Raw genomic sequence first — 49834 nt, forward strand, 5'->3', positions numbered from 1 at the left:
CGCTCCACGCTTCCTCCCCACGGTCGGTCGCCCTTCCGCAGTTGCGCTTCACTTCGCTCGCTGTGGTCAACTTGCCGCGCGACTTGCACCCGCAAGAGTGCGCCCATGCTGGGCGCACAAAAAAAGGAGCCGCAAAGGCTCCCTTTTTCACGATGCGAGGCGGTGCGCCTCGCGTCGAACTTACGCGTGCTCGCCGAGCACCGACACGATGACGTCGACCAGCACGTCCGTGTGCAGCGCCACTTGAACCGGATGGTCGCCGATCATCTTGATCGGGCCTTGCGGCAGACGCACTTGCGACTTTTCGACTTCGCCGAAGCCTTGACCCTTCAGCGCGGTCGCGATGTCCGCGTTCGTGATCGAGCCGAACAGACGGCCGTCGACGCCAGCCTTCTGCGAAATCTGAACGGTCAGGCCGCTCATCTTTTCGCCTTGTGCTTGCGCAGCCGACAGCTTTTCAGCGGCGACCTTTTCGAGTTCGGCGCGGCGCGTTTCGAATTCAGCGATTGCGTCCTTGGTCGCGCGGCGTGCCTTCTTGCCGGGGATCAGGAAGTTACGTGCGTAGCCGTCCTTGACCTTGACGATATCGCCGAGGTTACCGAGGTTGACGACCTTTTCCAAAAGAATGATTTGCATTTTTGGCTTTCCTTATTGCGTCGTCTGATTAGGCCTTGTGCAGGTCGGTGTACGGCAGCAGCGCGAGGAAACGCGCGCGCTTGATTGCCGTGTCGAGCTGGCGCTGATAGTGCGCCTTCGTGCCAGTCAGACGAGCCGGCGTGATCTTGCCGTTTTCGCCGATGAAGTCCTTCAGCGTTTCCGTGTCCTTGTAGTCGATGTACTCGACACCGGCTGCCGTGAAACGGCAGAACTTCTTGCGCTTGAAGAGCGGGTTTTGTTGCTGACGACGCTTGTCGAATTTCTTACCAGTCGGGCGGGGCATGTTCAGTCCTTTCCAATGTCCTGCAATTCTGTGATGTGAAACACCAGGGTTCGCGCGTTGCGGCTCTTTTTGGCCAGAAAGCCCGTGAAGCGTGTTTCGACGCCCATCGGACAGCTTTCCAGTTTGCCGCTCGCCTCACCGGCCGCTACCGCCTGCAGAGTCAGTTCGATCTTGCGGACGATGCCCGCCTCGACGACTTCCGCCGCGTGTTGCAACGTGCAGCTTGCGATCGGGATGCCGGCGGGCGTGTATCGCACCGGTTCGCGTTCCACGACGCTTGCTGTCAGTTGCAGCCGGTTCACGTGTAAGTGTTCGTTCCCTGATGGCTTGACAGTATTGAACTGTCCTTAAGCCTGCGCTTCGGACGGCTGGCTAGCCGCCTTCTTGGCTTCTTCGCGCTGCACTTCCTTCATCATCGGCGACGGGCCGGTTTCGGCCTTCTTCATCTTGACGATGAGGTGACGCAGAACGGCGTCGTTGAACTTGAACGCGTGTTCGAGTTCTTCGAGCGTAGCCTGGTCGCATTCGATGTTCATGCAGACGTAGTGAGCCTTCGCGAGTTTCTCGATCATGTAGGCCAGTTGGCGACGGCCCCAGTCCTCGATACGGTGGATCTGGCCACCGTGCGACGTGATCGTGCTCTTGTAGCGCTCGATCATCGCGGGCACTTGCTCGCTTTGATCGGGATGCACGATAAAGACGATATCGTAATGACGCATATTTACTCCTTATGGATTAAAGCCACCCGGGCATCGGTCCGGTGCGGCAAGTGAAAAACTTGAAACGAAACTATAGCGCGTTCGGGCCGCACGGGCAAGTTAAATCGTCTGCTTTTCAAGCATTTAGCGCTTGGCGACCGGCTCTTCGTGCACCTCGCCGGGCGGCGCGATCCGGCGGCTCCAATAGCCCTGCTGCGCGTAAATTTCCTTAAGATAATCAATAAAGTAGCGCACGCGCGCCGGCACATAGCGCTGCTGCGGATAGACCGCGAGGATGTAGTAATCGGGCAGTTCGAAGTCGTCGAGGACGGTTTCCAGTTCGCCCGCCTCCAGTTGGCGCTGGATTTCCCACGTCGAACGCCAGCCGAGCCCGAGCCCTTCCGACACCCAGCGATGCAGCAGTTCGCCGTCGTTGCAATCGAGATTGCCGGTGACGCGCACCGTCGTGAGCTTGCCGTTTCGGCGGAAATACCAGCCCCGGTTTTGCCCGCCCTGCAAGTTGAACGCGAGACAGTTGTGATTCGGCAGATCGTCGAGCGTTTTCGGCTTGCCGTGCTTCTTGAAGTACGCAGGCGTGCCGCACACCACGCGCCGGTTGCTCGCCAGCTTTACCGCGACGAAATTCGGATCGACCGCGCCGCCGATACGAATCGACAAATCGTAGCCCTCGCGCACCAGATCGACGACGCGGTCGGTCAGATTGAACGACATCTGCAATTCCGGCTTGTCGCGCACGAACGCGGGCGCGTGCGGCGCGACGTGCATGCGCCCGAACGCGGCCGGCGCCGACACGATCAGATGCCCGCCGACCGCGCGCCGCCCAACCGCCAGTTCGTTTTCCGCCTGATCCCAGTCCGCGAGCAGGTTTTTGCAGCGGTCGAGAAAAGCCGCGCCATCTTCGCTGACGACCAGCCGTCGCGTCGATCGGTACATCAGCTTCACGCCCAGGCGCTTTTCCAGCGCGTCGATCCGTCGTCCGAGGATCACTGGCGATACGCCCTCTTCTAGCGCCGCGGCCGCGAGGCTGCCCGCCTCGGCGACGCGTACGAAGGTTTCTATCTGCTTGAAGCGGTCCATCTGTCGTCTCCAGCTAAGCCGCGTCGCACCGGCATTCGATACTTTTAGTTTGGAAAAAGCGACTCACGGTGATCTTATCAAACCTTTTCCACAGTCCTAAAGTGCACTGGAACCCTGCTTCGATGCTGGAACAGCGTGAAGCGATACAAGCCGTTGCCATGCGCCCACTCGGCGGTGAGTTCCTTCGAAAGATCGTCCTCGGGCTTCAGATTCGGATTGTTGTTGACGATCGACACGCCGTTGATCTGCCCTTGAAACAACTCGCCGACGGTCGGAAAGCGATACGCGCGTCCGATCGATGCACGTAGCGTCAGCTCGTTCGTCACATCGAAGGACAGCGACGCTTTCGGCGACCAGTGGCTCTGACTTGCATCGCCGTATGCGAGCGTCGTCCCGGCAAGCGATCGATTGCCGTCATACGCGTTCCAGTTCTCGTATCGCACGCCGTAGGTGAAGGCCCAGCGCGGCAGAAAACGCCATGCGTCCTGCGCGTAACCAGCTTGCGCGCTGGTGTGCCCGCCGAAGGAATTGGCGAACGACGTGCCCGGACCGTCGCGCCATGCGGCCGTGTTGTACGTGACGCTGTCGAGAAAATAGTTGTCGTAGTGATAGCCGAAGGACAACGCGTGCGCGGCCATGCCCGAACGCGCAACCGGCGTCCACGTCGCGCGCAGATCGAGCGCTTTCCAGCCGGAACCGGAGCCATCGGTCAGCGTGCCGGGACCGTCGCCGGGCACGCCTGAACTGGCGGTGCGCGCAAGACTCTGCGTGATATCGAAATACGACGCGACCGCCTCCGCGTTCCAGCCGGTGTCGTGATGCGTGCGCAGCGAGAGACCATACAGAAAGTTCTCGTTCGATCCCATGCTCGGCGCGAAAGTCGCCGCCGGCAGCACATATTCGTAGCCGCCGATATTCACGCGGCCGCTGTACACCGGATTGCCGTTGGCATCGCGCAGGAAGGTTTGCGTGTCGCTGTTGTACTTCTGATGCCAGTAGCCGAGCGTGAAGCCCGCCTGCAACGAATCGGTGATGTCGTAGGCGAACTTCATCCGCACGTTGTCCTGAAACGTGCGTTCGATGCCTTCGCTCGACGTGCCCAGCACGGCGGTGCGCGCGTTGTTCTGATCGTTGTAGAAATACGCGCCGGTGACGGGTGTGGCGGCGGCGCTCGCGGGCGTCTTCGATTGCGCCAGCGTCGCGAACTGCAGCGGCTGGCCGGTGTTCTCCATATGATCGACGCCGATCAAAAACGAGAATCACCCGATCTTGTCGCCGACCGTCGCCGTGGTGTTGGTGCCGTTGAAATTGCGGTTCACGCCGAACAGATCGAAGTGCTGCGTGAAGGCCTGCACTTTCGCGTCGGCTTCGAACTTGGTAGGCATGCGCGTGGTGATCGACACCGTCGCGCCGATCGAATTGCCCGGATACAGCGCTGAATACGGGCCGTAGATCACGTCGGTGCGTTCGATGTCGTCGGCGAAGATCATCGACCAGCGCGGCGCGTAGGTCCACGTATTGCCGAGGAAATTGCTGAGCAGCAGGCCGTCGGCGTACACGAGGCCGCGGGCCGTCTGCGAATTGCTGGTGCCGCGCACCGCGATGGTCGAGTTGAGATCGCCGATAAAGCGCTTGCGCACCGCCATGTTCGGCGCGTACTTGAGCACGTCTTCGGCGCTCGTCACGTTCCAGTTGTCGAACTGGTCGGCGGTGAAGGTCGAGACGTTGGCAGGCAGATTCGGATCGAGCGACGATGCGCGCGGCGCGGCTTGCGCGCTGACGACGACCGGCGCGAGTGTGGTGTCGGCGTTGGTCGTATCGGTCGATGCGGGCTGTGCGTCGGCGGCGAAGGACCAGGTGACATGCGCCATGAGGGACAGCGGCAGGCAGGCGCGAGCGCGCGCCAGAGCGCGATGGCGCGAACGCCGTCGCGCTCGCGGAAGGAGCGTGGACATCGATGATTTCCTGAAAGAACGGACGAGCGAACGCACGCGCCAACGTCGCTCAGGCGCTCAGGCGCCGGACACGTCGGTCGATGCGATCGGACGAAAAGAAGCTTCAGGAAAGGACGGGAGGCGCGCGCGGAAACGCGGCGTTTAGGACTTCGAAACCGGCGCGCTGACCGCGACGAGGCTCGCGACGCGCGCCACGCGTTCGATGCGCGTGACATCGAGCGCGATCTCCTGCGCGATCGGCAGATTGTGCGCGAGCAGACCGCAATACGAACAGGCGTCGAAGTGATCGCTGGCGTCGTGATGGCCGGCGTGCTCGTCGGCGTTTGCATAGGAGTGTTCGTCGGCCGCTGCCGATGCATCGTGATGCGATGCATGCGAATACGCGCCGTTCGGGGCATCGACCGTGCATAGCGCCGCCTGAAAATCGTTCTGCGCGCGATGCGACGCCAGCGTCTGACTGATAACCGGCGCGACAATGGCCAGCCACATGGCGGCGATGCCGAGCCATGCGACGAAGCAGTTGCGCGCGTTGCGAGTCATGAGACGTATGAGATCTGTCGAGCCGAGGGTCGAACGGAATTGTAGGCAGCAAGTGCGCGCGCCGCAATCTTCCGTCACATATGGCGGACATTGCGCCGCATGTTGGCCGTCTGCCTCACGCCACGGCGACGCGAAACGGTCACGTATTCATGCGATGCATTTTCTCAGACATCGACAGACGAATCAGTTAGAATCTTAGGCTTGGCACAGTGGAAGTGGACCGGTGCCGGACACGGCGAAACCGCCGGGCCAGTTCGAATCGCGAGCAGCGGCGCACGCCGTCGCGAATCGATCGACAACCCGAACGCCGCCGTGCTGCGAGGGTGGCGAAATTGGTAGACGCACCAGGTTTAGGTCCTGACGCCCGCAAGGGTGTAGGGGTTCGAGTCCCCTCCCTCGCACCATCCACCATCCCAACCCCTTTGAGCGCCAAAGGGGTTTTTTATTGGGCGTTCGTGTTTGGGTCAGATCGTGATGTCGTGCAACTCGATGTTGATGACTTCGCCCTTCGCCTGCGAACGTCCCGCGAAATCCACTCCCGTCTGATCCAGCACGCGTTTGATCTCGTGCGGAATCAGTTCACCCGCGCGCGCCGCCGCGATCGGCCGGTCGATATGCGTGAGAAAGCGCCGCACGCCCGACGGCTGCCAGTACACGAACACGTTGAGCGGAAACGACTGCTTCGCGTCCTTCTGACGATGCGCGGTGATGTGCAGTCCCATCGTCGGGGACACGCTCATCTGTCGCGGACAGACGTGGAAATCAAAGCCGAAATCGCTTGCCACGCTCTTCACGACGAACGGCAGACATTTGTCGCCGAACTGCTTGTTTTCATTCTTGCTGAGGGCCATTGGTCGCCTCCGAGTGGTCGGTCGGTGTGAGAGGATCGAAGGTCCTCTTCAGTCGATGCCGGAGTGTTGCGCCTGCCAATTTCGGCGTCGGTGGGTCGCCGCACATCCAGACGCAGCGATCGTGCGGGCGCGCGCGAAGCCGATGCGCCGCGTCCGTCAGACGGATAAAATGACCGGCCGCGCTCGCAAACGCCAGATGAAAACGGCGCGCCCCACTTTCCCCCGACCCACAAGCCCCGTTCGTGAATTTCGACGACTACTGCCAGCAGAAAGCCGCGCCTGAAGGCTCCAGCACGTACTACGCGTTGCATCGCGCGCCCACCGCGCGTCAGCCGTATCTGACCGCGCTGTTCGCGCTCTATCGCGAGCTCGAGGAGACGGTCAAGGAAACCAGCGATCCGACCATCGGCCGCACCAAGCATGCGTGGTGGCAGAACGAACTCGGCCGGCTCGACGGCGGCGAGCCGACGCATCCGGTGACCAAGGCACTGCAGGCGCACGGCGCGCAGACGCTCGACGACGCGCAACGCGCGACGCTTGCGGCGCTCGCGGACGGCTTCGGCATGGATCTGGATCAGGCGCGCTATCTCGACTGGCCGGGTGTGCGGCGGTATCTGGAACGGGTCGGCGGCGCGTTCGCGACGGCTATCGCGCGCGCGACGGCGCGCGATCCGTCGCAGGCGTCGAAATGGGCCGCCCCGCTCGGCGCGGCGCTCTTGCTGGCGGAGCGCGTGCAGGACATTGGCGACGACGCGCGTCACGGCCGCATCTACATTCCGATCGACGAACTGCAGCGCTACAACGTGACGGCGGCGGACATCATCAATCGCAAGTACAGCGATGCATTTACCGAACTGATGCGTTTCCAGACCGATCGTGCCCGCCGCGCGATCGACGACGCGCTCGCCGCCATTCCCGCCGACGAACGCAAGACGCAGCGCGTGTTGCTCACGATCGCCGCGCTGACGAAGGCGCGGCTCGATGAAATCGAACGCGAGGGTTTTCAGGTGCTGCATCAGCGGATTTCGCTGACGCCGATCCGCAAGTTGTGGATTTCGTGGCGCGCGCGTTGAGCGCCGGAATCAGCTACGAAGAATGGGCAAAGGCTCGACATGCGGCGCGCAGGCCGATTCGATCCCGGCGCATGACGCGAGCGCCGTCGCATAAAGTCGGCGGAAATCGATGGCGGCGGGAAGCGCGCCGTCGTCATCCAATGCGTCCAGACGCGGCCATTCGCCATACATTCCACCCAGCACGCTGCCGCCGAGAAGAAAATGCGGCGCGGCCGCGCCATGTTCCGTGCCGCCCGATGCGTTTTCGCGTGCCGATCGTCCGAACTCCGAAACAGTCAAGACAAGCGTTCGATTCCAGTCGCCGGAACGCGTCAACGCGGCGCGCAGCGACGCGAGTCCCGATGCGAGTTGGTTCAGCAGCGCGGCATGCCGGGTCGCCTGATTCGCGTGCGTATCGAAGCCGTGCAGCGTGAGGCGAAACACTTTCGTCGTATCGTCCGCGCGATATTCATCCGCGCGCGATGCCGTGCGCCAGATCTGCTGCGAGCGAAAGTGCGAGCGGTTCGGCATCGCATAACCGACGCCCTGCACGATCGCGAGTTGTCCGGCGCGCCACGCCGGCATCAGTGCGTTCAACGAAGGATGCAGGCCCGTCCGCCGATCGATCGGCAACGCATCGCGCGTCGCGATGGCGAGCGTCGGCCGCAGTTCGCGATAGCGCGGATCGTCGAGCGGAATCACGGTGTTGAGGCCGTCGTTGCCGCCATCGAGTTCGACGACGACGAGCGCGCCGATCTGACGATCGTGCGAGACTAAACGAGACGGCAACGCGCCGAATACAGGCGGACAGCCCGCCCAAACGCCGGCGAGCGACAGAAACGTGCGGCGATCCATCTTTGCGGGCCTTAGCGCTTGTACAGATCGCGCACGGCTTCTTCGATGTGCTGACGCAGCAGCCGACGCTCGTCGGCAGTCATCACGGTATGGCGCGGCGGCCGCGCGGGCGGCGCGAGATCGGTTTGCTGGACGGGTTGCATGGCGGGCTTGGCGTCCTGCTCGGATGCGCCCTTGCCCGAGCGCTGCTGCGCCCGGATGATGCCGCCGTTGAATCGGGAAGTGGAAAACGAGGTGCCGCGGTCGAACGCGGCCGAGGGACGCGCCGCGGACGGCTGCGCGCAGGCATGATGCGTACTCAGCGCGGCATAGAGCGCACTGGCGAGTAAAGTCCTTCTGAGGTTGCGCTCGGGGCGCCCGGGACTGCGCGGCCGTGCTCCCTTCATGTTGTTCCCTTCATTGCTCGACAACCGGACAGCCTCTTTCTTTTAGCGCACGCCCAAAGGCTGGTCATGCCGCACGACGCGCTGGTCTAATGGAGTATCTACCGAATGGCGGGCCAAGGTAAAGGAGTGTACGCACAGAACTATTTGGTCGTGCCACCGTCCCCGTAAATTCTGTAACCAACTGTTACACTCGCTTTTGTTACAAACTCGCCGTCAGACCAACGCGATAAACTTGCCGCCATGGAAACCAAGAACCCTTCTAAAGTACTCGTCGTCGACGACGACCCGCGTCTGCGCGATCTGCTGCGCCGCTATCTCGGCGAGCAAGGCTTCAACGTGTATGTCGCGGAAAACGCTCCGTCGATGAACAAGCTGTGGGTGCGCGAGCGTTTCGATCTGCTCGTGCTAGACCTCATGCTGCCCGGCGAGGACGGCCTGTCGATCTGCCGTCGTCTGCGCGGCAGCAACGACCGCACGCCGATCATCATGCTGACGGCGAAGGGTGAAGACGTGGATCGCATCGTCGGCCTGGAAATGGGCGCCGACGACTATCTGCCGAAGCCGTTCAATCCGCGCGAACTGGTCGCGCGGATTCACGCCGTGCTGCGCCGTCAGACGCCGTCCGAATTGCCGGGCGCGCCGTCCGAAACCACCGAAGTGTTCGAGTTCGGCGAATTCGCGCTGAATCTCGCCACGCGCACGCTCACCAAGAATGGCCAGGAAATTCCGCTGACGACCGGCGAATTTTCGGTGCTCAAGGTATTCGCGCGTCATCCGCGGCAGCCGCTGTCGCGCGAAAAGCTGATGGAACTCGCGCGCGGCCGCGAATACGAAGTGTTCGATCGCAGCCTCGACGTGCAGATTTCCCGCCTGCGCAAGCTCATCGAGCCAGACCCGAGCAGCCCGCGCTTCATCCAGACGGTCTGGGGTCTGGGCTACGTGTTCATCCCCGACGGCGCGGCCTAACCTTCTTCGAAGGCGCTTCTTCATGCTCTGTTCTTCCGAAGCGCCTTCGTTCTGACAAGCAAGTCCGATACGCTTTATCCCCTTCACCGAGCGGAACACGACAGACCCATGCGTATCGACAGGCGCCTGCTGGCGCTTGCCTTCGGCGGCCTGTTCTGGCGAACCTTCGCGCTGATCGCGTTGCTTATCGCGGTCAGCCTCACCGCATGGTTCCAGAGCTTTCGCGTGATCGAGCGAGAACCGCGCGCGCAACGCGTGGCGCTGCAACTCGTCGCCGTGGTCAAGCTCACGCGCACCGCCCTGCTTTATTCCGATCCGGACCTTCGTCGCGCGCTCCTGCAGGATCTGGAGAGCAACGAAGGCGTGCGCGTTTATCCGCGCGAAACCACCGACAAGTACAAGCTCCAGCCTGACGAATCGCTCAACCGGCTGATCGAGCGCGACGTGCGCGGCCGGCTCGGCAACGACACGATCATCGCGCAATCGGTCAACGACATACCGGGCGTGTGGATCAGCTTCAAGATCGACGACGACGATTACTGGGTCGCGCTCGACCGCGATCAGCTCGATACCGTGACAGGGCTGCAATGGGCCGGCTGGGGCGTGTTCGCGCTGGCGCTGTCGCTGTTCGGCGCGGCGTTCATCACGAGTCTCGTCAACAGGCCGTTCGCGCGGCTGTCGCTGGCGGCGCGCAAGCTCGGTTCGGGCCAGTCGCCCGAGCCCTTGCCCGAGCGCGGCATGGGCGTCGCGGCGGAAACCAATCGAAGCTTCAACCAGATGGTGCGCGATCTCGAACAGCTCGAAGCCGATCGCGCGCTGATGCTCGCCGGCATCTCGCACGATCTGCGCACGCCGCTGGCGCGTCTGCGGCTGGAGACGGAAATGAGCCCGTCGGACGAAGCGACCAAACTCGCGATGATCGACGACATCGAGCAGATGGACATGATCATCGGCCGCTTCCTCGACTATGCGCGGCCGATGCAACGCATGCCCGAACCGGTCGATCTGTCGATGATCGCGAGCGAACTTGCCGCGCGCTTCCAGGCCGACGAAGGCGTCGTGATGCGCACCGACCTCGCGCCGGGCGCGGTGATCGAAGGCGATCCGACCGATGCGCGGCGCGTGGTCGGCAATCTGCTGGAAAACGCCCGCAAATACGGCCGCAGCGCGCACGACGACATCGCCCGCATCACGTTGCAAACGCGCGCGTCGCACGGCAAGGTCGAACTCTCGGTGATGGACGAAGGCCGCGGCATCCCCGACGATCAGGTGGCGCTCATTACGCGGCCCTTCTATCGCGTCGATCAGGCGCGCACGCAGGCCAACGGCACGGGCCTCGGCATGGCCATCGTGCAGCGGCTGGTGACGCGTCAGCGCGGCACGCTAAGGCTGCGCAATCGCACGCCACAACCGGGCTTCGAAGTCACCATCGACTTCCCGTCGATGAAAGCCACGCGCGAATAACCCGCTTTTGCTATCGGCGCATTCGGAAAAAGCTATCCGATACAATAGCTAAAAACTATTGTTAAGATTATTTAATAGAGTTAGGATGGGTGGGTAAACGCTCAACCGTGCTGGCACGGAAGTGTCACGCGAGCGTTACGGCGATCCGGTAGTTTTGTTCGAAGTTTGTCCTTTCAACGAACACAGGAGTCACTGTATGAAGACCGTCGGCGATAAAGTCGAAGCATTCACCGTCACTGCTGCAAAACCCGGTTTCAACAACCACGAAGAAAACGGCCAGTCCGCCTTCGAGGACATCACCGAGCAGTCCTTCCCGGGCAAGTGGAAGATCATCTACTTCTATCCGAAGGACTTCACCTTCGTCTGCCCGACGGAAATCGTCGAGTTCGGCAAGCTGGCGAAGGATTTCGAAGACCGCGACGCCGTGCTGCTCGGCGGCAGCGTCGATAACGAATTCGTCAAGCTCGCCTGGCGTCGCGAGCACAAGGACCTGAACAAGCTGAACCACTACTCGTTCGGCGACGTGAAGGGCGAACTGATCGATCAGCTCGGCGTCCGCGACAAGGAAGCGGGCGTGGCGCTGCGCGCGACCTTCATCGTCGATCCGGACAACGTGATTCAGCATGTCTCGGTCAACAACCTGAACGTGGGCCGCAACCCGGAAGAAATCCTTCGTATTCTCGACGGTCTGCAAACGGACGAACTGTGCCCGTGCAACCGCGCGGTCGGCGGCTCGACGCTCTAAGCGCGCGCCCGGCGTTTGCCATCAACCGATGTGACAAAGCCCGCCATCGTGCCGAGTGATGCTCGGCGCAGGCGGGCTTTTCAACGACCTCGAACAGGAGAAACCGCATGGAATTTCTGTCTTCCATCAAGGAACTGGTCCCGGATTACGCGAAAGACATTCGATTGAACGTCGACGGCACGATCGCGCGCTCGTCGCTCGAAGGCAACGATGCGGTCGGCGTCGCGCTGGCGGCGGCCTACGCGGCGAAAGCGACGAAGCTCGTCGAGATCATCCGAAATGCGGGCGTGCTGTCGTCCGAAGAGACCAACGCGGCGCTGACGGCGGCCGCGTTGATGGGCATGAACAACGTCTGGTATCCGTATCTGGAGATGGCCGACAACGCCGATCTCAAGACGCAGCCGGCGGGCTTGCGCATGAACGCCTACGCATCGCATGGCGGCGTGGACAAGCGGCGCTTCGAGATGTACGCGCTGGCGGCATCGATCATCGGCAAGTGCCATTTCTGCGTGAAATCGCACTACGAGAATCTGGTGGCCGAAGGCATGTCGACGACGCAACTGCGCGATGTCGGGCGCGTCGCGGCCGTGATCAACGCCGTGGCGCTGACCGTCGCGGCCGAGGGAAAGTAACCTGTTCCGGGGCGACGGCGCCGCTTCAACTGTCGATAGACGTCCGTCGCAGCAACACCGCCGCCTGCGCCTCGATCCCTTCCTTGCGGCCGAGATAGCCGAGCTTCTCGTTGGTCTTGGCCTTCACATTGACGCGATCGATGCCCAGTTCCAGATCCGCCGCGATATTCGCGCGCATCGCGTCGATATGCGGCGCGAGCTTCGGCGCCTGCGCGATGATCGTGCTGTCGACGTTGGCGATCTCGAAGCCCGCTTCCGACACGCGCCGGAACGCCTCGCGCAGCAGCACGCAACTGTCCGCGCCGGCGAATTCCGTCGCCGTATCGGGAAAATGACGGCCGATATCGCCGAGCGATGCCGCGCCGAACAGCGCGTCGGTGATCGCGTGCAGCAGCACGTCGGCGTCCGAGTGGCCGAGCAGACCGCGTTCGTAGGGAATCGTCACGCCGCCGATGATGAGCGGCCGTCCTTCGACGAGTTGGTGGACGTCGTAGCCCTGTCCGATTCTGAAATCCATCGATCTAACCTTGCTTGTTGAATGAGTCAGGCCTTCGCGGCGGCGAGCATGGCGCTCGCGAGCGCGAAGTCTTCGGGATACGTCACCTTGAAATTGCGCAAGCTGCCCTGCACCAGCTTCGGCGAATGGCCGAGCCATTCGATGGCGCTCGCTTCGTCGGTGAGATCGTGGCCGTCGTGACGCGCACGTTCGATCGCTTCGCGCAGCATGCCGAGGCGGAACATTTGCGGCGTCTGCGCCTGCCACAAGCCGTCGCGCAATTCCGTACGGGCGATGCGCGGTCCGGCGGCGGCTGTGTCCGGCACATCGGGCATGCTCGGTGCGACGCGCTTGAGCGTGTCCGCGACCGGCAGCGCGAGAATGCCGCCGACGGCATCGTCGCGCAATGCCGCGACGAGCTTGCGAATCAGCTCGGGCGAGACGCCGGGGCGCGCCGCGTCGTGGACGAGCACCCAGTCGTCGTCGCGCGCGCCGAAGTTGGCCAGCGCGATCAGCCCGTTGAAGACCGACGCCTGCCGCGATGCCCCGCCGCAGCGCTCCACGGCAAAGCGCAGGCCCGCGAAACGGCGCGCGTCGAAATGATGATCGTCCGGTGCGAGGACGACCAGGGTCTGCGAAAATTCGGAGCACGCGTCGAACGCGGCGAGCGTGTGCCCGAGCATCGGGCGGCCCGCGACCGTCTGGTATTGCTTGGGCATCGGCGCGCCGGAGCGGCTGCCGGTGCCGGCACAGGGAATCAGAGCGAACAGGCGCGGGGTAGTCGTACCGGTAGGCGGAGTCACGGGCGGATCGTAAGGCCAAGTCGGCCGAGTCAAAGTGAAGCCCGGATTTTATAATAGGTCTTTCGCGACCACGTCCGGCGTGCACGGATTCATGCATGCCAAGACGGTTCATTGCACACTTTATGTATTCCAAAGCCGTCAACGCGCAGTCCAGTTCTTCCATCGCGCTCGTCAAGCCCGGTACGCGTTTCGCCTTCGACGGCGCGACCGGCTCGTCCGATGCGCTCGCCATCGCGCGTTATCACGCGGCTCATCGCGAAACCGTGCCGCTGCTGACGGTCGTCTGCGCCAGCGCCGTCGGTGCCCAGCGCCTCGCCGCCGAACTGCCCTATTTCGCGCCGGATGCGCGCGTGCGCCTGCTGCCCGACTGGGAAACGCTGCCCTACGACACATTCTCGCCGCATCAGGATCTGGTCTCCGAGCGGCTGGCGACGCTGCACGATCTCGGCGAAGGCCGCTGCGACATCCTGATCGTGCCGGCGACGACCGCGCTGTATCGCATGCCGCCGGCGTCGTTTCTGGCGGCCTATACGTTTTCCTTCACGCAAGGCGAGCGTCTCGACGAAACGAAGCTGAAGGCGCAGTTGACGCTCGCGGGCTACGAGCATGTGAGTCAGGTCGTGCGTCCGGGCGAATACTGCGTGCGCGGTTCGCTGATCGATCTGTATCCGATGGGTTCGCCGCTGCCGTATCGCCTCGACCTGTTCGACGATCAGGTGGATTCGATCCGCGCCTTCGATCCCGACACGCAACGCAGCCTCTATCCCGTGCGCGACGTGCGGCTGCTGCCGGGCCGCGAATTCCCCTTCGACGAAGCCGCGCGTACCGCGTTTCGCAGCCGCTGGCGCGAAGTGTTCGAAGGCGATCCGAGCCGTTCGCAGATCTATAAGGACATCGGCACCGGCGTGCCGTCGGCCGGTATCGAATACTATCTGCCGCTGTTTTTCGACGATACCGCGACGCTCTTCCACTATCTGCCGGAAGGCTCGCAGCTCGCGTTCATCGGCGATCTCGATGCCGCGATCAAGCGCTTCACGAACGACACCAGGCAGCGCTTCGATTTCCTCTCGCACGATCGCGAACGGCCGTTGCTCGAACCGCGCCGTCTGTTCCTGACCGACGACGACTTCTTCACCTTCGCCAAGTCCTTCGCGCAGCTCAAGTTCCCCGCTTCGCCCGAAGGCGGCTGGGCTGTGCCGCTGCCCGGCCTCGCGATCGATCGTCACGCCGACGAACCGTTGCTCGCGCTGCGTCACTATCTCGATCAGACGGAAAATCGCGTGATGCTGGTGGCGGAATCGGCGGGCCGTCGCGAGACGATCCAGCAACTGCTCGCGGATAACGGCTTGCGCGGCGAATCGCTCGATACGTTCCAGGAATGGCTGACCGCCGACGCCAAGTTCACGCTCGGCATCGCGCCGCTGGCGAACGGCTTCGTGTTGCCGTCGGAAAAGCTCGCGATCATCACCGAGACCGAGCTATACGGTCCGCTCGCGCGCCGTCCGGGACGCCGCCGCCAGGAACAGGCGAGCAATGTCGATTCGATGGTGCGCGATCTCGCCGAGCTCAAGGTCGGCGATCCGGTCGTGCATTCGCAGCACGGCATCGGGCGCTACATGGGTCTGGTGTCGATGGATCTCGGCGAAGGCGAGACGGAGTTTCTGCACCTCGAATATCAGAACGAATCGAAGCTTTATGTGCCGGTCGCGCAGTTGCATGTGATTTCGCGCTACAGCGGCGCCGATCCGGAAAGCGCGCCGCTGCATCAGCTCGGCTCCGGCCAGTGGGAAAAGGCCAAGCGCAAGGCCGCGCAGCAAATTCGCGACACAGCCGCCGAGTTGCTGAACCTGTACGCGCGCCGCGCCTCGCGCGAAGGCTTCGCGTTCAAGCTCGAACCGCGCGATTACACCAAGTTCGCGGAAAGCTTCGGCTTCGAGGAAACGCCCGATCAGGCGGCGGCGATCGCGTCGGTCATCGGCGACATGACGAGCGGCAAGCCGATGGATCGCCTCGTGTGCGGCGACGTCGGTTTCGGCAAGACGGAAGTCGCGTTGCGCGCGGCGTTTATCGCGGTGATGGCGGGCAAACAGGTGGCGATTCTCTCGCCGACGACGCTGCTCGCCGAACAGCATACGCAGACCTTTACCGACCGCTTCGCCGATTGGCCCGTACGAATCGCGGAGCTGTCGCGCTTCAAGAGCACGAAAGAAGTCTCGCAATCGATCCAGCAGATCAACGAAGGCTCGGTCGATATCGTTATCGGCACGCACAAGCTCCTGTCCGGCGATGTGAAGTTCAAGCGCCTCGGGCTCGTGATCATCGACGAGGAACATCGTTTCGGCGTGCGTCAGAAGGAAGGGCTCAAGGCCCTGCGTGCCGAAGTCGACGTGCTCACGCTCACCGCCACGCCGATTCCGCGTACGCTCGGCATGGCGCTCGAAGGCCTGCGCGATTTTTCGATCATCGCGACCGCGCCGCAGAAGCGCCTCGCGATCAAGACCTTCGTGCGACGCGAGGAAGACGGCGTGATCCGCGAAGCGATGCTGCGCGAACTGAAGCGCGGCGGACAAGTGTACTTCCTGCACAACGAAGTCGAGACCATCGAGAATCGTCGCGCGATGCTCGAAGCGCTGGTGCCCGAGGCGCGCATCGCGGTTGCGCACGGACAGATGCACGAACGCGAACTCGAACGCGTGATGCGCGATTTCGTCGGTCAGCGCGCCAACGTGCTGCTGTGCACGACCATCATCGAAACCGGCATCGACGTGCCGAGCGCGAACACGATCATCATGCATCGCGCGGACAAGTTCGGGCTCGCGCAGTTGCATCAGTTGCGCGGGCGTGTCGGGCGTTCGCACCATCAGGCGTATGCGTATTTGCTCGTGCACGATCCGCAATCGCTCACGAAGCAGGCGCAGCGCCGGCTGGAGGCGATTCAGCAGATGGAGGAACTCGGTTCCGGCTTCTATCTCGCGATGCACGACCTCGAAATTCGCGGCACCGGCGAAGTGCTCGGCGACAAGCAATCGGGCGAGATTCACGAGATCGGCTTCCAGCTCTATACCGACATGCTCAACGATGCCGTGTGCGCGCTGAAGGAAAGCCGCGAGCCCGATCTCAATGCCCCGCTCGCCGCGACGACCGAAATCAATCTGCACGCGCCCGCCATTTTGCCCGCCGATTACTGCGCCGACGTGCAGGAGCGTTTGTCGCTGTACAAGCGGCTGGCGAACTGCGAATCGAGCGATGCCATCGACGGCATTCTGGAAGAGCTCGTCGATCGCTTCGGCAAGTTGCCGCCGCAGGCGCATGCGCTGGTCGAAACGCATCGGCTGCGACTGTCCGCGAAGCCGCTCGGCATCATCAAGATCGATGCGGGCGAACAGTCGATTTCGCTGCAATTCGTGCCGAATCCGCCCATCGACGGGATGAAGATCATCGAGATGGTTCAGAAGCACAAGCACATCAAGCTGGCCGGTCAGGACAAGCTGCGTATCGAGTCGCGCAGCCCCGATCTCGCGGTGCGGATTTCGACCGTGAAGGAAACCTTGCGCGCGCTCGGCGGTCCGGTGCGTCAACCTGTGGCGGCAGCGCGTTGAGCTCGAGTTGAGCTATTAAGCAGTTTTTGACTTCTGCGGGCGGGCCGGCGTTTGGGCTATGATCAAAGTCTTCTCGCAGGAGTCAAAACATGCCCCAGATCGCTGATTCGGCGCATCTCGAAGCTTCCCATCCCGCTTCTTCCGCTCAATCTCCGGCTTCGCTGCCGTGGATCGAACGTCTGATTTCCTTCGATACCGTCAGCCGCAATCCCAATCTCGGCCTGATCGAAACCGTGCGCGACGAACTGCGCAAGGCGGGCATCGACGCGACCATCACCAACGATCCGCGCGGCCAGTGGGCCAATCTGTTCGCGACCGTGCCCGCGCACGATGGCGAGACCAACGGCGGCATCGTGCTGTCGGGTCATACGGATGTGGTGCCGGTCGACGGCCAGGACTGGCAAAGCGACCCGTTCAAGCCCGAAGTGCGCGACGGCCTGCTTTACGGACGCGGTTCGTGCGATATGAAAGGCTTTATCGGCGCGGCGCTCAGCCTGCTGCCGAAAATGCAGGCGACCAAGCTCGCCAAGCCGATCCACTTCGCGCTTTCGTATGACGAAGAAGTCGGCTGCGCGGGTGCGCCGCTGATGCTGACCGATCTGCAGAAACGCGGCATCAAGCCGGATGGCTGCATCGTCGGCGAACCGACGTCGATGCGCCCGATCATCGCGCATAAGGGCATCAACACGTATCGCTGCTGCGTGCGCGGTTTCGCCGCGCATTCGTCGCTGACGGTGAAAGGCCTGAACGCGATCGAATACGCCGCGCGGCTGATTTGCCATATCCGCGATATCGCCGACGAATTCCGCGCCAACGGCCCGTTCGACGAACTGTACGACGTGCCCTTCACCACCGCACAGACCAGCACGATCAAAGGCGGCAACGCGATCAACACCGTGCCCGCCGAATGTCAGTTCGAGTTCGAATTCCTCAATCTGCCGACGATGGATCCGGCGCGCATCATCGAGCGCATCGAAAGCTACGCGCGCGAGACGCTGCTGCCGAAGATGCTCAAGGAACACGGCAACGGCGCCATCGAGATTTCGCAGCTTGACTCCGCGCCCGGACTCGACGCAACCGAACAGGCCGCGATCACGCAACTCGTGCGCGCGCTGACGGAGAATCAGGACAAGGGCAAGGTCGCCTACGGCACGGAAGCCGGCCTGTTCGCGAACGCGGGCATTCCGAGCATCGTGTGCGGTCCGGGCAATATCGAGCAGGCGCACAAGGCCAACGAATACGTGTCGCTCGACCAGCTCGTCGCCTGCGAGGCGTTCCTCGGCAAGTTCATCCACAGCATGTCGGTCGACGCACACGCACGCTGATTCATCACGTCGCAGAACGAAGCTCATGTCCACCACCGACCTCACCATCGACGGCACGCCGATCCCCACGCTCGACGATATCGCCGAGCAACACATGGCGCTCACGCCGTGGGTGGCGCGTACGCCGACCTTCGAGAAGCACGATTTTCCGACGCTCGACGGCACGCCCGTCACCTTCAAGTTCGAACTGCTGCAAGTGAGCGGAACCTTCAAGGCGCGCGGCGCGTTCTCGAACATTCTCGCGTTGACGGACAGCGAGCGCGGCGCGGGCGTGACCTGCGTGTCGGGCGGCAATCATGCGGTCGCGGTCGCTTACGCGACGCAGCGGATGGACGTCGGCGCGAAGGTCATCATCGTCAAGACGGCCAGTCCGGCGCGGATCGAACAGTGCCGGCGTTTCGGCGCGGAAGTCGTGCTGACCGACAATCTCGTCGACGCGTTCGATACCGTGCGCCGCGTCGAGGCGGAAGAAGGACGCGTGTTCATCCATCCGTTCAACGGCTATCGCACGGTGCTCGACACGGCGACGCTCGGCTACGAATGGACCTCGCAGGCGCCCGATCTCGATGCGGTGATCGTGCCAATCGGCGGCGGCGGATTGGCTGCCGGTGTTTCGACGGCGATGCGGCTTGCGAATCCGTCGATCCACATCTACGGCGTGGAACCGGCGGGCGCGGCGGCGATGAGCCAGAGCTTCGCGGCGAATCACACGATCAAGCTCGACACGATGCACAGCATCGCCGATTCGCTGATGGCGCCGCATACCGAGCAATACAGCTATGAACTGTGCCGCCGTCATATCGACGAGATCGTTACCGTCTCCGACGACGAGTTGCGCAACGGAATGCGTCTGCTGTTCAGCGAGATGAAGCTGGCGGTGGAACCCGCGTGCGCGGCGGCGACGGCGGCGTTGCTCGGACCATTGCGTGAGCGGTTGCAAGGCAAGCGCGTCGGCGTGTTGTTGTGTGGCACGAATACCGATGCGGCGACGTTCGCGCGGCATCTGGGTTTAGCGCAATAAGCTTCTGTAAAACAAAACCCCACGCTTTTGAAGTCGTGGGGTTTTTCTACTACAGCACTTCGGCGAGCCGTCTTCGCTCGCTACGCTGCATGAAGTAATTCGCCGCAATCACCCCTACCGTCACCAGCGCGATAAACAACGTCGCCAGCGCATTCATCTCCGGATTCAAACCCAGACGCACGCGCGAGAACACGACCAGCGGCAGCGTCGTCGAACCGGGACCGGACAGAAACGCCGACAGCACGAGATCGTCGATCGACAGCGTGAACGACAGCAGCCAGCCCGCGACCAACGCCTGCGAGATCAGCGGCAGCGTGATCGAGAAGAACACGCGCAACGGCGTCGCGCCGAGGTCTAGCGCCGCTTTCTCCAGCGACGGATTCAGCTCCCGCACGCGCGATTCCACGATGATCGCCACATACGAGATACACAGCATCACGTGGCCGATGAAAATCGTGAACATGCCGCGCCCCGCGGGCCAGCCAATCAGCTTCGCCATTTCGACGAACAACAGCAGCAACGAAATGCCCTGAATGACTTCGGGAATCACGAGCGGCGCGTTGATCATTCCCGTATAAAGCGTGAAGCCCCGGAAGCGACCCATGCGCGCGAGCACGAAGCCCGCCCACGTGCCGATGACGACCGACGCGCACGCCGTCAAAAACGCGATGCGCAGCGACAGCCACGCGGCGTTGATGAGTTCGTCGTCGGACCACAACGCGCGATACCACTTCAAGGAGAACGTCGTCCAGACCGTGACGAGATTCGACTCGTTGAACGAATAGACGATCAGACTCAGGATCGGGATATACAGAAACGCGAACCCGATTCCGAGCGCGGTGATTTGCAGCGGACGGCTCGGCTTGATCATCGCTTTTCCTCCAGTTGCTTCGCCTGGAAGTGCTGGAAAAGCGCCATCGGCACGAGCAGCAGCAGGACCATGGCGCAGGTGACGGCGGAGGCCATCGGCCAGTCGGCGTTATCGAAGAACTCGTTCCACATGACGCGGCCGATCATCAGCGTATCCGCGCCGCCGAGCAGTTCGGGAATCACGTACTCGCCCACCGCCGGAATGAACACCAGCAGACAGCCCGCGATAATGCCGTTCTTCGACAGCGGCAGCGTGATCTGCACGAACGCCTTCCACGGCTTCGCGCCGAGATCGTAAGCGGCTTCGAGCAGCGTCAGGTCCATCTTCACGAAATGCGCGTAAAGTGGCATCACGAGGAACGGCAGATACGAATACACCATGCCGATATACACCGCGATATTCGTGTGATACAGCTCAATCGGCGAATGAATCAGCCCGATCGACATCAGGAAATCATTCAGCAGTCCGTTGTTCTTGAGAATGCCGATCCACGCGTACACGCGAATCAGGAACGATGTCCAGAACGGCAGCATCACGGCCATCAACAGCAGATTGCGCGTGGCCGGATTCGAGCGCGCGATGTAATACGCCATCGGATAGCCGATCAAGAGACACAGCAGCGTCGATACCGTCGCGACCAGCAGCGAATTCATGTAGGTCGCGAAGTACAGGCTGTCCTGGAACAGGAACAGGTAGTGCGAGAAATCGAGCGCGATATTCATCACGCCCTCCTTCATCGCCAGCAGTTCCGTGTACGGCGGAATGCCGAGCTGGCTGTCCGCGAAGCTGATCTTCACGACCAGCAGGAATGGCACGAAGAACAGCAGCAAGAGCCACAGATATGGCCCGCCGATGACGAGCGTCCTGCCGCTCAAGCCGAAGCGTTTCAGCAGGTTCGTCATGAGGTCAGCACCACGCCGGCCGATGCGCTCCAGCGCACGTAGACTTCATCGTCGAAAGTGGGCGAATCGATTTCGCCGATGGCGAGGCTCGACAGGTTCGCGACCACGACCTTGCCGCTATCGAGCGTGACGTGATACAGCGTATAGCCGCCCATGTAGGCGATATTGGTGATCTTGCCGCGTCCCCAGTTGTACGCGCCTTCGGGCAGCTTGCGCATCAGCGCGATGCGTTCGGGCCGCACGGAAATGGTCACCGGCATGCCGAGCGGCCCGGTAATGCCGTGGTTCACATACAGACGCACCGGCAAATCCGGCGATTCCACGAAGATATGATCCGGCTCGTCTTCCACGACGCGCCCGTCGAACAGATTCGTCGAGCCGATAAACGACGCCGAGAATCGGCTGTTCGGATACTCGTACACCTGATGCGGCGAACCGAGCTGCACGATCTGCCCTTCGCTCATCACGGCGAGACGATTCGCCATCGTCATCGCTTCTTCCTGATCGTGCGTGACCATGATGCAGGTGACGCCAACCTGATCGAGAATATTGACCAGCTCGATCTGCGTGCGCTGGCGAATCTGCTTGTCGAGCGCGGACATCGGCTCGTCGAGCAGGAGCAGTTTGGGACGCTTGACGAGGCTGCGCGCCAGCGCCACGCGCTGCTGCTGTCCGCCCGACAATTGATGCGGCTTGCGCTTGGCGAACTTTGCCATCTGCACGAGTTCGAGCGCGTTGTTGACGCTGTCCGACAGTTCGCCGCCCTTCACGCCTTCCTGCTTCAATCCGAACGCGACATTCGATTCCACGCTCATATGCGGAAACAGCGCATACGACTGGAACATCATGTTCACGGGCCGGTTGTACGGCGGCAATTGCGCGAGGTCTTCGCCGTCGATCAGGATCTGCCCTTCGGTCACGGATTCGAGCCCGGCCAGCATGCGCAGCAAGGTGGATTTGCCGCAGCCGGAACTGCCGAGCAGCGCGAACAGTTCGCCCTTTTTCACCGACAGATTGACGCCGCGCACGGCCGTCGTTTCGCCGAATTTCTTTACGACATCGACGATCTGCACGAAGTTGTCATCCGGATTCATGCCGGACGGAAAACCGTTCGGCTCCTGCCGGCCGTTGCTGGACGTAGGGGGCGCTGCCTTCGACGCGCTCGACTGCTCACTCATGATTGCCTGTTCGACTCCCGCATTGAATGCCTGTTGATGCATGTGTGACCGGTGAGGTCACGAACAAAGCCCCCGGATGTCCGAGGGCTTGGGTCATTTCGAGGATTATCCGGCTTTTTTCAACTCAGCGGCCGGATTTGAACTCGGTCCACAGCCGCGTCTGAAGACGCTGGATCTCCGGCGGCAGCGGCTTGAGCAGGAACATCGTCTTGATGACGTCCTGCGGCGGATAGACGGCCGGATCGTTCGCGACGTCCTTGTCCACGTACTTGCGCGCTTCAGCGTTGGCGCTAGGGTAGTACACGGCATTGGTGATCGCGGCGTGGACCTGCGGCGTCTCGATGTAGTTGATCCACTGGAGCGCGGCGTCCTTGTTCTTCGCGTCCTTCGGAATGGCCATCACGTCGAACCAGATCGGCGCACCGCCCTTCGGAATGTAGTAGTCGATCTTGTATGGCTTCTTCGCCTCGAGCGCGCGATGCTTGGCGATCACCACATCGCCCGACCAGCCGTACGCGAAGCAGATATCGCCGCCGACCATATCGTTGATATAGCCCGACGAGTTGAACTGGGTGATGTACGGGCGGATCTTCTTGAGCATCGCCAGCGCTTCGCGATAATCGGCCGGATTCGTGCTCATCGGATCCTTGCCGATGTAGTGCAGCGCCGCCGCGAACATCTGATCCGGCGCATCGAGCACGGACACGCCGCAGGCCTTCAGCTTCTTGATGTTCTCCGGCTTGAAGAGAATGTCCCAATTGGCGAGATCGACGTTGTTGCCGAGAATCTTCTTCGCCTTGTCGACGTTGTAGCCGAGACCGGTCGTGCCGTACGCCCAGGGCACGGCGAACTTGTTGTCGGGATCCGCGCCCGCGACGAGCTTCATCAGGTCGGGATCGAGATACTTGAGATTCGGAATCTTCGACTTGTCGAGCGGCGCGAAAATGCCGGCGGCGATCTGCTTGCCCGCGTAATTGCTGGTCGGCACGACGATGTCATAGCCCGAGTTGCCCGTCAGCAGCTTGGCCTGAAGCGTGTCGTCGCTGTCATAGTTGTCGTACTTGACCTTGATTCCGCTCTGCTTTTCGAAATTGGGAATCGTGTCCTTGGCAATGTAGTCTGACCAGTTGTACACGTTGAGCTGCTTGTCCGCCGCCGATGCCGCGAGCGGCGTCAGCATCGCCACGCAAGCCAGCGCGCCGGCGAGCTTGGCCAACTTAGGGGCCAACTTCGCCACGGGGGTTGTCACCTTCTCGTTCATCTCGATTCTCCCTTGTTCCGACTTTTTACGGCGTCGTGCCGCGGAACCGCGCAATCGTACGGTCCGCAACCCCATCAAAAACCCGAAAACTACCATTAAACCGGGGCACGACAAAAAAACAGATGCACCGCCTGTCGCACAAAATGCACATGAGCCGGGCGCGAGCGGGCAAAAGTCTTGTCGCGTGCGGCGGAGCGTGCGGGCGTCCTCGTAAAGAGCGCGCATTTTAGCCCCTAACGCAGCGTGTCGGGACCCAATAAAACCACACTCGTCAAACGGGCACGACATGATGACGGGCCGTTGTAATGTCATTATTCGTGACGGGGGTTTTCTGGTCGTCGAACGGATGTCCGGCTGTGCCCGATAAAGTCCCCACAGCTTACGAATAGCCAGCGGAACGCACGTTGCTAGCCATTTCGTCGTTGCGACGCGCGGTTCTCCGACCTCGCGCCGCATCCACAAACCGGCAACGCGCGCTGACTGTCGCCCATGCTCCGATGGGCTCGCCGCGCCGCTGCATCGCTATTCGAGGCCGTCAGCTTGAACACCAATCCGTCCGCGCTTGCCCAACTTTCCGCCGCGAAGCCCGACGCGTCCGCGCTTGTCGAACGACGCGGCGAGCCGCCGCGCAAACCGCGCGGACGCTGGACATCCTTCGCGGGTGCGGGCGCGCTGGTCGCGGTAGGCTATATGGATCCCGGCAACTGGGCGACGGCGCTCGGCAGCGGTGCGCGCTACGGCTATCAGTTGCTGTCGGTCGTGCTGCTCGCGAGCCTGATGGGGATGCTGCTGCAATGGGTCGCATCGCGCGTCGGCGTGGTCACGGGACGCGATCTCGCGCAACTGTGCCGCGAGCGCTACAGCCGGCGCACGACGCTGCTGCTGTGGATCGCCTGCGAAATCGCGATCATCGCCTGCGACGTGGCCGAAGTGGTCGGCAGCGCCGTCGCCTTGCAGATGCTGTTCGGCCTGTCGCTGACGATGGGCGTGCTCGTATCCGCCGTCGGCACCTTCGCGATGCTCGCGCTGCAAAGCCGCGGCCAGCGGACGCTGCAACGCGCGGTGACGGCGCTGATCCTGTTCGTCGGCATCTGTTTCGTCGTGGAACTGGCGCTGGCGCTTCCGGTGTGGTCGGAGGCCTTCGCGGGTTTCGCGCCGCCGCGCGAGTTGCTGCGCGACGCCGGCATGCTCTGGCTCGCGGCCGGCGTGCTCGGCGCGACCGTCATGCCGCACAACCTCTATCTGCACTCGGCGCTGGTGAAGGACCACGTTCCGACGCGCGACGACGACAGCATCGGCGACGCGCTGCGCGGCGTGAACATCGACACGTTCGCGTCGCTCGGACTGGCGTTTATCCTCAACGTGTCGCTGCTGATCGTCGCGGCGGCCGTGTTCCATGCGGGCGGCTACACGCAGGTCGACGATCTCGCCGACGCGCATCGCCTGATCGCGCCGCTGGTCGGCAGCCATTGGGCCGGCATCGCGTTCGCCGCTGCCTTGCTGGCCTGCGGCCTCAACGCGACCGTGACGGGGACGCTGGCCGGTCAGGCGGTGATGGAAGGCTTCCTGCGTCTTCGGATGGCGCGCTGGACGCGTGCGCTGCTCACGCGCGCGCTTGCGATCGGTCCGGCGTTGGCGGCGGTGGCGAGCTTCGGTCAGCACGGATCCAACGCGCTGCTGGTCGCGACGCAAGTCGTGCTGAGCCTGCAATTGCCGCTCGCGGTGATTCCGCTGGTGCGCTTCGCATCGGATGCGCGGTTGATGGGACGATGGCGCGTCGTCCGCGTGCCGCTCGCGCTCGCGTGGCTCTGCGCGGGCGTGATCGTCGTGCTGAATGGGACGCTGCTGTGGCAGGCCCTCGCGGCGGGTTAATACTTTTTAGGCGGATCGCAAGGTAGCAGGCATCAGGATTGCTACCGGCTTTCGATTGCCCTAATCGATCGATCGTCATGCCCGCCTGTTAGCGCGCGCATCGGCGGCACCAACTCGCATCGCGCGCGGCGACCTCGGAGCGCTCGCGCGTCTGCGGTCGCCGCGTGTCGTTCGGGTGAACCACAGGACGCTAATTACATGGCTCATCGCCTTCGACCGCCCGCTTTCACCGCGCTGCTTTTTACCCTGACCGTCACTTCGAACGCGCATGCCACCGTCGCCGTGCTGCAACTGGCGCGTGAAGCCGCCGCATCGCAGCCGCTGGAACTGACGCTGCTCTACACCGACGACGACAAGAAGCCCTTGAGCATCGACGTGCCGAAGCAGCTTACGGTGAATCTGACCAACGGCGATTTGCCGCCCGCCCCGCTGCAACTGACGCGCGATGCATCGGTGCCCGATCGTCTGCGGCTCGCGCCGGGGCAATATCGGCGCGTGAAGTACTCCGCGCCGTGGCCCGAATCGGCGCGCGGCACGATCAAGATCGACCCGGTCGGATTCGATGCATCGCCGATGCTCGTGCTGCTCAATCGCGGCGAGAATCAGACGCAGGTCGCGGCGGCCGAGCATCGCGAATCGCAGGCGACGACGCCCGCGCAGCTCGCCTCCGCGACGGCCGCCGCCAACACCGCCGCCGTCCCGACGACGACGCAGGACACGATGCTCTCCGGCCGCTTCTCGAGCTTCGAGCCGACCTATTTCGCCGACGGCAAGAACGGCGATCAACTGGCGAAGTTCCAGTTCAGCTTCAAATACCGTCTGCATCTGCCCGACGATCCGCGTTCGAGCGGCTTTCTCGACAACCTGTACTTCGGCTATACGCAGACCGCCATCTGGAATCTTTCGGCCGATTCAGTGCCGTTCCGCGATATCAGCTTCCAGCCGCAACTGTTCTATTACGTCGAGGACACGGGCGTGAAGAGTCCGCTGTTCACGCGCATGGGCGTGGCGGCGGGTATCGGGCACGAATCGAACGGCAAGGGAGGCGACGAATCGCGCGCGATCAATATCGTCTTCGTGCGCCCGACCTGGGAATTCGGCGACCTCAACGACAACCATCTGACGCTGTCGCCGAAGTTCTATTACTACTTGTCGAAGAGCGGGAATCAGGATATCGCCGACTATCGCGGCTACGCCGACTTTCTGATCAAGTACGGCAGCCCGGACGGCTGGCAGCTTGCGACCACGTTGCGCAAGGGGACGAAGCACTGGTACGGCAGCGTCGATGCTAACCTGACCTATCCGCTGGCGAAACTCGTCGGCAGCGCGTGGGGCGGGTATCTGTTCGTGAGCTATTTCAACGGATACGGTGAGGACATTCTCGATTACAACCAGCGTCGTCACTGGATCGCGCGAATCGGCTACAGTATCACCCGCTGAGTTTTTTTACGATTTCGCCACATCGCCCGCCGATGCGGCCCCGAGTGAGCTTTATGGCGTCGAATCTTCACGATCTTCCGGATAGTCCCTGCATCGGCGTGTGCTCCACGCTGTTCGACGATGTCTGCAAAGGCTGCGGCCGCACGGCGGGCGAAGTGTCCAACTGGGTGTTTCTCTCCGATGAGGAGAAACGCGCGATATGGGAACGCATCACGCGCGAAGGCACGGCGATGCGGTTTCGGTACGACAAGATTTGAGGCGTCCGAAATTCGAGGCGTCCAAATATGAAAAAAGCCGCTCGCGCGGCTTTTTTCATGCTTGCGGCAGGGAAACTTACTGAATCCCCTGACTCGACAGAAAGTCTTCGTAATTCCCGCCGAAGTCGCGCAGCGTGCCGTCGGTTTTCACTTCGATGATCCGGTCCGCCAGTCCGCTCACGAACTCGCGATCGTGCGACACGAAAATCAGCGTGCCTTCGAACTTCTCCAGCGCGATCTGCAGCGATTCGATCGATTCCATGTCCATGTGGTTGGTCGGCTCGTCCATCAGCAGCACGTTGTGGCGGCCGAGCATCAGCTTGCCCCAGATCATACGGCCTTTCTCGCCGCCCGACAGCACCTTGACGTTCTTCTTGATGTCGTCCGCATTGAACAGCAGTCGGCCAAGCGTGCCACGCATCATCTGCTCGTCGTCGCCTTCCTTGCGATACTGGTCGATCCAGTCCGTCAGCGTCTCGTCTTTCGGAAACTCTTCGTACGTGTCCTGCGGCATATAGCCGACGTTCGCGTTTTCGGCCCACTTCACGCTGCCGTGATCCAGATCGAGCGCGCCCTTCAGCGACTTCAAGAGCGTCGTCTTGCCCGCGCCGTTTTCGCCGATGATCGCGATCCGCTCGCCCGGCTGCACGCTCAGGTTGAAGTTCTGGAAGATCGTGCGCTCGTACTTCTTCGTGATGTCTTCCGCGACCACCGCGATGTTGTGCAGCTTCTTCTCGTACTCGAAGCGGATGAACGGATTCTGGCGCGACGACGGCTTGAATTCCTCGATCTTGATCTTGTCGATCATCTTGAGACGGCTGGTGGCCTGACGCGCCTTCGACTTGTTGGCCGAGAAGCGGCGCACGAAGTCCTGCAGATCGGCCACGCGCTCCTTGGCCTTCTGGTTGGCCGCCTGCTGACGCTCGCGCGCCTGGGTGGAAGCCAGCATGTAGTCGTCGTAGTTGCCCGGCCAGACCTTCAGCGTGCCGTAATCCATGTCCGCCATGTGCGTGCAGACCTGGTTCAGGAAGTGTCGATCGTGGGAGATGATGATCATCGTCGAGTTGTACTGGTTGAGCACGTCTTCCAGCCAACGGATCGAGTTGATGTCGAGGTTGTTGGTCGGCTCGTCCAGCAGCAGCACGTCGGGCTTCGAGAACAGCGCCTGCGCGAGCAGCACGCGCAGCTTCCAGCCTGGCGCCACGTTGCTCATCGGCCCGTTGTGATCGCTGATGTCGATACCGATGCCCAGCAGCAGTTCGCCCGCGCGCGCTTCGGCCGTGTAGCCGTCGTATTCGGCGAATTTCGCTTCGAGGTCGGCGGCGCGCATGTAGTCGTCGTCGGTCGCGTCGGGGTTGGCGTAGATCGCGTCGCGCTCGGTCATCGCGGCCCACATTTCGGTGTGGCCCATCATCACGACGTCGAGCACGCGCATGTCTTCGTAGGCGAACTGATCCTGACGCAGCTTGCCCAGACGGATGTTCGGTTCGAGCATCACGTTGCCGGACGACGGTTCGAGGTCGCTGCCCAAAATCTTCATGAAGGTCGACTTGCCGCAGCCGTTGGCGCCGATCAGGCCATAGCGGTTGCCTTCGCCGAACTTGACCGAGATGTTCTCGAAGAGGGGCTTGGGCCCGAATTGCATGGTGATATTGGCGGTAGACAGCACGGCGCGTCCTTTTGAATGGGGTACGACGAAAAACCTGAGATTTTAACAGCTTTTAGCGGTGTTTTGAGCCGCCGAGGCGCGATCCGGGCGCGCCTCGGCGTGCCTACGCCTAAGGTAACCGGACCAAAAAACAACGGGGCGCGGCCTCGAGAGCCGCGCCCCGCGCGCGATTCCGCTCAGGTCCGCTCGACGATATACGCCTTCACCACAGCCGCCTCTGCCGGGACGATATCGAACCTTTGTGGCAGTTTTTCAAGTCCCGCGAACGCCGCCGGACGCTCCGGCTCGCGATTGAGCGCCTCGCGGATCGTTTCGCCGAATTTGATCGGCTGCGCGGTTTCGAGGACGATCATCGGCACGCCGGGCTTCAGATTCTCGCGCGCGACCTTCACGCCGTCGGCGGTGTGCGTGTCGATCATCGTGTCGTAGCGTTCGAACACGTCGCGGATCGTCTTCACGCGGTCGTCGTGATCGCTGCGGCCCGACACGAAGCCGAATTCCTTCACGCGCGCGAAATCGCCGCTCGCCATCAGGTCGAAACCGCCCTTCTCCTCGACGTCGCGGAACAGTTGCAGCACGCGCGCCGGATCGCGGCCGAGCAGGTCGTACACGAAGCGCTCGAAGTTCGACGCCTTAGAGATATCCATGCTCGGGCTGGTCGTGTGATACGTCTCCGCTGCCCCGCGCACGCGATACACGCCGGTCCTGAAAAACTCGTCGAGCACGTCGTTTTCATTGGTCGCGACGACGAGCTGATCGATCGGCAGACCCATCATGCGCGCGATATGCCCCGCGCACACATTGCCGAAATTGCCCGACGGCACCGTGAACGACACGCGTTCGTCGTTGCTCTTCGTCGCGGCGAAATAGCCCTTGAAGTAGTACACGACCTGCGCCACGACGCGCGCCCAGTTGATCGAATTGACCGTGCCGATCTTGTGCTTCGCCTTGTAGGCGTGATCGTTCGACACCGCTTTCACGATGTCCTGGCAATGATCGAAATTGCCCTCGACCGCCAGATTGAAGATGTTCGGATCCTGCAGCGAGAACATCTGCGCGGTCTGGAACGCGCTCATCTTCTTGTGCGGCGACAGCATGAACACGCGCACGCCGGTCTTGCCGCGCATCGCGTATTCGGCGGCGCTGCCGGTATCGCCCGACGTCGCGCCGAGGATGTTCAGCGTCTCGCCGTGCTTCGCCAGCGCGTACTCGAACAGATTGCCGAGCAGTTGCATCGCCATGTCCTTGAAGGCGAGCGTCGGGCCGTTCGACAGTTCAAGCAGCGAGATCGGCGTGCCGTTCTCGACGCCGAGCGTCTTGAGCGGCGTGATCTGCGAGGCGCTTTCTTCGTGGCGCACGTTGCTGTAGACCTGCGCCGTATACGTCTTGCGCGTCAGCGAGCGCAGGTCTTCGGCGGGAATGTCGTCGCTGAATTTGGACAGCACTTCGAACGCGAGGTCCGCGTAGGACAGCGTGCGCCAGCGCACGAGTTCGTCGGCGGATACGCGCGGATACTCGTTCGGCAAATACAGGCCGCCATCCTTGGCGAGACCGCCGAGCAGGATGTCGGAAAACGTGTGGCGCTCGTTGGAGCCTGCGCCGCGCGTCGAGATGTAGTTCATGTCGCTTGACCGTCCTGGGTTAGTTCAGTGCCGCCATGCGCAGCTTCGTCACCTTCGAGACCACCGTGGAAAGCGCTTCGATTTCGGCGATGGCCGCGTTCGCGTTCTTTTCCAGCGTCTCGTGCGTGATGAGGATGATGTCCGTCTCGCCCTTGTTCGCGCCGCCGACTTCTTCCGATTCCTTCTGCAAAAGAGCATCGATGGAGATGCCCTTCTCGGCGAGAATGCGCGTGATGTTGGCGAGCACGCCCGTCACGTCCGCGACGCGCAGACGCAGGTAATAGCCGCTCGTCACGTCGTCGATCGGCAGGATCGGCGTGTTCGACAACGCGTCCGGCTGGAACGCCAGATGCGGCACGCGATGCTCCGGATCCGCCGTATGCAGACGCGTCACGTCGACGAGATCGGCGACGACCGCCGACGCCGTCGGTTCCGCGCCCGCGCCCTTGCCGTAGTACAGCGTGGTGCCGACCGCGTCGCCGTGCACGACGACCGCGTTCATCGCGCCTTCGACGGTCGCCAGCAGACGCTTTTCCGGCACCAGCGTCGGATGCGTGCGCAACTCGATGCCCTTCTCCGTACGCCGCGCGATCCCGAGCAGCTTGATGCGGTAACCGAGGTCTTCCGCGTACTTGATATCGATCGCCGCCAGCTTGCTGATGCCTTCCACATACGCGCGATCGAACTGCACCGGCACGCCGAACGCGATCGCGCTCATGATCGTGACCTTGTGCGCGGCGTCGACGCCTTCGATATCGAAAGTCGGATCGGCTTCGGCATAGCCCAGCTCTTGCGCGGCCTTCAAGGCGGTCGCGAAGTCCAGACCGCGATCGCGCATCTCCGAAAGAATGTAGTTCGTCGTGCCGTTGATGATGCCCGCGATGTACTCGATGCGGTTCGCCGTCAGCCCTTCGCGCAGCGCCTTGATGATCGGAATGCCGCCCGCCACCGCCGCCTCGAACGCGACCATCACGCCCTTGGCGCGCGCCGCCTGGAAAATCTCCGTGCCATGCACGGCGAGCAGCGCCTTGTTGGCCGTCACCACATGCTTGCCGTTGGCGATCGCCCGCAGCACGAGATCGCGCGCGAAGCCGGTGCCGCCGATCATCTCGCACACGATGTCGATGGAAGGATCGTCGACGACCGCGCCGAAGTCGTCCGTCACCGCGATGCCTTCGTCCTTCGCGACCTGCGCCTTCGACGGCATGCGCACCGCAACCCGCGAAATTTCGATGCCGCGACCCGCGCGTCGTTTGATTTCTTCCTGGTTGCGGCGCAGCACCGTGAAGGTGCCGCTGCCCACCGTGCCGAAGCCCAAGAGTCCTACTTTGATCGGTTCCATGCAGCGTGCTTCTATAAAAGAGAATTAAGCGGAATGTCGTTTGCGATAGCCGTCGAGGAACCGCGCGATGCGGTTGATCGAATCCGCGAGATCGTCGAGGTTCGGCAGGAACACGACGCGGAAGTGATCCGGCGTCGGCCAGTTGAAGCCGGTGCCCTGCACGAGCAGCGTGCGCTCTTCGAGCAGCAGATCGGTGATGAACTGCTGGTCGTCCTGAATCGGATAAATCTTCGGATCGAGCTTCGGGAACATGTAGAGCGCCGCCTGCGGCTTTACGCACGAGACGCCCGGAATGGCCGTGAGCATGTCATACGCAAGTTCGCGCTGCTTGTAGAGGCGTCCGCCTGGCACGATCAGATCGTTGATGCTCTGATAGCCGCCGAGCGCCGTCTGAATCGCGTATTGGCCGGGGACGTTGGGGCACAGGCGCATCGACGCGAGAATGCCGAGCCCTTCGAGATAATCCTTCGCGCGGCGGCGGTTTTCTTCGATGAGACCGGAAATCGCCATCCAGCCGGCACGATAACCGCACGAACGGTAGCTTTTCGACAGACTGTTGAACGTGACGGTGAGCACGTCCTCCGAGAGCGCGGCCATCGACGTATGCTCTTTTCCGTCGTAGACGATCTTGTCGTAGACCTCGTCGGCGAAGATGATCAGGCCGTGCGTGCGCGCGATCGCAATCAGCTCGCGCAGCAGTTCGTCCGAGTACAGCGCGCCGGTCGGGTTGTTCGGGTTGATGACGACGAGCGCCTTGGTGTTCGGCGTGATCTTCGCGCGGATGTCGTTGAGATCGGGCATCCAGCCGTTGCTTTCGTCGCACATGTAATGCACGGGCGTCCCCGCCGACAGACTGACGGCCGCCGTCCACAGCGGATAATCCGGCGCCGGCAGCAGCACTTCGTCGCCGTCGTTGAGCAGCGCCTGCATCGCCATGACGATCAGTTCCGACGCGCCGTTGCCGATGAAAATATCGTCCAGTTCGACGCCCGCGACGCCCTTCTCCTGCGTGTAATGCATGATCGCCTTGCGCGCGGCGAACACGCCTTTCGAATCCGAGTAGCCCGACGAGCCGGGCAGATTGCGGATCATGTCCTGAATGATCTCGTCCGGCGCCTCGAAGCCGAACGCCGCCAGATTGCCGATATTCAGCTTGATGATGCGATGGCCTTCTTCCTCGAGACGCTTGGCGTGTTCGAGCACGGGCCCGCGAATGTCGTAGCAGACGTTTTGCAGCTTGTTGGATTTGAGAATCGGTTTCACGGCTGACTCTGGAGATGGCGACGGAAGAAAAGCGTTATTCGAATTCGGTCGATGCGGGCGATCGAGGCGCGCCGGGCAAGGCGGCGACTCCCGCGCACCGCCCGAAAGTATCGGCGAAAGGCGCCGAACAGGCAAAAGGAGTGTTGCTGCACCGTGCCGGCGAGCGCCCGGAGATGCCGTATGCGCGCGGGCCCGAACGTTGAGTGCCTCGCCTGGTAAGGCGCGGGCGCGTAAGCCAGTTTTTGACGGCGTTGCGTGCGAGGCGGCTTGTGGCGGCACGCGGGCGCAATCTCGGATTCGGCCTCGCTCGAGTGACGCTCAGCGAACCCGGCGACCGAAAAGTTATAATTTACTGATTATGTCCCGGTTCCGCAATGCACCAAAGGACAGCGCGGGACGCCGCGCGCGGTGCACGGGGCACCCGCGCCGCGTTTGCGCGCCGGGCTCACCTCTTCCCTGCCGGATCACCGTTTTGAAACTTCATCAGGAAGACAACAACGCGCTCAACACGATCACGAGCTACGGAGACGATTTCGTGGCGATCAACCTGCAACGGCACGAAGGCAGCGTCATCGTCATGCCCGATACGCTCGAACAGTGGCCGGTGTCGTCGTTCGATGCCCTCGCGCCCGAGCACTTCGACGCGCTCGTCGCGGCGGCGCCCGAGGTGGTCATTTTCGGCAGCGGGTCGAAACTGCGCTTTCCGCATCCGCGCCTGACCGCGCAACTGGCGAAACACCGCATCGGCATGGAGACGATGGACTTCGGCGCCGCGTGCCGCACCTATAACATCCTGATGTCCGAGGGACGACGCGTGGCGGCGGCGCTGCTGATCGAGGGCTGAGCGCGGAAAACGCGCGCCGGCTAAGGAAACCCTAAGGAAACGCGGGCCACAATCCGGCTCCCGTCGGCCGTGCGCGTGATGCGCGCCGTGGCGGGATCCGCGCGGGTGTGCCCCATTTTGACGTATTCGGTCCGGGCGTGCGATACACTCCCGCGCGGCAGAGTCGGCGGGCGTGCCGCCGGACTTCATTCACTAGGCTGCTTTCCGGGCGCGGCGACCCGCGGACGGCATCGCCGTGCCATTTCGTAATAACAGCGCCGCGTCGCGGCATCGGATAGGTCGACTTCATGAACGATACGCCTTCGCGGCTACCGCTCACACGTCTCTCGCTCATTCTTCTGGTTCTCGCCCTCGCGGCCGTCTGGTTCATCCCGCTCGGCTGGCGTCATCTCGTGCCGAGCGACGAAGGCCGTTACGCCGAAATGGCGCGTGAGATGTTCGTCACCGGCGACTGGATCACGCCGCGTTACAACGGCTACAAGTATTTCGAGAAACCGCCCCTGCAGACCTGGGCGAACGCGCTGACCTTCGCGTGGTTCGGCATCGGCGAATGGCAGGCGCGGCTCTATACGGCGCTGACGGGCTTCGCGGGCGTCCTGCTGCTGGGCTATACCGGCACGCGCGTGTTCAACGCGATGACCGGTTTCGCGGCCGCGGTGATCCTCGCGACCTGCCCGTACTGGAACCTGATGGGCCACTTCAACACGCTCGACATGGCCCTGTCGTTCTGGATGGAGCTGTCGCTGTGCGCGCTGCTGCTCGCCCAGCGGCCGAACCTGCCGACGCGCCAGGTCCGCCTGTGGATGTGGCTCTGCTGGGCCGCGATGGGCGCGGCGGTGCTCTCGAAAGGCCTCGTCGGCCTGATTCTGCCGGGCCCGGTGCTGGTGCTGTATTCGCTGATCGCGCGCAACTGGGCGCTGTGGAAGCGTCTCTATATCGGCAGCGGGCTGATCGTCTTTCTGATCGTGGCCGCGCCGTGGTTCGTGCTGGTGCAGATGAAGAATCCCGAGTTCTTCAACTTCTTCTTTATCGTCCAGCAGTTCGAGCGTTATCTGACGCCCGCGCAGAATCGTCCCGGCCCGTTCTATTACTTCGTGCCGGTGCTGATCGTCGGTTTTCTGCCGTGGCTGTCGATCGTGTTCCAGAGCATGCGTCACGCGGTGAAAACGCCGCGCCAGCCCAACGGCTTCGCGCCCGTCACGATGCTGCTGGTCTGGTCCGCGTTCATCTTTTTGTTCTTCAGCGCGTCGCATTCCAAGCTGCTTTCCTATACTTTGCCGATCGCGCCGTCGATCGCGCAGGTGATCGGCCTGTATCTGCCGACGCTTGCAAAACCGCAGTACCGCATGCATCTGATCGGCTACGCGGTGTTTCTGATCGCGGCGGCGTTCGGGGTGATTTTCCTCGGCCGCGCGGGCAGCGCGAATACGCCGAATGCGCTGTATCGCGAATATCAGGTGTGGGTGTGGGCGGCGCTGGCGGTCGCTTTCGTGGTGACGATCTTCGCGCTCTGGCTGAATCGGCGCAGCGTGCTGGCGGGCGCGGCGGGACTGGGCGCGGCGTGGCTGCTGCTGGGCACCATCGCTGGAACCGGGCATGACGTGTTCGGCACGGACAGTTCGGGCGTGAAGCTCGTGCCGGCCGTGAAGGCCGCGATGGCGAAGCTTCCGGCCGACACGCCCTTCTATTCGATCGCCAAGCTGGATCACACCATGCCGTTCTACCTCGATCACACGATGATCATGGTGCAGGAGTCCGACGAGCTGACCTTCGGCGTGCAGACGGAGCCGCAAAAGTGGGTGCCGACCATCGACGAATGGATCAAACGTTGGGATGCGGAACGCTACGCGCTCGCGCTGATGCCACCGTCGCGCTACGACGACCTCGAAAAGCGCCACGTACCGATGCAGCTGATCGCCCGCGACGCCCGCCGCGTGATCGTCGAGAAGCCGCAGCCGTGATCGCGACCCGACCTGCTTCGCACCGAACCGCCGCCGGACAGCACGACCGTTCGTCATCCGGCCACGAAACCAGTATCCTTGAAGAGCACCCACCGAGCGCGCGATGAATCCGATTTCCTTCATTTGCATCATCATCGGCGTTTTGTTGAACGCGGTCGCGCAGTTGCTGCTCAAGGCGGGCGTCAACACGGTCGGGCATTTCGACATCACGCCGGCGAACATTGTGCCGGTCGGTTTCAAGATCGCGACGCAATGGCCCATCATCGGCGGGCTGACGTGTTACGTGTTCAGCGTCGTCGTGTGGATCGTCGGGCTGTCGCGGGTGGACGTGTCCATCGCCTATCCGATGCTCTCGCTCGGCTATGTCGTCAACGCGTTCGCCGCGTGGTATCTGTTCGGCGAGGTGCTCTCGATGCAGCGGCTGATCGGCATCGGCATCATTCTCGTCGGCGTGGCCGTGCTGGCGCGCGGCTGAAGGCACGCCGCCCGCGCGACGCGCAAGCATCACCCGGATCAATTTCAACTTTTGAGCAGAGTGTCCATGACTCAGACTTCGCGGCCGTTCCTGCCCTTCGTCAGGCCTGAAATCGACGAAGAGACCATTCAGGGCGTCGTCGACGTTCTGCGCTCCGGCTGGATCACCACCGGCCCGCAGAATCAGCAGTTCGAAGCCGAATTGTCCGCGTATTTCGGCGGCCGTCCGGTGCGCGCCTTCAACTCCGGCACCTGCACGATGGAAATCGCGCTGCGCATCGCCGGCGTCGGCGTTGGCGACGAAGTCATCACCACGCCGATGACCTGGGTGTCGACCGCCAACGTGATCCTCGAAGTCGGCGCGACGCCGGTTTTCGTCGATATCGATCCGGTCACGCGCAACATCGACCTCGACTTGCTCGAGCGGGCCATCACGCCGAAAACCCGCGCGATCATGCCGGTCTATCTCGCCGGTCTGCCGGTCGACATGGACCGCCTCTACGAGATCGCCCGCGCCCACAAGCTGCGCGTGATCGAGGACGCCGCGCAAGCGGTCGGATCGACGTGGAAAGGCAAGCGCATCGGCTCGTTCGGCGATCTGGTTTCGATCAGCTTTCACGCGAACAAAAACGTGACGTCGATCGAAGGCGGCGCGCTCGTCATGAACAACGAGGGCGAAGCCGAACTGGCGCGCAAGTATCGTCTGCAAGGCATCACGCGCACGGGCCTGGACGGCATGGACTGCGACGTGCTCGGCGGCAAGTACAACCTGACCGATGTCGCCGCGCGCGTCGGCCTGGGCCAGTTGAAGCACATCGAGCGCTTCACGCAGAAACGCCGCGAACTGGCGCGCGCCTATTTCGACGCGTTCGAAGGCGGTGCGGCCGTGAAGTTGGGCGTCGGTCTGCCGCTCGACAATTTCACGGACAGCAACTGGCACATGTTCCAGATCGCGCTGCCGCTCGACCGGCTGAATCTCACGCGCGCGGAGTTCATGGAGCAACTGAAGGAGCGCGGCATCGGCACGGGCGTGCACTATCCGGCGCTGCATCTGTTCTCGCTGTATCGCGCGCGCGGGTTCAAGGAAGGCATGTTCCCGCATGCGGAGACGCTCGGCGCATCGACCGTTACGCTGCCGCTGTTCACGCTCATGACGACGGACGACGTCGCGCGCGTGGTCGACGCCATCGACGAGATTTGCTGACAATACGGCCATACTGGCTAAACCGCATCGGCTAAATCACAGGACATTCAGCGCAACATGAGTCATTTGGATACTCCGGCGACGGGCCCCGAGCTTTCGGTCATCATCCCCGTCTACAACGAAGAGGACGGCCTGGACGCCCTCTTCGCCCGCCTGTACCCGGCGCTCGATGCGCTTAAAACGTCGTATGAAGTGATCTTCATCAACGACGGCAGCCGCGACAAATCGGCCGCGCTGCTGGCCCGGCAATTTCACGTTCGCCCGGACACCACGCGCGTGATTCTGCTGAACGGCAACTATGGCCAGCATATGGCGATTCTCGCGGGCTTCGAGCAGTCGCGCGGCGAAATCGTCGTGACGCTCGACGCCGATCTGCAGAATCCGCCCGAGGAAATCGGCAAGCTGGTCACGAAGATGCGCGAAGGCTACGACTACGTGGGCACGATTCGTCAGCAGCGGCAGGACAGCCTGTGGCGCAAGAAGGCATCGCGCGCGATGAACCGTCTGCGCGAGCGCATCACCAAGATCCGCATGACGGATCAGGGCTGCATGCTGCGCGCGTACAGCCGGCACATCATCGACACGATCAACCGCTGCGGCGAGATCAACACCTTCATTCCGGCGCTCGCGTACACGTTCGCGCAGAACCCGATCGAAGTGGACGTCGCGCACGAAGAGCGTTTCGCGGGGGAATCGAAGTATTCGCTGTATAGCCTAATTCGCCTGAATTTCGACCTCGTGACGGGCTTTTCCGTCGTGCCGCTGCAATGGCTGTCGTTCATCGGCGTGATTCTCTCGGTCAGCTCGGCGGCGTTGTTCCTGCTGCTGCTGATTCGCCGCTTCATGTTCGGCGCGGAAGTTCAGGGTGTGTTCACGCTGTTCGCCATCACGTTTTTCATGCTCGGCGTGATCATCTTCGCGCTCGGGCTGCTCGGCGAATACATCGGACGCATTTATCAGCAGGTGCGCGCGCGTCCGCGTTATCTGGTGCAGACGATCCTCGAACAGCGCGACGGCCTGTCGGTCGCGACCAAGCCGCTGCAGGACACGGTGCAGCAAGTGGCCGTGGTCGTCACCCGCGAGGACGACAGCCGATGAAACCGCGCGCCGTCGTCTTCGCCTACCACAACGTCGGCGTGCGCTGCCTGCAGGTGCTGCTGGCGCGCGGCGTCGATGTCGCGCTGGTCGTCACGCACGAGGACAGCGCGAGCGAGAACATCTGGTTCGGCAGCGTCGCGCAGGTCGCGGCGGAGCATGGCATCGAGACCATCATGCCGGCCGATCCGAAAGCGTCGGAGTTGCAGGCGAAAATCGCGAGCATCGGGCCGGACTTCATCTTCTCGTTCTATTACCGGCATATGCTGCCGGTCTCGCTGCTCGCGCTCGCCCGGCGCGGCGCGTACAACATGCACGGCTCGCTGCTGCCGAAGTATCGCGGACGCGTGCCGACCAACTGGGCGGTGATCAACGGCGAAACCGAATCCGGCGCGACGCTGCACGAAATGCTCGCCAAGCCGGACGCCGGCGCGATCGTCGCCCAGACGCCGGTGCCGATCCTCCCCGACGATACAGCGGCGATGGTCTTCGACAAGACCGTTGTCGCGGCCGAACAGACGCTGTGGCGCGTGCTGCCCGCCCTGCTCGCGGGCGAAGCGCCGCGCCTGCCCAACGACCTCGCCGCCGGCAGCTACTACGGTGGCCGCAAGCCGGAAGACGGCCGCATCGACTGGTCGCAGTCCGCGCCGCGTGTGTACAACCTGATTCGCGCCGTCGCGCCGCCGTATCCGGGCGCGTTCACGGATATCGATAGCAACCGCTTTATCGTTGCGCGCGCGCGGCTCGTGCCCGAAACGGGCGCGCCCGGCATTTCGGCCGAAAGGCTCGGTGATCTGCGCCGTTTGCCCATCGGCCTGAGCGTGGCGGATAATGCGCTGTTTGGCGTCTGCGGCAATGGCCGCGTCATCGCCATCCACGAATTGCGTCATCGGGTCTTGAATGCCGACGCGCAACCCGTGGGTGAAGAGCGCGCCGTCGATCCCGCCGAATTCGGCCGAATCATTCAATCCTCTCGTCATTCATGAAAAAAGTTCTGATCCTCGGTGTGAACGGTTTCATCGGCCATCACCTGTCCAAGCGCATCCTCGAAACGACCGACTGGGAAGTGTTCGGGATGGATATGCAAACCGATCGCCTGGGCGACCTCGCGAATCACGAGCGGATGCACTTCTTCGAAGGCGACATCACCATCAACAAGGAGTGGGTCGAGTATCACATCAAGAAGTGCGATGTGATCCTGCCGCTGGTCGCCATCGCGACGCCCGCGACTTACGTGAAGCAGCCGCTGCGCGTGTTCGAACTCGACTTCGAGGCGAACCTGCCCATCGTGCGTTCGGCGGTGAAGTACAACAAGCATCTGGTGTTTCCGTCGACGTCCGAGGTGTACGGCATGTGCACCGACGAGCAGTTCGACCCGGAAAACTCCACGCTCTCCTACGGCCCCATCAACAAGCCGCGCTGGATCTACGCGTGCTCGAAGCAGCTGATGGACCGCGTGATCTGGGGCTACGGCATGGAAGGCCTGAACTTCACGCTGTTCCGCCCGTTCAACTGGATCGGCCCGGGCCTCGACTCGATCTACACCGCGAAGGAAGGTTCGTCGCGCGTGGTGACACAGTTCCTCGGCCATATCGTGCGCGGCGAGAACATCAGCCTCGTGGATGGCGGCGCGCAAAAGCGTGCGTTCACGGACATCGACGACGGCATCGGCGCGCTGATGAAGATCATCGAGAACAAGGACGGCATGGCGTCGGGCAAGATCTATAACATCGGCAATCCTAAGAATAATTTCTCGGTGCGCGAACTCGCCAACATGATGCTCAAGCTGGCGAACGAATATCCCGAATACGCCGACACCGCGAAGCAAGTGCAACTGGTCGAAACCTCGTCGGGCGCGTACTACGGCAGCGGTTATCAGGACGTGCAGAACCGCGTGCCAAAAATCGACAACACGATGCAGGAACTCTCGTGGGCGCCCAAAGCCACGATGGACGACGCGCTGCGCAAGATCTTCGAAGCGTATCGCGATCACGTCGGCGAAGCCCGCAAGCTCGTCGAGCAGTCGTAAGAGGCGCGCGTGGCCCGCATCGTCCTCAAGATCGACGTCGATACGCTGCGCGGCACGCGCGAAGGCGTGCCGAACCTCGCACGTATTTTCGACAAGTACAGCGCGCGCGCGACCTTCCTCTTCAGCCTCGGCCCGGATCACACCGGCTGGGCACTGCGGCGCGTGTTTCGCCCCGGCTTTCTGAAGAAGGTGTCGCGCACGTCGGTGGTCGAGCATTACGGCATCAGGCAACTGATGTACGGCGTGCTCTTGTCGGGGCCGGATATCGGCCGCGAAACAAAGTCCGAGATGCGCGCCATCCACGAGGCCGGCTTCGAATGCGGCATCCATACGTGGGATCACGTCTACTGGCAGGACAACGTGCGCGCGCGCGATCGCGACTGGACCGTCGCGCAGATGAAGCAGAGCCATGCGCGTTTCGTCGAGGTGTTCGGCGCGCCGCCGGTCACGCACGGCGCGGCCGGCTGGCAAATGAACGGCCACGCGTTCGAGCAGATCGACGCGTGGGGCATGCGCTACGCATCCGACGGGCGCGGCCACACGCCGTATATTCCCGTGCTCGACGGCCGCACGCTGAATCACGTGCAGATGCCAACCACGCTGCCGACGCTCGATGAAATCCTCGGCGTCGACGGCATCGACGAAAGCAATGTCGCCGCGCATCTGCTTAAGCGCACGGCGAACAATCCGCACGATCAGGTCTTCACGCTGCACGCCGAACTCGAAGGCCAGAAGCTCGCGCCCGTGTTCGAGCAACTGCTCGCCGGCTGGCGCGCGCAGGGACACAGCTTCGCCACGATGGGCGACTATCATGCGACGCTGGACCGAACGACCCTACCCACGTACCCTGTTACATGGGGCGAGATTCCGGGCCGGTCGGACGAACTGATCGTCCAGCCGGGCTGATTCCTCGGGCCGATTCCCGATTCTCGATTTCCGCCGCTGTCCGGCAATCCGGCCGGCGGCGGACGCGACGCCCCTGCCCACAATCCAGAATAACCGGAGGAAGCTTCGTGCCAGTTGCATCAGCCGCAGTCGATCAGCCCGTTCCCGACTTTACCGCTCCCGCCACCGGCGGCGATTTCACGCTGTCCAGCCTGCGCGGGAAAAAAGTGGTGCTGTTCTTCTATCCGAAGGACAACACGCCCGGCTGCACGCAGGAAAGCCTGCAATTCCGCGATCACTACGAGCAGTTCACGGCCGTCGGCGCGGAAGTGATCGGCATCTCGCGCGACAGCGTGCGATCGCACGACAACTTCAAGGCCAAGCTCGAACTGCCCTACACGCTCGTGTCCGACGCGGACGAAGCCATCTGCACGCTGTTCAACGTCATCAAAATGAAGAAAATGTATGGCAAGGAAGTGCGCGGAATCGAGCGCTCGACCTTTCTTCTCGATGCGAAAGGCGTGCTGCGGCAGGAGTTCCGCGGCATCAAGGTGCCGGGTCACGTCGAGGCGATCGTCGAGGCTGTACAAGCGATTTGATGCACGCTATATTGGTCTGCAATGAGCGCCTGTTCTTCCCATTCCCTAATTCGCCGCGCCCCACGCCGTCTGCCGTGCGGTGCGGTCGGCATGGATCCGGACTACGTGGAACGGGCACGTCGCGGGCGCTCCGAAAAAGCAGTCAGCCGCTGGTTCCGGTAGTCGGAACGGCGGCTTTTTTGTTGGTGTCGCGCGACAGCCGGATTTTTCGGACGGACGTGCGGCGTGACGGACGCAACCTCCAAGGAGCAGATCGAAAAACTTAGGCGACCGGCGTTTTCGACCACGAAGCGCGTCTCCGGGCGCAAACTGCTGAACGCGTACGCTGCGAGGGCGGACGAGCAGGATGCGACAGGCGGCGCACGATATGAACCGATTCCTTTCGAGGGAACACCATGCCTTTGCCTACCGCCCCGGCCAAACTCGGCCATCTCCTTCCGTCTGAAGAGTACAAAGCCAAAGCCAGGCCGTCGAAGCAATCGAAGAAACAGGCTGCCGCAAGTGACGACGACGCGTTCGGCGCCGTCGAAACCGTCGCGGCCGAACGTCCCGCGAACGCGGCGCACACCTTGCGCGCCATCGCGAGCGACGTGCTGACCCAGATTCCCGCCGAAGCGCCGGTCGAAAACGTCGTGCCATCGCCCGCGCCCGGCAGCGTGCCCACGCGCGGCCGAAAATCGAAGCAGACCGTGGCGCTCCTGCAACCCGTGCCGACCGAACGCAAGGAACCGGCGCAGGCGCGCACCGAGCGCGCCGACACGCCCGCGCCTGCCGCGCCCGCCGTCGCCAAGGACACGCGCGCGCAACCGAAGCGCCGTCAGCGCGTGACGCAGGAAGCCGAACTGCGCAAGCTCTTCGTGCTCGACACCAACGTGCTGATGCACGATCCGAGTTCGCTGTTCCGCTTCGAGGAGCACGACGTCTATCTGCCGATGATGACGTTGGAAGAACTCGACAATCACAAGAAGGGCATGTCGGAAGTGGCGCGCAATGCGCGTCAGGTGAGCCGCACGCTCGACGCGCTGGTCGCCAACGCGGGCAAGATGACGGAAGGCATTCCGCTCGCTGCGCAAGGCAACCGCGACGCGCTCGGCCGCCTCTACTTCCAGACCACGCTCACCGATATCGAACCGGTCGAAGGTTTGCCCGTCGGCAAGGCGGACAACCAGATTCTCGGCGTCGTGCGCGCGCTGCAGAAAGAGTGGCAGGATCGTCAGGTCGTGCTGGTGTCGAAAGACATCAACATGCGGATCAAGGCGCATGCGCTCGGACTGCCGGCCGAAGATTACTTCAACGATCAGGTTCTGGAAGACAAGGACCTGCTCTACTCGGGCGTGCGCGCGCTGCCGCAGGATTTCTGGACCAAGCACGCCAAGGGCATGGAAAGCTGGCAGGACACCAAGACCGGCACCACGTATTACCGCGTGACCGGTCCGCTCTGCCCGTCGATGCTCGTCAACGAGTTCGTCTATCTCGAACCGCAGAACGGCGAGCCGTCGTTCCACGCGGTCGTGCGCGAACTGAACGGCAAGACCGCGCTACTGCAGACGCTGCGCGACTACGGGCACCACAAGAACAACGTGTGGGGCATCACGGCGCGCAATCGCGAGCAGAACTTCGCGCTCAACCTGCTGATGAACCCGGAAGTCGATTTCGTCACGCTGCTCGGTCAGGCCGGCACCGGCAAGACGCTGATGGCGCTCGCCGCCGGTCTCGCGCAAGTGCTCGACGACAAGCGCTATAACGAGATCATCGTGACGCGCGCGACGGTTCCGGTCGGCGAGGACATCGGCTTTCTACCGGGCACCGAGGAAGAAAAGATGCAGCCGTGGATGGGCGCATTCGACGACAACCTCGAAGTCCTCCAGAAAACCGACGATGCCGCCGGCGAATGGGGCCGCGCCGCCACGCAGGAACTGATCCGTTCGCGTCTGAAGGTGAAGAGCATGAACTTCATGCGCGGCCGGACCTTCGTCGATAAATACGTGATCATCGACGAGGCGCAGAATCTGACGCCGAAGCAGATGAAAACGCTCGTGACGCGCGCGGGTCCGGGCACGAAGATCATCTGCCTGGGCAATATCGCGCAGATCGACACGCCGTATTTGACGGAAGGCAGTTCCGGCCTGACCTACGTGGTCGATCGCTTCAAGGGCTGGACGCACAGTGGACACGTGACGCTCGCGCGCGGCGAACGTTCGCGACTGGCGGATTACGCGTCCGACATTCTGTAAGCGTCGATTTTCGTTAGAAATCAACGGCCTGGCGGAGCAATCCGTCAGGCCGTTTTTTTGTGCGATCGTTTCGCGCGAGCCACACTTACGACGCGAACTTGAAGTAATTTCTGAAGAAATGTTGCCGCACGTCCGTGCTGCGGGCTAGTATCGAGGCACTGTCCCATCGAGGGCGAGATTTCGCTCGCCTGTGTCAAATGCGTCGAATCTGGCTTCCCTTGCTCGTCACCGTTCTGCTTGCCGCGTGTGATAGCGCGCCGCAGCAGGCGACGCGCAAGCCTTCCGCCAGCACGAACGCAACCCGCACCTACAAACCGCCGCCCGGCTTTCCGACGTTCGTCGATCACAGCATCGGGCGCGAGGAAATTTCGATTCAGGCGATGGCGCTCGTCGGCGTACCGTATCGCTGGGGCGGCAATAATCCGGATGCGGGCTTCGATTGCAGCGGTCTCGTGCGCTATGTCGTCGATCGCGCGGCGTCGGTCGATCTGCCGCGAACGACGGCGGAAATGAGCGGACGCGGCGAATCCATCGAGCCGGATGAAATCGCGCCGGGCGATCTGGTGTTCTTCAACACGACAGGACGGCCACATTCGCATGTGGGCATTTACGTGGGCAAGTTGCGCTTCGTGAACGCGCCGTCGACGGGCGGCACCGTGCGGCTCGATTACCTGATGAATCCCTATTGGGCGAAGCATTTCGACGGCATTCGCCGCGTCGCGCCGCCCAAGTTCGCGCCGACTCCGTTCGATGCACCGACGTATATCGCCTCGCCTGCACCTGCACCTGCGCCAGCGCCTGCTGCGGCTCCGATGACTCCTCCCGCGCCCGCCACCGCCGATGCTTTCGAGCCGCCGCCCTCTTCTTCCTTGTCCGCGGCTCAGCGGCAAGCCAAGGCAGCCGGCGCAAGCGCGCCAGCGACGGCCGCCATCAACGCATCGTCCGATCCGATTCAAGCCGCCGCCGATGCCTTCGAGCCGCCGCCGTCATCGCGCAGCGCCGCGCAGCAGCAGGCGCGCACGGCGCACGACGATCCGCCCGCGCGCGTGATGCGCGCCTCTACGTCGTCGCTGACGCCCGCGCGGCCGGCTGCATCGAACGGCGACGATCCCATCGCCCGCTTCGCCAACGGCAGCAACTGACGTATCGCTCGCCACTCTGCTATCGTGATCGGTCTGGATCATCACGCGTCGACACGGCAGGAGCGAAATTCATGGACCTCGGTCTGGCAGGCAAAGTCGTCCTGATCACGGGCGGCAGCAAGGGAATCGGCTTCGCGTGCGCCAAGGCGTTCGCGGCGGAAGGCGCGAAAGTCGCGATCGTCTCGCGCGATCCGGCCAATCTCGCGCGAGCAACTGGCGAGCGAGGGCCATCATGTTCATCTCGCCCGCGCCGATCTGCACGAAGCCCACAGCGCCAAGGATGTCGTCGAGGAAGCGAGCGCCGCGCTCGGTCCCATCGATATTCTGATCAACAGCGCCGGTGCGGCGCGCCGCTACGATCCCGATTCGCTCGATGCCGCCGCCTTCAAGGCCGCGATGGACGCCAAGTATTTCTCCTACGTCTATCCGCAACAGGTCGTGCTGAAGCGCATGGCCGAGCGCCTGCAAAAGGAGCCGGGCGCGGAACCGGGCGCGATCGTCAATATCATTGGAATGGGCGGGAAAATCGCCAGCGACATTCATATCGCGGGCGGCGCGGCGAATGCGGCGCTGATGTTGAACACGGTCGGGCTCGCGCATCATTACGCCAAGCTCGGCATCCGCATCAACGCGATCAATCCCGGTTCGACGCTGACCGAACGCGTCGAGGAAGCGCTCGGACTCGAGGCGCAGAACGCGATCAGGCGTTGGCCGAGAGTCAGGCGAAGGTGCCGCTCGGGCCTATGCCAAGCCGGAAGAAATCGCCGACGTCGCGCTGTTTTTGGCGAGCCGTCGCGCGAGTTATGTGTCGGGCGCGATCATTCCGATGGACGGCGTGTCGTCGCCGATCATCTGATACGCCTTTAAAGCGAAGCGGGCTCGCGCGATGCGAGCCCGTATGCCGTTACAGGAAGCGGTGGCCGATCCACCAGCCCGCCGCCGCTAGCGCGGCCGATGCGGGAATCGTCAGAATCCACGCCCACACGATATTGCCCGCGACGCCCCAGCGCACCGCGCTGAACTTCTACGTCGCGCCGACGCCGACGATCGCGCCGGTGATGGTGTGCGTCGTCGACACGGGAATGCCGAGGAACGACGCCATAAACAGCGTGAGCACCCCGCCCGTTTCCGCGCAGAAACCGCCGACCGGTTTGAGCTTGGTGATCTTCTGCCCCATCGTCCGTACGATGCGCCAGCCGCCGAACAGCGTGCCGAGACCCATCGACAGATAGCACAGCCGATCACCCAGATCGGCGGCGCATCGGCCGTGGCGGACGCGTAGCCCGTGGCGATCAGCAGCATCCAGATGATGCCGATGGTCTTCTGCGCATCGTTGCCACCGTGGCCAAGCGAATACAGCCCCGCCGACACCAGTTGCAGCCGGCGGAAGCGCCGGTCGACCTTCGAAGGCGGCGTGCGGAAGTACATCCACGACACCAGCAGCATAAAGAACGAACCGAGCACGAAGCCGAGCAACGGCGAGATGAAAATGAACGCAACCGTCTTCATCAGCCCGTCCCAGTTAAGCGAACCCCAGCCGGATTTGGCCAGCGCCGCGCCCACCAGACCGCCGATCAGCGCATGCGATGAGCTCGACGGAATGCCGTAGATCCACGTCACGATATTCCAGCCGATCGCGCCGACCAGCGCGCCGAAGATGACGTAGTGATCGACGATATTCGGGTCGATGGTGCCCTTGCCGACCGTGGCGGCGACCTTCAGGTGAAAAATGAAATACACGATGACGTTGAACGCGGCCGCGAACGCGACCGCCTGTTGCGGCTTGAGCACGCCCGTCGATACGACCGTCGCGATGGAATTGGCGGCGTCGTGAAAGCGGTTCATGAAGTCGAACAGCAGCGCGACGATGACGAGCAGTGAGACCGCCCAGATGGCGAGTTGAATCGAATGCATCGTGGCGTCGGTCAGGCGTTTTCCAGCACGATGCCTTCGATGATGTTGGCAACGTCCTCGCACTTGTCGGTGATCGTCTCCAGCAACTCGTAGATCGCCTTGAGCTTGATGAGCGTCTTGACGTCGTCTTCCTCGCGGAACAGCTTCGACATGGCCGAGCGCAACACGCGGTCGGCGTCGGATTCGAGCCGGTCGATGTCCTCGCAAATCTTCAGGATTTCGCTCGCGCGCTTCATGTCGGCGAGCAGTTCGACCGCCTGCTGCACGCGCTGGCTGGCCGCCGTGCAGATATGCGCGAGCTGGCTCGCCTCCGACGTGACGGCGCGCACGTCGTAAAGCGAAATGGCCGTGGCGACGTCCTCCATCAGATCGAGGATGTCGTCCATCGTGGTGATGAGCTTGTGAATCTCGTCGCGGTCGAGCGGCGTGATGAAAGTCTTGTGCAGCAGATCGATGGTTTCGTGCGTCAGCTTGTCGGCACGCTTTTCGTTCGACTGGACGTTCTGCTTGTGGATTTCTGCTTCGTCGAGGTTATCGATCAGCAGTTCGAGCTCGCTGCTGGCATCGACCAGACACTTCGCATGAGCGTTGAAAATCTCGAAGAATTTGCCCTCGGTGGGCATGACACGACCAAACATGTGAATCCCGAATATTGGGTCAAAACGACGGACATGAAACCATCATATTGTACCCGCGGGCGCCCTTCGATGCGCCGGGTGTCGATGACGCGCGGCAAGGAATGCGACGCCGACTTGACAGCCGCGCGCCGCGATGGGTCGATTCACTCGCTGCCGTAGAAACTCTGCGCGCCGGCGAAATTGTCGAACTTCGTGTATTGGCCGTGGAACGTGAGGCGAACCGGGCCGATCGGACCGTTACGCTGCTTACCGATGATGATTTCCGCCGTGCCCTTGTCCGGGCTGTCGGGGTTGTAGACTTCATCGCGATAGATGAACAGGATCACGTCCGCGTCCTGTTCGATAGCGCCGGATTCGCGCAGATCGGACATGATCGGGCGCTTGTTCGGGCGCTGCTCCAGCCCGCGATTCAACTGCGACAGCGCGATCACCGGCACATCGAGTTCCTTCGCCAGCGACTTGAGCGATCGCGAGATTTCCGAGATTTCTGTCGCGCGGTTTTCTCCCGCGCTGGACGATCCGGACATCAGCTGCAAATAGTCGACGATGATCAGCCCGAGCTTGCCGCACTGACGCGCGAGACGTCGCGCGCGCGAACGCAGTTCCATCGGATTCAGACCACCGGTTTCGTCGATGAAAAGCTGCGCCTCGCTCATTTTCTGCACGGCGTGCGTGAGCTTCGGCCAGTCTTCGTCCGTCAGACGCCCGGTACGCATGCGATGCTGGTCGAGCCGTCCGACCGAGCCGAGCATACGCATGGTCAGTTGCGAGCCCGGCATTTCCATCGAGAACACCGCGACCGGCAAGCCGTACTCGACAGCCACATATTCGCCGATGTTCATCGAAAAAGCCGTCTTACCCATTGACGGCCGCCCTGCCACGATGATCAGCTCGCCGCCGTGCATGCCCGAGGTCATGCGGTCCAGATCGACGAAGCCGGTCGGCGTGCCGGTCACGTCGCTCGGATTGGCCGTGTGATACAGCGTGTCGATCCGCTCGACGACCTGCGTCAGCAGCGGCCCGATTTCGAGAAAGCCCTGCGTGCCGCGCGCGCCGTCTTCCGCGATCGAAAACACACGTGATTCCGCTTCGTCCAGAATCTGGCGAACTTCCTTGCCCTGCGGATTGAAGGCGTCGGCGGAGATTTCATCGGCGACCGATACGAGGCGGCGGAGCACCGCGCGATCGCGCACGATTTCCGCATAACGGCGGATATTCGCGGCGCTCGGCGTGTTCTGCGCCAGCGCGTTCAGGTACGCGAGCCCGCCCACTTCCTCGGCCTTGCCGGCCATGTTGAGGGCTTCGTAGACGGTGATGACGTCGGCCGGACGCGTCGACGCGATCAGCCGGCCGATGTGCTCGTAAATGATGCGATGGTCGTAGCGATAAAAATCGCCTTGCGCCATCACGTCGGCGATGCGGTCCCATGCGGCGTTGTCCAGCAGCAGGCCGCCGATCACCGATTGCTCGGCTTCGATCGAGTGCGGCGGGACTTTCAGCGCATCGAGTTGCGGATCTTTGGACGGAGCGTTCATGGGGTGGAATTATCGATCAATAAGGCGGGCGGGACTACAGTCAGGCAAAAAAAAAATCGGCATAGGGGCGGCCAGCAAGCTGGCCGGTCCCCTGCCACACCACCCTGCCACACCACCCGGCGTGCGGGTCCGCACCGGGCGGTTCGGGAAGTTGAGGTTATGTGAGGCGAGGCATGC

44 protein-coding genes, 1 tRNA gene and 3 pseudogenes are annotated in these 49834 nt (G+C 62.6%); 25 read left to right on the forward strand and 23 right to left on the reverse strand.

The genetic code is table 11. The features are described from left to right. Positions 1 to 180 precede the first annotated feature (180 nt). The 7 genes and pseudogenes from rplI to BVER_RS05765 all read right to left on the reverse strand — a co-directional run bounded on the left by rplI (position 181) and on the right by BVER_RS05765 (position 5231). Positions 181 to 636 (reverse strand): 50S ribosomal protein L9, encoded by a 456-nt coding sequence (gene rplI / locus BVER_RS05730; protein ID WP_050452459.1) that lies wholly within the window; start codon positions 634 to 636, stop codon positions 181 to 183. Positions 637 to 664: 28 nt separating this feature from the next. After that, positions 665 to 940, reverse strand: coding sequence for a 30S ribosomal protein S18 (gene rpsR / locus BVER_RS05735; RefSeq protein WP_007000150.1), 276 nt, complete (start codon positions 938 to 940; stop codon positions 665 to 667). A gap of 2 nt (positions 941 to 942) precedes the next feature. Further along, positions 943 to 1242 (reverse strand): primosomal replication protein N, encoded by a 300-nt coding sequence (gene priB, locus BVER_RS05740; protein WP_050452460.1) that lies wholly within the window; start codon positions 1240 to 1242, stop codon positions 943 to 945. Positions 1243 to 1287: 45 nt separating this feature from the next. After that, a complete protein-coding gene (gene rpsF, locus BVER_RS05745) occupies positions 1288 to 1659 on the reverse strand; it encodes a 30S ribosomal protein S6 (RefSeq protein WP_050452462.1) in 372 nt (123 codons plus the stop codon). Positions 1660 to 1782: 123 nt separating this feature from the next. After that, entirely contained in the window at positions 1783 to 2736 is a 954-nt protein-coding gene (locus BVER_RS05750; RefSeq protein WP_050452463.1) for a LysR family transcriptional regulator, read from the reverse strand. 125 nt (positions 2737 to 2861) lie between these two features. Next, positions 2862 to 4607 (reverse strand): annotated as a pseudogene (locus BVER_RS29855) (TonB-dependent receptor); the annotation flags it as partial. Between the two features lie 225 nt (positions 4608 to 4832). After that, positions 4833 to 5231 carry a DUF2946 domain-containing protein gene (locus BVER_RS05765; protein WP_232316404.1) on the reverse strand — a complete coding sequence of 133 codons (399 nt, stop codon included), beginning with the start codon at positions 5229 to 5231 and terminating at the stop codon, positions 4833 to 4835. A gap of 317 nt (positions 5232 to 5548) precedes the next feature. Between BVER_RS05765 and BVER_RS05770 the strand changes: the two genes are divergently transcribed. After that, positions 5549 to 5635: transfer RNA gene (locus BVER_RS05770), tRNA-Leu, on the forward strand. 60 nt (positions 5636 to 5695) lie between these two features. Here BVER_RS05770 and BVER_RS05775 read toward each other — a convergent pair. Then, positions 5696 to 6082, reverse strand: coding sequence for a DUF5594 family protein (locus BVER_RS05775; RefSeq protein WP_050452466.1), 387 nt, complete (start codon positions 6080 to 6082; stop codon positions 5696 to 5698). A 242-nt stretch (positions 6083 to 6324) separates the two neighbouring features. On the opposite strand from BVER_RS05775, the gene BVER_RS05780 reads away from it, so the two are divergent. Beyond that, complete coding sequence (locus tag BVER_RS05780) at positions 6325 to 7155, forward strand: squalene/phytoene synthase family protein (protein WP_050452467.1); 831 nt, start codon at positions 6325 to 6327, stop codon at positions 7153 to 7155. 9 nt (positions 7156 to 7164) lie between these two features. Here BVER_RS05780 and BVER_RS05785 read toward each other — a convergent pair whose 3' ends face one another. Further along, positions 7165 to 7989, reverse strand: coding sequence for a DUF1501 domain-containing protein (locus tag BVER_RS05785; RefSeq protein WP_050452468.1), 825 nt, complete (start codon positions 7987 to 7989; stop codon positions 7165 to 7167). Between the two features lie 11 nt (positions 7990 to 8000). Then, the gene (locus tag BVER_RS05790) at positions 8001 to 8375 is read right to left on the reverse strand and encodes a hypothetical protein (RefSeq protein WP_050452469.1); all 375 of its coding nucleotides are present in this window, start codon (positions 8373 to 8375) and stop codon (positions 8001 to 8003) included. Between the two features lie 240 nt (positions 8376 to 8615). On the opposite strand from BVER_RS05790, the gene ompR reads away from it, so the two are divergent. The 4 genes from ompR (at position 8616) to BVER_RS05810 (ending at position 12182) form a co-directional block, all read left to right on the forward strand. Then, a complete protein-coding gene (gene ompR / locus BVER_RS05795; RefSeq protein WP_050452470.1) occupies positions 8616 to 9341 on the forward strand; it encodes an osmolarity response regulator transcription factor OmpR in 726 nt (241 codons plus the stop codon). A gap of 108 nt (positions 9342 to 9449) precedes the next feature. After that, complete coding sequence (locus tag BVER_RS05800; protein ID WP_050452471.1) at positions 9450 to 10805, forward strand: ATP-binding protein; 1356 nt, start codon at positions 9450 to 9452, stop codon at positions 10803 to 10805. A gap of 196 nt (positions 10806 to 11001) precedes the next feature. Next, positions 11002 to 11550 (forward strand): peroxiredoxin, encoded by a 549-nt coding sequence (locus BVER_RS05805; RefSeq protein WP_050452472.1) that lies wholly within the window; start codon positions 11002 to 11004, stop codon positions 11548 to 11550. A gap of 107 nt (positions 11551 to 11657) precedes the next feature. Beyond that, the gene (locus BVER_RS05810) at positions 11658 to 12182 is read left to right on the forward strand and encodes a carboxymuconolactone decarboxylase family protein (protein WP_050452473.1); all 525 of its coding nucleotides are present in this window, start codon (positions 11658 to 11660) and stop codon (positions 12180 to 12182) included. A 25-nt stretch (positions 12183 to 12207) separates the two neighbouring features. Here the strand turns inward: BVER_RS05810 and ispF are convergent, their stop codons facing one another. Both ispF and ispD read right to left on the reverse strand, forming a co-directional pair. Then, complete coding sequence (gene ispF, locus BVER_RS05815) at positions 12208 to 12699, reverse strand: 2-C-methyl-D-erythritol 2,4-cyclodiphosphate synthase (protein WP_050452474.1); 492 nt, start codon at positions 12697 to 12699, stop codon at positions 12208 to 12210. Between the two features lie 26 nt (positions 12700 to 12725). Continuing rightward, positions 12726 to 13397 (reverse strand): 2-C-methyl-D-erythritol 4-phosphate cytidylyltransferase, encoded by a 672-nt coding sequence (ispD, locus tag BVER_RS05820; protein ID WP_232316405.1) that lies wholly within the window; start codon positions 13395 to 13397, stop codon positions 12726 to 12728. A 206-nt stretch (positions 13398 to 13603) separates the two neighbouring features. Between ispD and mfd the strand changes: the two genes are divergently transcribed. The 3 genes from mfd to BVER_RS05835 all read left to right on the forward strand — a co-directional run bounded on the left by mfd (position 13604) and on the right by BVER_RS05835 (position 19426). After that, on the forward strand, positions 13604 to 17080 hold the full coding sequence (gene mfd / locus BVER_RS05825) for a transcription-repair coupling factor (protein ID WP_050452476.1): 3477 nt from the start codon (positions 13604 to 13606) through the stop codon (positions 17078 to 17080). An 89-nt stretch (positions 17081 to 17169) separates the two neighbouring features. Further along, positions 17170 to 18405: an acetylornithine deacetylase gene (gene argE / locus BVER_RS05830; RefSeq protein WP_050452477.1), complete on the forward strand. Its 1236-nt coding sequence runs from the start codon at positions 17170 to 17172 to the stop codon at positions 18403 to 18405. 25 nt (positions 18406 to 18430) lie between these two features. Next, positions 18431 to 19426: a threonine/serine dehydratase family protein gene (locus tag BVER_RS05835; protein WP_050452478.1), complete on the forward strand. Its 996-nt coding sequence runs from the start codon at positions 18431 to 18433 to the stop codon at positions 19424 to 19426. Positions 19427 to 19475: 49 nt separating this feature from the next. Here the strand turns inward: BVER_RS05835 and BVER_RS05840 are convergent, their stop codons facing one another. The 4 genes from BVER_RS05840 to BVER_RS05855 all read right to left on the reverse strand — a co-directional run bounded on the left by BVER_RS05840 (position 19476) and on the right by BVER_RS05855 (position 23557). Next, complete coding sequence (locus BVER_RS05840) at positions 19476 to 20294, reverse strand: ABC transporter permease subunit (RefSeq protein ID WP_050452500.1); 819 nt, start codon at positions 20292 to 20294, stop codon at positions 19476 to 19478. After that, positions 20294 to 21199, reverse strand: a complete 906-nt coding sequence (locus BVER_RS05845) for an ABC transporter permease subunit (protein ID WP_050452479.1) — start codon at positions 21197 to 21199, stop codon at positions 20294 to 20296. Before BVER_RS05845 ends, BVER_RS05840 begins: the two co-directional genes overlap by 1 nt. Beyond that, positions 21196 to 22293, reverse strand: coding sequence for an ABC transporter ATP-binding protein (locus BVER_RS05850; RefSeq protein WP_157055938.1), 1098 nt, complete (start codon positions 22291 to 22293; stop codon positions 21196 to 21198). Before BVER_RS05850 ends, BVER_RS05845 begins: the two co-directional genes overlap by 4 nt. A gap of 208 nt (positions 22294 to 22501) precedes the next feature. After that, positions 22502 to 23557 (reverse strand): polyamine ABC transporter substrate-binding protein, encoded by a 1056-nt coding sequence (locus tag BVER_RS05855; RefSeq protein WP_050452502.1) that lies wholly within the window; start codon positions 23555 to 23557, stop codon positions 22502 to 22504. Positions 23558 to 24178: 621 nt separating this feature from the next. Here BVER_RS05855 and BVER_RS05860 point away from each other — a divergent pair. The 3 genes from BVER_RS05860 to BVER_RS05870 all read left to right on the forward strand — a co-directional run bounded on the left by BVER_RS05860 (position 24179) and on the right by BVER_RS05870 (position 27207). Then, positions 24179 to 25510 carry an Nramp family divalent metal transporter gene (locus BVER_RS05860; protein ID WP_083452055.1) on the forward strand — a complete coding sequence of 444 codons (1332 nt, stop codon included), beginning with the start codon at positions 24179 to 24181 and terminating at the stop codon, positions 25508 to 25510. Between the two features lie 198 nt (positions 25511 to 25708). Further along, positions 25709 to 26950: a phospholipase A gene (locus tag BVER_RS05865; RefSeq protein ID WP_083452056.1), complete on the forward strand. Its 1242-nt coding sequence runs from the start codon at positions 25709 to 25711 to the stop codon at positions 26948 to 26950. Positions 26951 to 27003: 53 nt separating this feature from the next. Continuing rightward, positions 27004 to 27207 (forward strand): DUF1289 domain-containing protein, encoded by a 204-nt coding sequence (locus BVER_RS05870; RefSeq protein ID WP_050452481.1) that lies wholly within the window; start codon positions 27004 to 27006, stop codon positions 27205 to 27207. 76 nt (positions 27208 to 27283) lie between these two features. On the opposite strand, the gene BVER_RS05875 is transcribed toward BVER_RS05870, so the two are convergent. The 4 genes from BVER_RS05875 to BVER_RS05890 all read right to left on the reverse strand — a co-directional run bounded on the left by BVER_RS05875 (position 27284) and on the right by BVER_RS05890 (position 33103). Further along, positions 27284 to 28876, reverse strand: a complete 1593-nt coding sequence (locus tag BVER_RS05875) for an ABC-F family ATPase (protein ID WP_050452482.1) — start codon at positions 28874 to 28876, stop codon at positions 27284 to 27286. A gap of 176 nt (positions 28877 to 29052) precedes the next feature. After that, positions 29053 to 30498: a threonine synthase gene (gene thrC / locus BVER_RS05880; protein WP_050452483.1), complete on the reverse strand. Its 1446-nt coding sequence runs from the start codon at positions 30496 to 30498 to the stop codon at positions 29053 to 29055. Positions 30499 to 30517: 19 nt separating this feature from the next. After that, positions 30518 to 31840 (reverse strand): homoserine dehydrogenase, encoded by a 1323-nt coding sequence (locus BVER_RS05885; RefSeq protein ID WP_050452484.1) that lies wholly within the window; start codon positions 31838 to 31840, stop codon positions 30518 to 30520. Positions 31841 to 31864: 24 nt separating this feature from the next. Beyond that, positions 31865 to 33103, reverse strand: a complete 1239-nt coding sequence (locus BVER_RS05890; protein WP_050452485.1) for a pyridoxal phosphate-dependent aminotransferase — start codon at positions 33101 to 33103, stop codon at positions 31865 to 31867. A 14-nt stretch (positions 33104 to 33117) separates the two neighbouring features. Here BVER_RS05890 and BVER_RS05895 point away from each other — a divergent pair, with 14 nt between their 5' ends. The 13 genes and pseudogenes from BVER_RS05895 to BVER_RS05955 all read left to right on the forward strand — a co-directional run bounded on the left by BVER_RS05895 (position 33118) and on the right by BVER_RS05955 (position 46426). Beyond that, positions 33118 to 33306: a hypothetical protein gene (locus BVER_RS05895; protein ID WP_050452486.1), complete on the forward strand. Its 189-nt coding sequence runs from the start codon at positions 33118 to 33120 to the stop codon at positions 33304 to 33306. A gap of 269 nt (positions 33307 to 33575) precedes the next feature. After that, a complete protein-coding gene (locus BVER_RS05900; protein ID WP_050452487.1) occupies positions 33576 to 33947 on the forward strand; it encodes an Mth938-like domain-containing protein in 372 nt (123 codons plus the stop codon). Between the two features lie 287 nt (positions 33948 to 34234). Beyond that, entirely contained in the window at positions 34235 to 35908 is a 1674-nt protein-coding gene (locus BVER_RS05905; protein WP_050452488.1) for a glycosyltransferase family 39 protein, read from the forward strand. A gap of 103 nt (positions 35909 to 36011) precedes the next feature. Next, positions 36012 to 36383: an SMR family transporter gene (locus BVER_RS05910; RefSeq protein WP_050452489.1), complete on the forward strand. Its 372-nt coding sequence runs from the start codon at positions 36012 to 36014 to the stop codon at positions 36381 to 36383. Positions 36384 to 36449: 66 nt separating this feature from the next. Further along, positions 36450 to 37586, forward strand: coding sequence for a DegT/DnrJ/EryC1/StrS family aminotransferase (locus BVER_RS05915; protein WP_050452490.1), 1137 nt, complete (start codon positions 36450 to 36452; stop codon positions 37584 to 37586). Between the two features lie 57 nt (positions 37587 to 37643). Beyond that, positions 37644 to 38684: a glycosyltransferase gene (locus tag BVER_RS05920; protein WP_050452491.1), complete on the forward strand. Its 1041-nt coding sequence runs from the start codon at positions 37644 to 37646 to the stop codon at positions 38682 to 38684. Next, the gene (locus BVER_RS05925) at positions 38681 to 39667 is read left to right on the forward strand and encodes a formyltransferase (protein WP_050452492.1); all 987 of its coding nucleotides are present in this window, start codon (positions 38681 to 38683) and stop codon (positions 39665 to 39667) included. Before BVER_RS05920 ends, BVER_RS05925 begins: the two co-directional genes overlap by 4 nt. Continuing rightward, positions 39664 to 40710: a bifunctional UDP-4-keto-pentose/UDP-xylose synthase gene (locus BVER_RS05930; RefSeq protein ID WP_050452493.1), complete on the forward strand. Its 1047-nt coding sequence runs from the start codon at positions 39664 to 39666 to the stop codon at positions 40708 to 40710. Before BVER_RS05925 ends, BVER_RS05930 begins: the two co-directional genes overlap by 4 nt. Positions 40711 to 40719: 9 nt before the next feature. Beyond that, positions 40720 to 41616 (forward strand): polysaccharide deacetylase family protein, encoded by an 897-nt coding sequence (locus BVER_RS05935; protein ID WP_050452494.1) that lies wholly within the window; start codon positions 40720 to 40722, stop codon positions 41614 to 41616. Between the two features lie 107 nt (positions 41617 to 41723). Then, complete coding sequence (locus BVER_RS05940) at positions 41724 to 42194, forward strand: peroxiredoxin (protein WP_050452495.1); 471 nt, start codon at positions 41724 to 41726, stop codon at positions 42192 to 42194. 395 nt (positions 42195 to 42589) lie between these two features. Next, complete coding sequence (locus BVER_RS05945; RefSeq protein WP_050452496.1) at positions 42590 to 44428, forward strand: PhoH family protein; 1839 nt, start codon at positions 42590 to 42592, stop codon at positions 44426 to 44428. 197 nt (positions 44429 to 44625) lie between these two features. After that, a complete protein-coding gene (locus BVER_RS05950; RefSeq protein WP_050452497.1) occupies positions 44626 to 45570 on the forward strand; it encodes a C40 family peptidase in 945 nt (314 codons plus the stop codon). Between the two features lie 71 nt (positions 45571 to 45641). Further along, positions 45642 to 46426, forward strand: a pseudogene (locus BVER_RS05955) (SDR family NAD(P)-dependent oxidoreductase). Positions 46427 to 46474: 48 nt separating this feature from the next. On the opposite strand, the pseudogene BVER_RS05960 reads toward BVER_RS05955, so the two are convergent. The 3 genes and pseudogenes from BVER_RS05960 to BVER_RS05970 form a co-directional block, all read right to left on the reverse strand. After that, positions 46475 to 47484, reverse strand: a pseudogene (locus BVER_RS05960) (inorganic phosphate transporter). An 11-nt stretch (positions 47485 to 47495) separates the two neighbouring features. Further along, complete coding sequence (locus tag BVER_RS05965; RefSeq protein WP_050452498.1) at positions 47496 to 48122, reverse strand: DUF47 domain-containing protein; 627 nt, start codon at positions 48120 to 48122, stop codon at positions 47496 to 47498. Positions 48123 to 48265: 143 nt separating this feature from the next. Further along, positions 48266 to 49657, reverse strand: coding sequence for a replicative DNA helicase (locus BVER_RS05970; protein WP_050452499.1), 1392 nt, complete (start codon positions 49655 to 49657; stop codon positions 48266 to 48268). Between the last annotated feature and the right edge of the window lie 177 nt (positions 49658 to 49834).

This window comes from Candidatus Burkholderia verschuerenii, from assembly GCF_001189365.1.
Taxonomy (GTDB): Bacteria; Pseudomonadota; Gammaproteobacteria; order Burkholderiales; family Burkholderiaceae; genus Caballeronia; species Caballeronia verschuerenii.

Bases quoted from the DNA above. Each gene is read 5' to 3' on its own strand.
- rplI (WP_050452459.1), bottom strand. From the start codon at position 636: ATGCAAATCATTCTTTTGGAAAAGGTCGTCAACCTCGGTAACCTCGGC.
- rpsR (WP_007000150.1), bottom strand. From the start codon at position 940: ATGCCCCGCCCGACTGGTAAGAAATTCGACAAGCGTCGTCAGCAACAA.
- rpsF (WP_050452462.1), bottom strand. From the start codon at position 1,659: ATGCGTCATTACGATATCGTCTTTATCGTGCATCCCGATCAAAGCGAG.
- BVER_RS05750 (WP_050452463.1), bottom strand. From the start codon at position 2,736: ATGGACCGCTTCAAGCAGATAGAAACCTTCGTACGCGTCGCCGAGGCG.
- BVER_RS05765 (WP_232316404.1), bottom strand. From the start codon at position 5,231: ATGACTCGCAACGCGCGCAACTGCTTCGTCGCATGGCTCGGCATCGCC.
- BVER_RS05775 (WP_050452466.1), bottom strand. From the start codon at position 6,082: ATGGCCCTCAGCAAGAATGAAAACAAGCAGTTCGGCGACAAATGTCTG.
- BVER_RS05785 (WP_050452468.1), bottom strand. From the start codon at position 7,989: ATGGATCGCCGCACGTTTCTGTCGCTCGCCGGCGTTTGGGCGGGCTGT.
- BVER_RS05790 (WP_050452469.1), bottom strand. From the start codon at position 8,375: ATGAAGGGAGCACGGCCGCGCAGTCCCGGGCGCCCCGAGCGCAACCTC.
- ompR (WP_050452470.1), top strand. From the start codon at position 8,616: ATGGAAACCAAGAACCCTTCTAAAGTACTCGTCGTCGACGACGACCCG.
- BVER_RS05800 (WP_050452471.1), top strand. From the start codon at position 9,450: ATGCGTATCGACAGGCGCCTGCTGGCGCTTGCCTTCGGCGGCCTGTTC.
- BVER_RS05805 (WP_050452472.1), top strand. From the start codon at position 11,002: ATGAAGACCGTCGGCGATAAAGTCGAAGCATTCACCGTCACTGCTGCA.
- BVER_RS05810 (WP_050452473.1), top strand. From the start codon at position 11,658: ATGGAATTTCTGTCTTCCATCAAGGAACTGGTCCCGGATTACGCGAAA.
- ispF (WP_050452474.1), bottom strand. From the start codon at position 12,699: ATGGATTTCAGAATCGGACAGGGCTACGACGTCCACCAACTCGTCGAA.
- ispD (WP_232316405.1), bottom strand. From the start codon at position 13,397: ATGCCCAAGCAATACCAGACGGTCGCGGGCCGCCCGATGCTCGGGCAC.
- mfd (WP_050452476.1), top strand. From the start codon at position 13,604: ATGTATTCCAAAGCCGTCAACGCGCAGTCCAGTTCTTCCATCGCGCTC.
- argE (WP_050452477.1), top strand. From the start codon at position 17,170: ATGCCCCAGATCGCTGATTCGGCGCATCTCGAAGCTTCCCATCCCGCT.
- BVER_RS05835 (WP_050452478.1), top strand. From the start codon at position 18,431: ATGTCCACCACCGACCTCACCATCGACGGCACGCCGATCCCCACGCTC.
- BVER_RS05845 (WP_050452479.1), bottom strand. From the start codon at position 21,199: ATGACGAACCTGCTGAAACGCTTCGGCTTGAGCGGCAGGACGCTCGTC.
- BVER_RS05850 (WP_157055938.1), bottom strand. From the start codon at position 22,293: ATGAATCCGGATGACAACTTCGTGCAGATCGTCGATGTCGTAAAGAAA.
- BVER_RS05855 (WP_050452502.1), bottom strand. From the start codon at position 23,557: ATGCTGACGCCGCTCGCGGCATCGGCGGCGGACAAGCAGCTCAACGTG.
- BVER_RS05865 (WP_083452056.1), top strand. From the start codon at position 25,709: ATGGCTCATCGCCTTCGACCGCCCGCTTTCACCGCGCTGCTTTTTACC.
- BVER_RS05870 (WP_050452481.1), top strand. From the start codon at position 27,004: ATGGCGTCGAATCTTCACGATCTTCCGGATAGTCCCTGCATCGGCGTG.
- thrC (WP_050452483.1), bottom strand. From the start codon at position 30,498: ATGAACTACATCTCGACGCGCGGCGCAGGCTCCAACGAGCGCCACACG.
- BVER_RS05885 (WP_050452484.1), bottom strand. From the start codon at position 31,840: ATGGAACCGATCAAAGTAGGACTCTTGGGCTTCGGCACGGTGGGCAGC.
- BVER_RS05895 (WP_050452486.1), top strand. From the start codon at position 33,118: ATGGCGACGGAAGAAAAGCGTTATTCGAATTCGGTCGATGCGGGCGAT.
- BVER_RS05905 (WP_050452488.1), top strand. From the start codon at position 34,235: ATGAACGATACGCCTTCGCGGCTACCGCTCACACGTCTCTCGCTCATT.
- BVER_RS05910 (WP_050452489.1), top strand. From the start codon at position 36,012: ATGAATCCGATTTCCTTCATTTGCATCATCATCGGCGTTTTGTTGAAC.
- BVER_RS05915 (WP_050452490.1), top strand. From the start codon at position 36,450: ATGACTCAGACTTCGCGGCCGTTCCTGCCCTTCGTCAGGCCTGAAATC.
- BVER_RS05920 (WP_050452491.1), top strand. From the start codon at position 37,644: ATGAGTCATTTGGATACTCCGGCGACGGGCCCCGAGCTTTCGGTCATC.
- BVER_RS05925 (WP_050452492.1), top strand. From the start codon at position 38,681: ATGAAACCGCGCGCCGTCGTCTTCGCCTACCACAACGTCGGCGTGCGC.
- BVER_RS05930 (WP_050452493.1), top strand. From the start codon at position 39,664: ATGAAAAAAGTTCTGATCCTCGGTGTGAACGGTTTCATCGGCCATCAC.
- BVER_RS05945 (WP_050452496.1), top strand. From the start codon at position 42,590: ATGCCTTTGCCTACCGCCCCGGCCAAACTCGGCCATCTCCTTCCGTCT.
- BVER_RS05950 (WP_050452497.1), top strand. From the start codon at position 44,626: ATGCGTCGAATCTGGCTTCCCTTGCTCGTCACCGTTCTGCTTGCCGCG.
- BVER_RS05965 (WP_050452498.1), bottom strand. From the start codon at position 48,122: ATGTTTGGTCGTGTCATGCCCACCGAGGGCAAATTCTTCGAGATTTTC.
- BVER_RS05970 (WP_050452499.1), bottom strand. From the start codon at position 49,657: ATGAACGCTCCGTCCAAAGATCCGCAACTCGATGCGCTGAAAGTCCCG.